49 protein-coding genes, 1 other RNA gene and 2 pseudogenes (1 of these 52 running past the window's edge) are annotated in these 57,671 nt (G+C 37.7%); 33 read left to right on the forward strand and 19 right to left on the reverse strand.

Annotation, left to right across the window (positions count from 1 at the left end):
• Nucleotides 1-852 (reverse strand): annotated as a pseudogene (locus tag H6F39_RS12175) (hypothetical protein); the annotation flags it as partial.
• Between the two features lie 572 nt (nucleotides 853-1,424).
• Between H6F39_RS12175 and topA the strand changes: the two are divergent.
• The 7 genes from topA to H6F39_RS12210 all read left to right on the forward strand — a co-directional run bounded on the left by topA (nucleotide 1,425) and on the right by H6F39_RS12210 (nucleotide 10,780).
• Entirely contained in the window at nucleotides 1,425-4,040 is a 2,616-nt protein-coding gene (topA, locus tag H6F39_RS12180) for a type I DNA topoisomerase (protein ID WP_190396786.1), read from the forward strand.
• A gap of 421 nt (nucleotides 4,041-4,461) precedes the next feature.
• On the forward strand, nucleotides 4,462-4,911 hold the full coding sequence (gene aroQ, locus H6F39_RS12185) for a type II 3-dehydroquinate dehydratase (RefSeq protein WP_137908284.1): 450 nt from the start codon (nucleotides 4,462-4,464) through the stop codon (nucleotides 4,909-4,911).
• A 209-nt stretch (nucleotides 4,912-5,120) separates the two neighbouring features.
• Nucleotides 5,121-6,053, forward strand: coding sequence for an ADP-ribosylglycohydrolase family protein (locus H6F39_RS12190; RefSeq protein ID WP_190372200.1), 933 nt, complete (start codon nucleotides 5,121-5,123; stop codon nucleotides 6,051-6,053).
• 300 nt (nucleotides 6,054-6,353) lie between these two features.
• The gene (locus H6F39_RS12195) at nucleotides 6,354-8,909 is read left to right on the forward strand and encodes an HD family phosphohydrolase (RefSeq protein ID WP_190396787.1); all 2,556 of its coding nucleotides are present in this window, start codon (nucleotides 6,354-6,356) and stop codon (nucleotides 8,907-8,909) included.
• 69 nt (nucleotides 8,910-8,978) lie between these two features.
• On the forward strand, nucleotides 8,979-9,584 hold the full coding sequence (locus H6F39_RS12200) for a VWA domain-containing protein (protein WP_028083158.1): 606 nt from the start codon (nucleotides 8,979-8,981) through the stop codon (nucleotides 9,582-9,584).
• Between the two features lie 42 nt (nucleotides 9,585-9,626).
• The gene (locus tag H6F39_RS12205) at nucleotides 9,627-10,232 is read left to right on the forward strand and encodes a VWA domain-containing protein (RefSeq protein WP_137908280.1); all 606 of its coding nucleotides are present in this window, start codon (nucleotides 9,627-9,629) and stop codon (nucleotides 10,230-10,232) included.
• A gap of 26 nt (nucleotides 10,233-10,258) precedes the next feature.
• Nucleotides 10,259-10,780 (forward strand): salt stress protein, Slr1339 family, encoded by a 522-nt coding sequence (locus tag H6F39_RS12210; protein ID WP_306420221.1) that lies wholly within the window; start codon nucleotides 10,259-10,261, stop codon nucleotides 10,778-10,780.
• A gap of 28 nt (nucleotides 10,781-10,808) precedes the next feature.
• Here the strand turns inward: H6F39_RS12210 and H6F39_RS12215 are convergent, their stop codons facing one another.
• Entirely contained in the window at nucleotides 10,809-12,035 is a 1,227-nt protein-coding gene (locus H6F39_RS12215) for a glycoside hydrolase family 10 protein (protein ID WP_137908279.1), read from the reverse strand.
• 682 nt (nucleotides 12,036-12,717) lie between these two features.
• Between H6F39_RS12215 and H6F39_RS12220 the strand changes: the two genes are divergently transcribed.
• The 6 genes and pseudogenes from H6F39_RS12220 to mutS all read left to right on the forward strand — a co-directional run bounded on the left by H6F39_RS12220 (nucleotide 12,718) and on the right by mutS (nucleotide 25,089).
• Entirely contained in the window at nucleotides 12,718-15,285 is a 2,568-nt protein-coding gene (locus H6F39_RS12220) for a dynamin family protein (RefSeq protein ID WP_190396793.1), read from the forward strand.
• Between the two features lie 141 nt (nucleotides 15,286-15,426).
• The gene (locus H6F39_RS12225) at nucleotides 15,427-18,837 is read left to right on the forward strand and encodes a virulence factor SrfB (protein WP_190396788.1); all 3,411 of its coding nucleotides are present in this window, start codon (nucleotides 15,427-15,429) and stop codon (nucleotides 18,835-18,837) included.
• Nucleotides 18,838-18,962: 125 nt separating this feature from the next.
• On the forward strand, nucleotides 18,963-20,081 hold the full coding sequence (locus tag H6F39_RS12230; protein WP_137908277.1) for a hypothetical protein: 1,119 nt from the start codon (nucleotides 18,963-18,965) through the stop codon (nucleotides 20,079-20,081).
• A 304-nt stretch (nucleotides 20,082-20,385) separates the two neighbouring features.
• Nucleotides 20,386-21,603 carry an AAA family ATPase gene (locus H6F39_RS12235; protein ID WP_190372204.1) on the forward strand — a complete coding sequence of 406 codons (1,218 nt, stop codon included), beginning with the start codon at nucleotides 20,386-20,388 and terminating at the stop codon, nucleotides 21,601-21,603.
• Nucleotides 21,603-22,337, forward strand: a complete 735-nt coding sequence (locus H6F39_RS12240; RefSeq protein WP_190372205.1) for a DUF4276 family protein — start codon at nucleotides 21,603-21,605, stop codon at nucleotides 22,335-22,337. Before H6F39_RS12235 ends, H6F39_RS12240 begins: the two co-directional genes overlap by 1 nt.
• 163 nt (nucleotides 22,338-22,500) lie before the next feature.
• A pseudogene (gene mutS / locus H6F39_RS12245) lies at nucleotides 22,501-25,089 on the forward strand (DNA mismatch repair protein MutS).
• A gap of 228 nt (nucleotides 25,090-25,317) precedes the next feature.
• On the opposite strand, the gene H6F39_RS12250 reads toward mutS, so the two are convergent.
• Entirely contained in the window at nucleotides 25,318-25,641 is a 324-nt protein-coding gene (locus H6F39_RS12250) for a hypothetical protein (RefSeq protein ID WP_028091097.1), read from the reverse strand.
• A gap of 509 nt (nucleotides 25,642-26,150) precedes the next feature.
• On the opposite strand from H6F39_RS12250, the gene H6F39_RS12255 reads away from it, so the two are divergent.
• From H6F39_RS12255 to H6F39_RS12270, 4 genes are all read left to right on the forward strand, one after another.
• Complete coding sequence (locus H6F39_RS12255) at nucleotides 26,151-26,639, forward strand: pentapeptide repeat-containing protein (protein ID WP_137908275.1); 489 nt, start codon at nucleotides 26,151-26,153, stop codon at nucleotides 26,637-26,639.
• On the forward strand, nucleotides 26,630-27,775 hold the full coding sequence (locus H6F39_RS12260) for a 5-(carboxyamino)imidazole ribonucleotide synthase (protein ID WP_190372208.1): 1,146 nt from the start codon (nucleotides 26,630-26,632) through the stop codon (nucleotides 27,773-27,775). Before H6F39_RS12255 ends, H6F39_RS12260 begins: the two co-directional genes overlap by 10 nt.
• Nucleotides 27,776-27,909: 134 nt before the next feature.
• Nucleotides 27,910-28,094: non-coding RNA, 6S RNA (gene ssrS / locus H6F39_RS12265), on the forward strand.
• A gap of 181 nt (nucleotides 28,095-28,275) precedes the next feature.
• Complete coding sequence (locus tag H6F39_RS12270) at nucleotides 28,276-28,842, forward strand: NUDIX hydrolase (RefSeq protein WP_137908273.1); 567 nt, start codon at nucleotides 28,276-28,278, stop codon at nucleotides 28,840-28,842.
• A 177-nt stretch (nucleotides 28,843-29,019) separates the two neighbouring features.
• On the opposite strand, the gene H6F39_RS12275 is transcribed toward H6F39_RS12270, so the two are convergent.
• Nucleotides 29,020-29,802, reverse strand: coding sequence for a phosphate ABC transporter ATP-binding protein (locus H6F39_RS12275; protein ID WP_137908272.1), 783 nt, complete (start codon nucleotides 29,800-29,802; stop codon nucleotides 29,020-29,022).
• Nucleotides 29,803-29,952: 150 nt separating this feature from the next.
• Here H6F39_RS12275 and H6F39_RS12280 point away from each other — a divergent pair, with 150 nt between their 5' ends.
• Nucleotides 29,953-31,194: a lipopolysaccharide assembly protein LapB gene (locus H6F39_RS12280; protein ID WP_190372209.1), complete on the forward strand. Its 1,242-nt coding sequence runs from the start codon at nucleotides 29,953-29,955 to the stop codon at nucleotides 31,192-31,194.
• A gap of 395 nt (nucleotides 31,195-31,589) precedes the next feature.
• On the opposite strand, the gene H6F39_RS12285 is transcribed toward H6F39_RS12280, so the two are convergent.
• From H6F39_RS12285 to H6F39_RS12310, 6 genes are all read right to left on the reverse strand, one after another.
• Nucleotides 31,590-31,877, reverse strand: a complete 288-nt coding sequence (locus tag H6F39_RS12285; protein WP_137908270.1) for a hypothetical protein — start codon at nucleotides 31,875-31,877, stop codon at nucleotides 31,590-31,592.
• A 40-nt stretch (nucleotides 31,878-31,917) separates the two neighbouring features.
• Nucleotides 31,918-32,331 (reverse strand): chorismate mutase, encoded by a 414-nt coding sequence (gene aroH / locus H6F39_RS12290; protein WP_137908269.1) that lies wholly within the window; start codon nucleotides 32,329-32,331, stop codon nucleotides 31,918-31,920.
• A gap of 62 nt (nucleotides 32,332-32,393) precedes the next feature.
• Nucleotides 32,394-33,215 carry a signal peptide peptidase SppA gene (gene sppA / locus H6F39_RS12295; RefSeq protein ID WP_137908268.1) on the reverse strand — a complete coding sequence of 274 codons (822 nt, stop codon included), beginning with the start codon at nucleotides 33,213-33,215 and terminating at the stop codon, nucleotides 32,394-32,396.
• Nucleotides 33,216-33,384: 169 nt separating this feature from the next.
• Nucleotides 33,385-33,891: a zinc ribbon domain-containing protein gene (locus H6F39_RS12300; protein ID WP_242028643.1), complete on the reverse strand. Its 507-nt coding sequence runs from the start codon at nucleotides 33,889-33,891 to the stop codon at nucleotides 33,385-33,387.
• A 23-nt stretch (nucleotides 33,892-33,914) separates the two neighbouring features.
• The gene (locus H6F39_RS12305; protein ID WP_236097134.1) at nucleotides 33,915-34,076 is read right to left on the reverse strand and encodes a MerR family DNA-binding transcriptional regulator; all 162 of its coding nucleotides are present in this window, start codon (nucleotides 34,074-34,076) and stop codon (nucleotides 33,915-33,917) included.
• 338 nt (nucleotides 34,077-34,414) lie between these two features.
• Nucleotides 34,415-34,699, reverse strand: coding sequence for a hypothetical protein (locus H6F39_RS12310; protein WP_137908267.1), 285 nt, complete (start codon nucleotides 34,697-34,699; stop codon nucleotides 34,415-34,417).
• Nucleotides 34,700-34,775: 76 nt separating this feature from the next.
• Here H6F39_RS12310 and H6F39_RS12315 point away from each other — a divergent pair, with 76 nt between their 5' ends.
• From H6F39_RS12315 to plsY, 6 genes are all read left to right on the forward strand, one after another.
• Nucleotides 34,776-34,931: a hypothetical protein gene (locus H6F39_RS12315; RefSeq protein ID WP_162501194.1), complete on the forward strand. Its 156-nt coding sequence runs from the start codon at nucleotides 34,776-34,778 to the stop codon at nucleotides 34,929-34,931.
• 266 nt (nucleotides 34,932-35,197) lie between these two features.
• Nucleotides 35,198-35,326, forward strand: coding sequence for a hypothetical protein (locus H6F39_RS20990; RefSeq protein WP_255501572.1), 129 nt, complete (start codon nucleotides 35,198-35,200; stop codon nucleotides 35,324-35,326).
• Between the two features lie 108 nt (nucleotides 35,327-35,434).
• Nucleotides 35,435-36,199, forward strand: coding sequence for an MlaE family lipid ABC transporter permease subunit (locus tag H6F39_RS12320; protein WP_137908266.1), 765 nt, complete (start codon nucleotides 35,435-35,437; stop codon nucleotides 36,197-36,199).
• Nucleotides 36,200-36,240: 41 nt separating this feature from the next.
• Nucleotides 36,241-36,630, forward strand: coding sequence for a DUF3119 family protein (locus tag H6F39_RS12325; RefSeq protein WP_137908265.1), 390 nt, complete (start codon nucleotides 36,241-36,243; stop codon nucleotides 36,628-36,630).
• Nucleotides 36,631-36,775: 145 nt separating this feature from the next.
• Nucleotides 36,776-37,963, forward strand: coding sequence for a DUF3086 domain-containing protein (locus H6F39_RS12330; protein WP_137908264.1), 1,188 nt, complete (start codon nucleotides 36,776-36,778; stop codon nucleotides 37,961-37,963).
• 49 nt (nucleotides 37,964-38,012) lie between these two features.
• Complete coding sequence (gene plsY / locus H6F39_RS12335) at nucleotides 38,013-38,699, forward strand: glycerol-3-phosphate 1-O-acyltransferase PlsY (RefSeq protein WP_190372210.1); 687 nt, start codon at nucleotides 38,013-38,015, stop codon at nucleotides 38,697-38,699.
• On the opposite strand, the gene H6F39_RS12340 is transcribed toward plsY, so the two are convergent.
• Both H6F39_RS12340 and H6F39_RS21055 read right to left on the reverse strand, forming a co-directional pair.
• Nucleotides 38,692-39,516, reverse strand: a complete 825-nt coding sequence (locus tag H6F39_RS12340) for a hypothetical protein (protein ID WP_190372211.1) — start codon at nucleotides 39,514-39,516, stop codon at nucleotides 38,692-38,694. The genes plsY and H6F39_RS12340 overlap by 8 nt on opposite strands.
• 992 nt (nucleotides 39,517-40,508) lie before the next feature.
• On the reverse strand, nucleotides 40,509-41,726 hold the full coding sequence (locus H6F39_RS21055; RefSeq protein ID WP_277878595.1) for a septal ring lytic transglycosylase RlpA family protein: 1,218 nt from the start codon (nucleotides 41,724-41,726) through the stop codon (nucleotides 40,509-40,511).
• 362 nt (nucleotides 41,727-42,088) lie between these two features.
• Here H6F39_RS21055 and H6F39_RS12350 point away from each other — a divergent pair, with 362 nt between their 5' ends.
• Together H6F39_RS12350 and H6F39_RS12355 are read left to right on the forward strand one after the other, a co-directional pair.
• Entirely contained in the window at nucleotides 42,089-43,069 is a 981-nt protein-coding gene (locus H6F39_RS12350; RefSeq protein ID WP_190396789.1) for a helix-turn-helix domain-containing protein, read from the forward strand.
• Between the two features lie 84 nt (nucleotides 43,070-43,153).
• A complete protein-coding gene (locus H6F39_RS12355; RefSeq protein WP_190396790.1) occupies nucleotides 43,154-44,134 on the forward strand; it encodes a helix-turn-helix domain-containing protein in 981 nt (326 codons plus the stop codon).
• Between the two features lie 82 nt (nucleotides 44,135-44,216).
• Here H6F39_RS12355 and H6F39_RS12360 read toward each other — a convergent pair whose 3' ends face one another.
• The 3 genes from H6F39_RS12360 to H6F39_RS12370 form a co-directional block, all read right to left on the reverse strand.
• Complete coding sequence (locus tag H6F39_RS12360) at nucleotides 44,217-44,969, reverse strand: metallophosphoesterase family protein (protein WP_137908258.1); 753 nt, start codon at nucleotides 44,967-44,969, stop codon at nucleotides 44,217-44,219.
• A 93-nt stretch (nucleotides 44,970-45,062) separates the two neighbouring features.
• Nucleotides 45,063-45,860, reverse strand: coding sequence for a Tab2/Atab2 family RNA-binding protein (locus H6F39_RS12365; RefSeq protein WP_137908257.1), 798 nt, complete (start codon nucleotides 45,858-45,860; stop codon nucleotides 45,063-45,065).
• Nucleotides 45,861-45,913: 53 nt separating this feature from the next.
• Complete coding sequence (locus H6F39_RS12370) at nucleotides 45,914-47,185, reverse strand: CCA tRNA nucleotidyltransferase (protein WP_190396791.1); 1,272 nt, start codon at nucleotides 47,183-47,185, stop codon at nucleotides 45,914-45,916.
• A 93-nt stretch (nucleotides 47,186-47,278) separates the two neighbouring features.
• Here H6F39_RS12370 and H6F39_RS12375 point away from each other — a divergent pair, with 93 nt between their 5' ends.
• A complete protein-coding gene (locus H6F39_RS12375) occupies nucleotides 47,279-47,527 on the forward strand; it encodes a Ycf34 family protein (RefSeq protein ID WP_028083119.1) in 249 nt (82 codons plus the stop codon).
• Between the two features lie 143 nt (nucleotides 47,528-47,670).
• Here the strand turns inward: H6F39_RS12375 and H6F39_RS12380 are convergent, their stop codons facing one another.
• On the reverse strand, nucleotides 47,671-48,675 hold the full coding sequence (locus H6F39_RS12380; RefSeq protein WP_137908255.1) for a phosphoribulokinase: 1,005 nt from the start codon (nucleotides 48,673-48,675) through the stop codon (nucleotides 47,671-47,673).
• A gap of 826 nt (nucleotides 48,676-49,501) precedes the next feature.
• Here H6F39_RS12380 and petH point away from each other — a divergent pair.
• Entirely contained in the window at nucleotides 49,502-50,935 is a 1,434-nt protein-coding gene (gene petH, locus H6F39_RS12385) for a ferredoxin--NADP reductase (RefSeq protein WP_137908254.1), read from the forward strand.
• A gap of 144 nt (nucleotides 50,936-51,079) precedes the next feature.
• Nucleotides 51,080-52,369, forward strand: coding sequence for a homoserine dehydrogenase (locus H6F39_RS12390; protein ID WP_137908288.1), 1,290 nt, complete (start codon nucleotides 51,080-51,082; stop codon nucleotides 52,367-52,369).
• A gap of 84 nt (nucleotides 52,370-52,453) precedes the next feature.
• Here H6F39_RS12390 and H6F39_RS12395 read toward each other — a convergent pair whose 3' ends face one another.
• Nucleotides 52,454-53,311, reverse strand: coding sequence for a M48 family metallopeptidase (locus tag H6F39_RS12395; protein WP_137908253.1), 858 nt, complete (start codon nucleotides 53,309-53,311; stop codon nucleotides 52,454-52,456).
• Nucleotides 53,312-53,680: 369 nt separating this feature from the next.
• Between H6F39_RS12395 and H6F39_RS12400 the strand changes: the two genes are divergently transcribed.
• Together H6F39_RS12400 and H6F39_RS12405 are read left to right on the forward strand one after the other, a co-directional pair.
• Nucleotides 53,681-54,214: a DUF4330 domain-containing protein gene (locus H6F39_RS12400; protein ID WP_028089687.1), complete on the forward strand. Its 534-nt coding sequence runs from the start codon at nucleotides 53,681-53,683 to the stop codon at nucleotides 54,212-54,214.
• A 176-nt stretch (nucleotides 54,215-54,390) separates the two neighbouring features.
• Nucleotides 54,391-55,146 carry an armadillo-type fold-containing protein gene (locus H6F39_RS12405; RefSeq protein ID WP_190372215.1) on the forward strand — a complete coding sequence of 252 codons (756 nt, stop codon included), beginning with the start codon at nucleotides 54,391-54,393 and terminating at the stop codon, nucleotides 55,144-55,146.
• 250 nt (nucleotides 55,147-55,396) lie between these two features.
• On the opposite strand, the gene H6F39_RS12410 is transcribed toward H6F39_RS12405, so the two are convergent.
• Nucleotides 55,397-56,053 (reverse strand): glycoside hydrolase family protein, encoded by a 657-nt coding sequence (locus tag H6F39_RS12410; protein WP_137908251.1) that lies wholly within the window; start codon nucleotides 56,051-56,053, stop codon nucleotides 55,397-55,399.
• Nucleotides 56,054-56,318: 265 nt separating this feature from the next.
• Between H6F39_RS12410 and H6F39_RS12415 the strand changes: the two genes are divergently transcribed.
• Nucleotides 56,319-56,819, forward strand: coding sequence for a DUF1997 domain-containing protein (locus H6F39_RS12415; protein WP_370539388.1), 501 nt, complete (start codon nucleotides 56,319-56,321; stop codon nucleotides 56,817-56,819).
• Nucleotides 56,820-56,996: 177 nt separating this feature from the next.
• On the opposite strand, the gene H6F39_RS12420 is transcribed toward H6F39_RS12415, so the two are convergent.
• Nucleotides 56,997-57,467 (reverse strand): DUF4079 domain-containing protein, encoded by a 471-nt coding sequence (locus H6F39_RS12420; RefSeq protein WP_137908249.1) that lies wholly within the window; start codon nucleotides 57,465-57,467, stop codon nucleotides 56,997-56,999.
• 203 nt (nucleotides 57,468-57,670) lie between these two features.
• Here H6F39_RS12420 and H6F39_RS12425 point away from each other — a divergent pair, with 203 nt between their 5' ends.
• Nucleotide 57,671: a 1-nt sliver of an ankyrin repeat domain-containing protein gene (locus H6F39_RS12425; protein ID WP_190396792.1), read on the forward strand. Its footprint extends 1,292 nt past the window's final position; only 1 of the gene's 1,293 nt is visible here; the start codon is cut by the window's right edge — 1 of its three bases falls inside, at nucleotide 57,671; its stop codon lies beyond the right edge, outside the window.

Genomic DNA, 57,671 nt, shown 5'->3' on the forward strand with positions numbered 1-57,671 from the left:
GTTCCCAGTACCTGCATTAATTGTATCATTACCATCCCCGGTAACGATGTTGTCGTTAGCACTTGTTCCGGTAATTTGGAACCGTTCTATATTACTGAAATTTACTTGGTCACGGTTCCAATTGGTGTTGTAGTAAGCACGGTAATAACCATTAAAACCACCATTGCCATTGTTATTAGCCTCGCTATAAATCCCCGGTTGAGGATAATCTGTTCCTGTATAGGTATTACTGGAGTAATCTAGGATTAATAGGTCATCCCCTGCTGCTCCATCTACTGTATCATTTCCTCGTAAGGGACTAATAGTGTCATCCCCAGAAGTTCCTGTAATGGTGTCATTCCCAGCAGTTCCGTCAAAATTCTGCTGCTCTACCTGAATAAGTTGCCCATTTACCGTAATCGTGGCGTGATCATCCTCAGCCTTCAAAGCTTGTAAAGTTGTAGTATCCAGACTGTTACCCTGTACTAAAGCGGCAAAAATCGCCCCTTCATCACCAGCACTATCACTGAGATTGATTTGAGCATCAATAAAATGCCCAATTTCCTCTAACAAAACTGCACTAATAGCTTCTGCTGTAGAAGTTGCGAGAAAATTAGCTGATAAATAAATCTGATTATTGCTACTGGCATAAGCCCCATTGGCATTGCCAAGAATGCTACTATCTAAAATCTCAATTTGCGGAAGTTGACTAAAATCACCAGATAGCCACTGTAAACGCAGAATTTCCGCACCGCTGCGGTTGTATTGTGTACCAAAAGCCGTATCAAATAAATTCCAGAAGTTGTCTAAATCGGCAAAGGTGCTGAGTTGGTTATATGTCAGCGTCAGGGCAGAGTTGAGCAAGGTATTCATGGATTTGATGATTTATTCCTATAGAAATAATGTGACACAAATACTTACAACTGTCAATCTCTACATTCATACTACAAATTATAATCAAGTTGTAAGCTACTATGCAGGTCAAGTTTATCATCCTAAAATAGTTAAAATCTTGATAACTAATACTTTAAATTGAAACCCAGCCTAGTTTAACACTTAGTTTATGTAAGTTAATTATAATACATTATCCCTAAAAAAATGGCAAATTAACAAAATTAAGGTAATTTTAAATTGTTTATATTCCCCAATTTTCAACAACTGTGAATCCTGTACTATTAAATTCCTGGGGTATTTTACAAACTATAGTCGCCAACTATGCGCTAGATAAGTTAAAGATGGAAATAACTGACAATTGACTCTCAAAGGTTGCTTTTCTCATGCTCAAAACAATCACCAGACTTGAATTTGAGAAAATTCCCCCGCTGTTGGGCAGTTTGTGTAAGTATACAATCACTACTTGGGCGTGATATTTCGTCTTGACATTTCGCAAAAATTAACCCAACTTGACTATTTAGCTGCATAGCTATTATTTATTTTAAATTTCCATGTCAACTCTCGTTATTGTCGAATCTCCCACAAAAGCTCGCACTATTCGCAACTACCTACCAAATGATTATCGGGTAGAAGCTTCCATGGGTCATGTTCGTGACCTTCCCCAGTCGGCCAGCGAAATTCCCGCAGCCGTCAAAGGGGAAAAATGGGCGCAGCTTGGGGTAAATGTAGAAGCTGATTTTGAACCGATTTATGTAGTCCCCAAAGATAAAAAGAAAATTGTTACTCAGTTAAAAGAAGCTCTCAAGGGCGTAACTGAACTGATTCTAGCCACTGATGAAGACCGAGAAGGAGAAAGCATTAGTTGGCATTTATACCAATTGCTCAATCCGAAAGTGCCGACAAAGCGCATGGTGTTTCATGAAATCACTCAGGAAGCAATTCAAAAAGCTTTGAAAGACTGCCGTACCATTGATGAGCAGTTAGTCCGCGCTCAAGAAACCCGGCGCATTTTAGACCGATTAGTAGGATATACTCTATCTCCGCTACTATGGAAAAAAATTGCTTGGGGATTATCCGCTGGTAGAGTGCAATCTGTAGCAGTACGCTTATTAGTAACTAAGGAACGTCAACGCCGAGCTTTTCATGAAGGGACATATTGGGATTTAAAGGCTAGTCTAGAGCAGGAAAAAAGCGCTTTTAGCGCGGTTCTGGTGACTCTTGGCGGTACGAAAGTTGCCACAGGCAGCGATTTTGACCCCACAACTGGTAGGATTACCGCAGGTCGCAATGTGGTCTTACTCAATGAAGAGGAAGCGGAAGCCCTAAAAGCCCGCTTAGAAGCGAAAACTTGGACAGTGACCGATATAGAAGAACGTCCAGTCACCCGCAAACCCGCGCCACCGTTTACCACTTCTACATTACAACAAGAATCTAACCGCAAATTGCGGTTGTCAGCACGGGATACAATGCGGGTAGCTCAGAATTTGTATGAGCAAGGGTATATTACCTATATGCGGACGGATTCCGTGCATTTATCTGATCAAGCGATATCTGCCGCCCGCGCTTGTGTAGAACAAAAATACGGTAAACAATATCTGAGTCCCCAACCTAGACAATACACAACTAAATCTAAGGGCGCACAAGAAGCCCATGAAGCGATTCGTCCCGCCGGTAGCAGTTTCCGCACCCCCCAAGAAACCGGTTTGACTGGACGGGAATTTTCTGTATATGATTTGATTTGGAAGCGCACTGTTGCTTCACAGATGGCTGATTCTCGCCAAACTCAAATTACTGTACAAATACAAGTTGAAGATGCTGGTTTTCGTTCTTCGGGTAAGCGCATAGACTTTCCGGGCTACCTTCGCGCCTACGTTGAAGGGTCGGATGATCCTGATGCTGCTTTAGAAGATCAAGAGGTAATTTTACCTGCTTTGAAAGTTGGAGATCATCCCCAATGTCATGAACTGGAAACCGTCAGCCATGAAACCCAACCTCCAGCCCGGTATACAGAAGCAACTCTAGTGAAAACTTTAGAAAGTGAAGGTATTGGTCGTCCTAGTACCTACGCCAGCATTATTGGTACGATAATTGATAAAGATTATGCCCAATTGGTGAATAATGCCCTAATTCCCACTTTTACGGCTTTTGCTGTTACTGATTTGCTGGAAAAACATTTTCCAGATATTGTTGATCCTAGTTTTACTTCTAAAATGGAGCAGACTCTAGATGAAATTTCCACGGGTGAGGCTCAGTGGCTACCCTACTTAAAGGAATTTTATCTTGGTGAGCAGGGTTTAGAAACTTTGGTTAAGGAACAAGAAAGCGAAATTGACGCTAGTAAAGCTAGAACTGTAGAATTAGAAAATTTAGATGCTAAAGTCCGTATTGGTAAATATGGTCCTTATATTGAAGTTACCAATGGGGAGGAAGTATTTACCGCTTCTATCCCTAAAAACCTGACTCCGGCTGATCTTAACCCTAAACAGGTGGAAATCCTGCTGAAACAAAAAACCGCAGGACCTGACCAATTTGGTCGTCACCCGGAAACTGGCGAACCAATTTATATTAAACTGGGTACTTATGGTCCTTACATTCAATTAGGCGATAAAAGCGACGAAAACCCTAAACCCAAACAAGCTTCTTTACTCAAAGGTGTGACCCCCGAAACTCTCACCCTAGAAATGGCTGTCGGTTTATTGTCTCTACCCCGTGCTTTGGGAACTCACCCAGAAACCGGTGGTAAAGTCCAAGCTAGTTTGGGACGGTTTGGACCCTATGTAGTTCATGACCAGGGGAAGGAAGGGAAAGATTACCGTTCCCTAAAATCTACCGATGATGTCTTGACAATTTCCCTAAATCGTGCCTTAGAATTACTCGCAGAACCAAAAAAAGGACGTTCTACGACTAAGAGTAAGTCTAAAGAAGCTTTACGGGAGTTGGGGACACATCCAGAAGATGATGCACCAGTTAGTATCTATGATGGTCCCTATGGTCCTTATATTAAACATGGGAAAACTAATGCCAGTATTCCTGAAGGTGAATCAGTAGAAAATATAACGTTGTCTACGGCTGTTGAATTACTTTCAGCTAAAGCATCTACAAAATCTCCACGCAAAACCACTAAATCAACAACTACTAGAGGGAAAAAAAAAGACGCAGCAAGTTAGATTTAGCAGCAGTTAGGCGGAATAAATTCTTGATCATGACTAATGATCAATAACTATTCCCTATCACCAATTACCCCATGACTAATTAAGGATGTGATAATCTAATAAGTAAGGCAAAACACAAAATTGAAATCTCGTGGTAGTAAATACCATACTTATGGGAATTTGTCAACCATAAGCAAGGCTAAAGTGCGATCATACGCCGGTTTCTGCCACCCTGTTAAATAAAATTGAGGTAGTATCTCAGGAGCGGTCAGTTTAATGGATTATATAGAAAAGGTACTGGAAAAGCTGAAAGAATTAGCTCGGAAGTTAATTGATAGCCTGCTAGGTCCGGAGGCTGAACCGGAACCGGAACTAGTTCCGATTCCTGTCCATGAACGTTCTATGCGCCGTCGCTAAAGTCCTGTAGGTGTGAGAGTTGAATTTACCAGCTTTAAGTATTCTTGTACTGCACGGGCCAAACCTAAATTTGCTAGGACTTAGAGAACCCGGAATTTATGGTTCTTTGACTCTGGCAGAAATTAATCGTTTGTTAAATTCCAAAGCTATGGAGTTACAAACACAAATACTACCCGTGCAGTCAAATCATGAAGGGGTTTTAGTAGATGCTATTCACGGGGCATTAGGATATCATCAGGGGATTGTCATTAATGCCGGAGCTTACACTCATACTAGTGTAGCTCTACGAGATGCGATCGCTGCTGTTAATTTACCTACTGTGGAAGTACATCTGAGTAATATTTATGGTCGGGAAGATTTCCGTCATCATTCTTATATCGCACCAGTGGTAATTGGTCAAATTAGTGGCTTTGGCGCTCAAAGCTATTTGTTAGGCTTGCAAGCACTGGTGTCTTATTTAAGGAAGTAAGAGGTCATGGGGAATGGGGAATAGGTAACAGGTAATAGGTAATAGGTAACAGGTAACAGGTAACAGGTAATAGGTAATAGGTAACAGGTAACAGGTAACAGGTAATAGGTAATAGGTAACAGGTAATAGGTAATAGGTAATAGGTAATAGGTAATAGGTAATAAGAAACAAGGGACAACGGACAACGGACTAATTGCCTGATCAAAATTATGCGTTATTCTTTGGTAAATCGGGTTAAGGGTAGTTTTTTGGGAGCTTTTTTAGGTGAGAGTTTAGCTAACCCGAACCGTTGTAATTTGGGTAAAATCGCCGTTTTGGGTACGGAAAGTTTAATCAGTTTGGGGAGGTTAGATGTAGATGATTGGTTAAAGCGTCAAGAACAAGCAGGGATTGAATTAGAAACAAATATTCACTCCTGGGGACAAATAATCTTCGCTACATTACCAGTGGTGATGTTTTTTCATGAAAATCTTATGAAAATGCGAGAAAATATCCTAGAAGTGCAAAGAATATTCATATTGAACCAACAACATAGCCCACTGATCACAGATGCTAGTTTAATCATAGGATATGCGATCGCTAAATCCCTGAACGAAAAAATTGACCCTCTCAACCTGATTTCGGAAATAGTTAATTTTTTAGATCAAACATCAAGTTCTTTACCACAACAATTAATAAAAGTCAATGATTTATTAAAAAAAGGAGTGGGACTAGAAACAGCAAGAAAGGAACTGAACAGTCCAGAAACATTAATTAACAATATTGGTTTAGCTTTTTACTGTTTTCTGAGTACCCTAGAAGATTTTTCCTTGACCGTATTCCGCGCTACGAAAAATCATGATTTTGCTCATGACTATATTACGGGTGCAATGGCAGGAGCATTATCAGGGGCATATAACAGTATAGTTGGTATACCAGTAAATTGGCAAATTTCCCCTCCATTCACTAACTCCTCACCATGGGGACTTGATAATTTTTCCCAAATGTTAGAATTAGCCGATAGAATGATGGCGGTGTGGTCTGGAGCATATAACTTTGGTGGTGATTTTGGCGAATTTACAAAGAAAGGATATACTATCTTTGCTGCTCCTAAGATTATACGTAGGCGTGGAAATGATATAGGATTACTATTTGATTTTTGAACAAAATTATGATTTAACCCCATTCAGGCCTTGGTTGAGAGACAATCTCAACTTATGTATTTGTTAGTATTAGTTAGCAAAAAAGTATCGGTTAAATGTAAACTGCTATCCCTCCCTAAGTTAAGCTGTTACGCAGCTAAACTGTATAATCAGAATATGGCTAGATATTGTGGTGGGGGCATACAACGGCCAAGCTCAGTACAAGTCCTGTCCGCTATAATTATACAAATTAAATGCAGTACAGCTGATGATCTAGCTTGGGAAAGGAGGATATATCTGGGGTATTTTGCGGAAGGAAAGATGAAAACGCAGCGATTTTTGCAGTCTTTGAGACAGCAATTAAGGCAATGGCAGGGACAGTATAAAGCGCTATTTCGTAAGGGAAAGTACCACCAGAAACTGCATAAGCATTTTTTCAAGAATATACTTCTGTATTTATCAGCAAATAATCATCAAGGAAAACAGGGAAAACACAGACAGACACAAAGATTAACTGCTAAATTAGTTACTAGAGAGAGTGGCATTGATACAGTTATTTTCAGGTGGGTACATCAAAAACGCTCCTCAACAATTTTGGTATTAGCAATATTCTTACTCACAAGTGTGATAGGAAGTGATTTTTATAACCAACCAAGAATGAAAGTTGGTAGTATTGCCTTACAAACATTTATTGCTCCCTATACGGATAATATTGAAGATAAAGAAGAAACTGAACTGCAACGGAAAGCAGCTATAGATAATTCTGCGCCAGTTTTAATGATTGATAATCAGATCAATCAGCAAATTCATGCACGGTTGGAAAAGATATTAGGCATAAGTAATGAAATTCGGTCAATAGTTGGTATTTTCCCTTTTTTAAATAGTTCAATTTTATCGCCTTATGTTCAAAGTTATCTGAGGTCTTTTCCTGAATTAGAATGGCAAAAGTTAATAGGAATTTTGGATAGTAACAGACAACAAAACACAAAAAAACAAAACTCCAAGCCGCAATTATCATTGTCCAATGGCGTGAGTGACGAGGCTGCTTTCTTGCAAGCATTATCAGAACTAGAAGCTTATCAATTTATGACAACAGAAAGTAATTTTTCTGCCCTGATTACCCAAATATCGCAAGTTAGAAAAAGATATAATCAAGGAATTGAGAAAGCATCACAAATAGAAACTGGTGAGGAAGTAAAACAAGTTTATACAGCACCTGTGCTTTTAGCCTTATCTGATAATGATTGGGCAAAAACACAGGCGGGAATTCGTAAAAGTGCAGAACGAATTATTGCCCAAGGTATAGCTGCTGGCTTGCCCAAAAGTATTTTACATAATGCAGTTAGTTTACAGGTACAATTATCTGTGCCTAGTGAGGCTGAATCCTTGGCAAAAAAAGTATTATTGGCGGTACTGCAACCAAATCTTAAACAAGATATAGAGCAAACTAAAAAACAAGCTCAAATCCTAGCCAGAGAAATACCATCTGTAATGTTTCCTGTAAAAAAAGGCGAGATAATTGTTAGGAAAGGAGAGAAAATTACACAATTAAAATTTGAGATATTAGCACATTATCGTTTGATTGGTCATCAAGTGAATTGGCTGGGTTTAACAGTTTTAGTAGCGGTTGTCACCGTAGCTATTTGGGTTTTTGTCTGGTTAGAAAGAAAAAGTCATAACTATTTGCGACAACGCGATCGCTTATTAGTTTTATTACTTACTCTCACTGTCCCCGGAGTATTGGCTCTCGGTTTACCCTATACCACCTGGAGCGCCATTGGTTTATTACTAGGCAGTTTCTACGGACCAACTATAGGTGTAATGGTAGCAGGGTTACTGGCGTTAATACTACCAATTACAGTAGATACAAATATTCTAGTGCTGCTGGCGGGGGCTGTGGGCGGAATGTTAAGTGCTTATGTAGCTCATAGATTGCGATCGCGCGAAGAACTAGCATTATTAGGTGTTGTCACGGCATTAACCCAAGGTGGTATATATTTATTATTAAAAATCTTTACAGGTGGGGTATTTGGTTCAGGTTGGTATATCATCCAAGAAGCAGGTTTATTTGCTTTATCTGGTTGGGCTTGGAGTATTGTGGCTTTGGGTTTAAGTCCTTATTTGGAAACGCTCTTTGATGTCATTACCCCTATCCGTTTGGCAGAATTGGCTAACCCCAACCGTCCATTATTAAAGCGTCTGGCTACGGAAGCCCCAGGGACTTTCCAGCATACTTTATTAGTGGCCACCCTGGCGGAAGCTGCCGCTAAACAATTGGGCTGTAATGTCGAATTGGTGAGAGCCGGGACATTGTACCATGATATTGGGAAAATGCACGACCCCTTGGGATTTATTGAAAATCAAATTGGTAGTCCCAATAAACATGAAACAGAAATAAAAGATCCTTGGAAAAGTGCGGAAATTATTAAAAAGCACGTCACAGAAGGGTTAGTAATGGCCAAAAAACACAGTTTACCCACCGCCATTCAGGCTTTTATTCCCGAACATCAAGGAACAATGGCCATTGCTTATTTTTATCACCAAGCCCAACAAATAGCCCAGGAAAATCCCCAGATTGTAGTCAATAAAGCCGATTTTTGTTACGATGGACCCATACCCCAATCACGGGAAACAGGCATCGTCATGTTAGCAGATTCTTGTGAAGCTGCATTACGTAGTCTGAAAAATGCCACTCCAGATAAAGCACTCAATATGCTAAATAATATTTTACGGGCAAAATGGCAAGATGAACAATTAATCGCTTCGGGATTAACTAGGGAAGAAATGCCAAAAATTGCCCAAATATTTGTGGATGTTTGGCAACAATTTCATCATAAACGCATTGCTTATCCTAAGTCAAAAGCTGCTGATTCGTAATTAAGATGAAACTGTCCGGGCTTGAAGTATCTGTTAAACTAAAGATCAGAAAATAACAAAAGGAAGATTATGATGAGCGATCGTGATTATACCTTGATTATTGACAAAAGTGGTAGTATGTCCACACCAGACCAAGTGGGCGGTAGAACTAGATGGGAAATAGCCCAAGAATCTACCATTGCTTTAGCTAGAAAGTGTGAACAGTTTGATCCTGATGGGATTACAGTTTACGTTTTTTCCGGCAAATTTAAACGTTATGATGATGTGACAACAGCTAAAGTCTCCCAGATATTTCAGGAAAATGATCCAGCCGGTACAACTAACTTAGCTGGTGTATTGCAAGATGCCCTGAATAATTACTTTCAACGCAAAGCAGCAGGTAACACTAAACCCAATGGAGAAACAATTTTAGTGATTACTGACGGTGAACCAGATGATCGCAAAGCTGTATTTGAGGTTATTATACAAGCTACCCGACAAATGGAAAAAGATGAAGAATTAGGAATTTCCATGATTCAAGTCGGCTCAGATGCTCAAGCCACCAAATTTCTCAAAGCCTTAGATGATCAATTACAAGGTGTGGGAGCTAAATTTGATATTTGTGATACAATAACCTTGGATGATTTAGAAGACATGAGTTTAACTGATGTTTTAATGAATGCCATCACAGATTAATTAACGAAAATTACTAATATCTAATATCTGGAGAGTTTAGTCATGCTAGAAAACCGTGATTATACCTTGATTATTGATAAAAGCGGTAGCATGGCTACCCCAGATCAAAAAGGTGGAAGAAGTAGATGGGTCGCAGCACAAGAATCAACTTTAGCATTAGCAAGTAAATGTGAACAACTAGATCCCGATGGTATTACTATTTACTTATTTTCTGGAAAATTTAAACGTTATGAAAATGTGACATCTGCCAAGGTTTCACAAATTTTCAAAGAAAATGATCCTTCAGGAACAACAGATTTAGCTGGGGTTCTCAAACACGCTACCGATGATTATTTGCAACGCAAAGCAGCAGGTCAAACTAAACTCAATGGAGAAACAATTTTAGTAGTTACTGACGGTGAACCAGATGATCGTAAAGCTGTAATGAAGGTAATTATTGAAGCTTCTCGTTGTTTGGATAAAGATGAAGAATTGGCTATTTCCTTTATTCAAGTCGGTAATGATCCTCAAGCTACTCGCTTTTTGAAAATTTTGGATGATGAACTGCAAAGTGCAGGTGCTAAATTTGATATTTGCGACACTGTCACCATGGATGATATGGAAGATATGAGTTTATCAGAAGTTTTACTAAATGCTATCACTGATTAACAATAGATTCTCCAGGAATGACAAATATGGATTCCATTGATAAGCTATTAGCTGAAGTCAAAACTGAACATACAGAACCCAAAAACACGCCGCCACAGGCTAATTTAAACCCTGTGAAAGTGGTTTTACCTACTACGAAATCAGATGTATTAATAGATAAACTATTATCAGACGTACAAGCTGATTTTTTGGCAGCTAAAACCGAATATACACAATCTAACTCTAGAAATAGCTTACCGCAAATTCAATTAAATTCACCTCCTCCTAAGTCAGATGGATTTATAGATAACTTATTATCAGACGTACAAGCTGATTTTCTGGAAAAAGACGCAGCCGAAGCACTGCGAAAACAAGAAGAATTAATACAGGAGAAAATTCGTCAAGAAAAACTTAAAGCCAAACAAAGAGAAGCTTTAGAAAAACCCGCCCAAGAATGGTTAGCTAAATTAGATCCTTTATCATCAGAAGGATTATGGTTTGAGAGATTTGCTCAAGGTTATCCTACTAAATTAGCAGCAGCAATTGATTATTTACAAACTAATTCCTGAGTAAGTAAGCCCAATAAAACCGACTTAATCACTCTAGTTCTGATAGCTGGTCTGGTGTAGCCATACGCAATGCAGGATATGGAAATAAATTTTTAAATCCAGCCAAGCGTTCTCCTAATGATTCTGGTGCAATATTCCAAAGACTTTCATAATAGAAAAAAGCTACTCCCAGATCACGTTGTTGGACAGCGCGGACTTGAGATTGAATCTGTTGAATTGAGACTGGCTTAGTTCTTAAACCTGCCATAATTCCGATTCCAGTAGGAATTATTTGTTTAACTTCTTCTATTTCTGGACGGGAAAGCTTGGAGGTAAAACTATCTAAATTCTCCCGATAAACTTGCATGACCAACTCATCTACTATGTTTAATCTTGCCCAATTCAACCAATCTTGCAGTTGAAATTTGTAGGCATAATCATAGTAATTGGGAGAGATAGAAAAAATCATTTTTGGTTTTATCTGCTTAACTGTATTGTTCAGTCTCACCATAAATTCTGTAATCTTATTTGCTCGCCAATTTACCCATTCTGGATCTTTATAATCTTTGGGTGGACTTTTCTGAGTTTCTTTAGTATACAAGTCAACTGTATATTTATCATAGCCAAATTCATGGGGTAAACTGGTATGATCATCAAATTGAATACCATCAATATCATATTTATTAGTAAGTTCTACCAGCAAATCAATAATAAACTGTTGTACTTCTGGGTGAAATGGATTTAACCATGAAACTTCACCAGCAGCACTCACAGATGTTGTACCACCATCTTGTTTTTGTGTTAACCATCCTGGTTTATTTAATGCCAATTCAGAAGTATCAGGAGTCATAAATCCAAATTCAAACCAAGGAATTACCAGTAATTTTTGACGATGAGATTTATCAATTAAATCCGCGAGAATATCATGTCCATCTAGTCCTTTAAATACAAAAGGTTGAATTTCTAAATCCTTGGCTACTTTACTAGGATACATCACATATCCAGCATTCCAAACCACGGGATAGACAGTATTAAAATTGAGTTCTCTGAGTTGGCTTACAGCTTCTTGAACTTTAGCCCGATCTTTGAGAATATTTAAATCATTATTTGTGATCCACACACCACGAATTTCTTGACGTGGTACTTGGGCGTTAACAGGTGTCAAAGTGTTTACCCAAAAAACTGTGATTAAGGAAATTAAAAACCAAGACCGAAATAACGGTTTAAGTAATTTCTGTTGGAAATAGAGGAAAAAATTGTGGTAATTGACTTTCATTTTAATTTGAGAATATGGTAAGAAAATTAACTATATTAAAATTCCTTGATTCACAAGTAGATGTAATTCATGAATTACCCTGACATTTGTTATTTATAGGCAATTATATAGCATTTTGCAGATAAATGACCTAAGAATCTTGTTTTTGTTCTGAATCTTGATTCGCTCATTGGCCAATCACTCCAGAAAAAACATCACAAACATACCACAAATAGTCTAAAAATATATAGGGCTTGCTGAAAAAGTTGTCTGTGAGGGCAGGGAACTCTTAACTCTTAACTGGGAACAGTTTTAACTGTCTGGATATCCTCAATTTTCCAAATCCGACAAAGAAAAATGCAATTCATTTTGAGACACCATTAGCCAAAACCTGGCACTTTTTTGTGGTAAAAATCCGCGAAACCCTTTGTTAATAAATGGTTTTAGGTTTATATGGCTAACGCCACGCTACGCTATCAGCAAGCCTTATATTAGGGCATTAGGGCGGGCAAGATGCCCACCCCACAAGATTTTTATCATTAATAATTAGTAAAAATAATTAAAATAATTAGTAAAAATTATCACATTTAGATATTACTGTATGCCAATTATCCGCCTGCTTTTCGTTACACTAGTAGTGGTAATTTTTAGGTTTTGTGTTATAACCCTGTTGTGCAAATGAACTCGAATGAAAGACCACTCTATGGAACCAGATAAGCTGGCGCGAATAAAAGAGTACGGTGAATTTATCCTCCGCAAAATTGACTCCGTACCCCAACATCCTTCCCAAGATGAAGATTGGGTTCCCATTAGCCTTGATGATTGTCTGCTGCGGCTGCGAGAAGCCGCTGTGAAAACGGTAGAACTGGCAACCTCACCGGTGAAAATCGGTGTCATGGGGGAATTTAGTAGTGGTAAAAGTTTGCTGCTAGGGAGTCTCATTGGTTATGCAGACGCTTTACCCGTGAGTGAAAATCCCACCACTGGTAATGTCACCGCTATTCATATTCAAGCCCAGGATGGTTTTGCAACTACTCAAGTAGATAATTACACTGTAGAATATTTATCCCATGAAGGGGTAAATGAGTGTTTACACTTCATGCTGAAAGAAGCAAACCGTCGCGCTATATCCGCTGGTGTTACACCTTTGCAGGTAGATAAAATTAAGACTGGTAAAGATATCAGTATTTGGTGTGAGGAAGTTTGGAAAAGTTCCAGTAATTTAGAGTTGCGTTATTTGCTGCGGGAGTTAGTGCTATTTTTGCGGGCTTATCAGGCTTATGGTGAGGCTTTATGCGGTCGCTTTTACCAAATTGATGGTATTACAGCCTGTGAAGGTTTACAACTGGCAGAAATGCCTCTGGCGATTCAATCTCTTAAATTTGAGGATTTACCACCAGCGCATATTCGCTTATCTAGTGCGCCGCAAAAATTAACTATTCAATTACTACGGAATAGTTTTCTCTTAATTCGTCGTGTTGATATTCAAGTGAAAATATCACGGGAAATTTGGGATCTCACAGGTGCGGAAGAATTTGTGCTGTTAGATTTTCCCGGTTTGGGTGCGGCTAATTCTGGAACTAGGGATACATTTTTATCATTGCGAGAATTGGCGCAGGTACAGACAATTTTAGTCTTACTTAATGGTAAATCACCAGGGAGCGATCGCGCCAATAAAATCTTTACCATGATGCAGCAACAACGCCCTGGACAAGACCTCAAGGATTTAATTATAGTAGGAGTGGGACGTTTTGATCAATTACCTTTAGAAGGTGAGGGAGGAGAAAGGGAACTGGATTTATTAATTGCTAATCAATCTGATGATCAACCATTACAAATAAGTACAGTTTTCCAAAAATTGAAAGTTCTAAAAACTATTATTGATGGCGCGGAAGCATTTACTTCTCAAAAAGACCGAATTGTTTTATTATCGCCATTATTAGGGTTAGCTGAATTAGCCAAACGTTCTAGTCAAGTTAAAGCTGGTTCTGCGGAATTTCTAGCGAATTTAGATTATCCAGATTATTTGGAAAAATCGAGGAAATTACAAGAAAAATGGGGTAATTTAAGCGCGGGTTTACTTGCCGGAGATAGTCGTAATCAGTTAGGAAGACAATTAGGTTATTTCGCTCAAGATGGTGGTATTAGTAAATTAAGAGAATTGATTCAAAGTCATGTTGCTAATCACGGATTAAAGCAATTATATGAAGATACCCGTCGGGCTGCTGATACGATTCGTCAACAACAAGAATATCTTCAAGAAATTCTTGCCGAAATTCACGAACAAGGTATACCTACAAACGATACTCCGGCTTTAATAGAATTAAGATCAGCCATAGAAAGTTTAGATAAAACCTACAGAAACTTTCAAAAAGATTTAGGGAAAGAACAACTCAAAGATAGAAGGGGAATTGTAGTTAGTGATGTGATTAAAGATGAACTAACTTTAAGAATTTTGAATTGGAATCAGTGGACATTATTATTTAATAAAATCCAAAATGGTACAATTACCCTAGCGGAATTTAAAGGTGCAGCCGGAAAATTATTTGATCGAGGAAATCGGGTGAATACCTCCCTCCCAACTAAGAGTGATGACTTTTATCCAGCCTTTGAGAAAACAATTAAAGAACTGGAAAACTTTGCGGGCGATCGCATTCGTCAAGCTGTGATAGACTTATTAAACTCATTAGCGCATAAAATCACCTTAGAACGGGAAAAACTACAAACCATTCTTCAGCCAGAAATGGAACAAGAAATTGAAGAAAAATTTGGATCTGAAGAAGCTGATTTATTTTATAAACTGTTATTAGGATGTGATCCTCGTCAATGGAAAGAAGCCATTATTGCTGAAATCAATAACCATGATCAAACTATCAACCCAGCCAGTATTTTTCCCCTAGCCAGACAAGATGAAAAACACAGTGTAGGACAAATATTTGATTGGTCTCCTGAGAAAAATCAAACCTCATCCAGAAGTGCTAATCATCAACTTTTTGTCTTGCGACTAAGAGATGAAATTACCGCTAGTGCTAATCTCCACTTAGTACAGTATGTCAGTGAAAGTAATCAGCACGTAAATATAGAAATCAATGGAATTTTAGACCAAATAATTCCCAGTTTGCAAAACCTTTCCAAACAAGAAGCACTACTAAGATATATTGCAGCTAGAGATTCACAAGGGGAACTAGCTATTCCCACCTGGTTAGACATTTTAGCAGATATTGCTACAATTAATGAAGCTGAATTATTTATTTATAGCAATCTCCCATAAGATCGTCGACTGCTTTTTCAAATTGTGTAAATAAATGATAAATTGATGTTAGGATTCGGGGATCTGACCTCATTAATTCTGCCTTATTTAATTTATCAGCATTCAGTGATCAACCATCAACTTAAATAAGGACCATTAAAAATGCCTGTGGAAATTCAGATTCCACCTAGTTTTAAATTAGGTGTTAGAGAAAACTCACAGTTGCATCTACCTTCGATTCAAATTGTTGCTGTTAATAGCAACATTCCGTACATTTCTCGAATTAACTGTATAGTGAGGGGGACACCAAATCAATTAGCAGCAAAAATTCAAAGAACCTATAGACAATTTCACTCAGCTACACCCAAACAAATCATTAATATCTGTCAATTAGGACAAGATATATGTCAATTAGATTCACCTTTAATAACATTAGTTGACTGTAGCTTAAAGGTAATTGTTGAATATTTCGACTCTGACAGTGCAGGAAAACCAAACTTGTCTATATCTAAACATATATCCGCCGAATGTGATCTTTGGTTTATACCCAACTTACAAAAATCACCAAATTCATTTACAGGAAATCATCAAGCCATGAACAATTCGCAGTTTGACAGCTATCTGAATAATTTAAGTCAACAACTGAGTGAAAAACTCAACGAAAAACAAAAGAAAAGATTTCCTGGTTGGTTAGCTTTAGATTTTGGTACTTCTAACTCCACAGTTACACTTTTTGATCCCATTGAAGTCCCCATTGCGGAAATTTTACCCAAAGAACAAGAACTGAGATTAAGACAACGCATGACTGAATGGTTAAATTCTCCTCCAGATTTAGCCTTAGTAGATGTTAGTGCTAGTGAGTGGGAAAAGTTCCTAGTTGATATTAGCAAAAACTTACAAATACAACCAGAACAATTAAGTGAGATTTTTGAAAGTGATCACAAAGAATTATTTTTAGAAGCCATTCGACAAATTGAATTATGTTTAGGAACAAGCGATAGATTTCGTCGGGCTGTTAGTAAAAAACTTTATGCTATATATCATGAAGTTTTTCGTGTTCCTACATTAGAATCACAAAATTTAATTCCCGTAATTTTAGATATTGACCGACGCAATACAGAAATTCCCAGTGAAATGGAAGTATCGCAATTAATCCCATTAAAACTACAGATGGGTAGAGACGCAAGAGATAACAGAAAAAAAGCAATAGCCCAGGGAACAACTGTTTCAGTCAAAGAAATTATTAGCAGATTTCATCATTCACCCAAACGCTATTTTGGACAAGATCGATCTTTCCCAATTATCCTAGAAAACGAAGAAGAGAATATTCAAGTTAATCGCCTAATTCAAGCAGCTTGGGCGCAATTAATTGAGTTAACAGAAGATTATCGTCAACGGGCTAGACGCAGGTTTTCTGAAGGCGATTTTTTAACAGCAGTTGTCACTTATCCCACCGTAGCCCCGCCAATAGTTCGCAAAGAAATTAAGCAACTGGTACAAGAATTAGGTATTGATGATGTACAAACAGCTTATGATGAAGCGGTTTCTGTCGCTATCTTTTTTCTGTGGCGAGAATTTGGCGGTAATCTGAATATTGGCATTGAATCTTTCAAAACTCGTTGTCGTCAAAATGGGAATAAATGGTCACAAAATGTTCTGGTTTTAGATATTGGTGGTGGTACAACAGACTTAGCTTTAATTGAACTTACCCTAGAAGATAAAACTCCATTTTTTGCAGATAATGAAGATAGAGGTTTAGGAGGACGTTACTATAAATTAACTCCTAAATTATTAGGTTCTTCAGGACATTTACAACTAGGTGGTGAATTAATTACATTGCGAATTTTCCGCCTATTAAAAGTCGCAATTTCTGATTTTCTTCTCACCGCAGTCACTACAGGTGACATTGAAAGTGATAAATTAGAAGACTTAATTAACTCCGAATTAAACGAACGTTTTTTAGAAGACGGAAAATTTCAAACCGGTAGTTTATTAAAATGTATAGATAAAGAAAATCCCGAAGGTGACGTTGCTTTTAAAGATGCCCTAGATACAGCCGAAAAAGTATTACCAACTCGCTGGCAACAAGCACCCCAACGTCTGCAAACCTTTTACACATTGTGGGATCATGCTGAAGCTGCTAAACTCAAATTAGGACAAAAACAACCCAAGGATGGTTCTTTATTAACCTTCACTTTAAATGAACAACAAATAGGCGAACTTCTAGCCCAAAGTTCAGTTAAATTTCAAGTGAGAAGCCCTGAATCTATTTCCTTAACTTTAGATAATCAGCAATTTGAACGGACTATCATGTCATCTATTAAAGAAGCAATTGGTATTGCTAAAGGTTTAATAGAAAGTCGTCTCAATTCAGAACCTAATCAAAAAGTAGATTGGTTAATTCTATCTGGAAAAACTTGTAATCTTGATTTAGTTCAACAACAAATCTATGAAGAATTTAGTCAATCACCATATTTTGTTTGGAACCCAGAACGGATTACTTTTGTTTTAGAATTTACAAAACTTGCCACCTCCGCAGGTGCTTGTTATGCCGAAAAATTGCGTCGGTTTCGATTTGATCCTGAAGAATCTAAAAATCTGTTACGTAAAGGTGCAAATCAATTAGAAATTGATGTTAAAAACCTGTTTTATTATCTTCCTTGTAACTTCAAACGCAAAACCCAAAGTAACGAACCATTAGCCATTTTTAGCGCTGGACAAGAACTATATCAACTTGCACCTTTAGACACCGTTGCTAAAGTGCGGACACCTTGGCAGGGTATACAATTAACTAATATTATCCATCGTCAAGATTATGAAAACGGAACTTTTCGCCTGTGGGGAAGTTTCGATGGTAAAATATTAATGGATAAATTAGCCATGGAAGAACAGGAATTTCTCAAAAAAATCAAAGTCCAATTTGAAATTGATCAAGCTTTACAATTTAGTGTTTTACTATGTCGAGGTAATCCCCATTACTTAATAGATGTACCTGGTATTAACATTAATTCAGTTATATCTCCGCCGGAAAATACTTTATTTAATGATGGTAATTTAAAATGGAATATAGCCATAGAAAACCCTCAGCATAACTTAAATGATGGTGATATTGCTGTTAATGTTTTAGAAGCAGCCACAGTTGATCAACCTCATGCTTATCATTTAGTATTTGCAGTTGATAATAATGATAGTAAGACCATGGAAACATTTCATTATTTACAAGATGGTGTCAAAGAACCAGGAACAGGATTAATCAGTAAACCTTTACCACCATTTCCCCAAAGTGGTCAACATACCTTTTATATTTATCAAATTGATAGTCATACAAATACCAAAAAATGGCTGCGAATTGGTACACTGCATAAACCCGATATGATCACAGATTATCCTTGTCAATATCATGTAACTCTTGATCATGCAGGAATATTAAGAATACACGCTGGTGCTGTTCCTTATTGGACATCTAATCATCAACAATGTCTCGAACAAGAAGGATGTGTTTATCGGACAGAATTGGAATTACAACCCAACGAAGTTGATAAAGAACGTGATCCATTTTGCGGTATTCATTAGCTTTAATTCCGTAGGTTGGGTTGACGCAAGGAAACCCAACATTATTAATCATTTAGTTGTTTTTTTGCTGGGTTACGCTGTGGCTTAAAAAAACCTACATTTTCTATTTTCATCCTCGTCAAATTATGCAGAATTTACATAAACTACTCAATACAGAAAACTCAGAATTAGCCAAAATATTGCGGTTTAATTTATATGGATTAGTCGCAATTTTAACCCAAGCAAATCAAGAATATCCCATTGACCCGGGAATAGGATTAAGTGAAGAACTTCTACAAGAACTTGATGAATTATTACAACATACCCGACTTATTGAAGAAGTTGAGGATCTAGGGGAATTAAAAGAATCTCCATTAATAAACGACTTAAAATTATTCAAATTAAAAGCAGCTTTTAATAACGATCCAGAATTAAATTTTTATTTAGGGACTTCTCCAATTCAGAGTCAAAATGATGGGGAAATATGGAACGAAATTCAGAGAAAATTGCTGCGAGTTCCCGAAGATCTAGCGATATTTTGGAGAGAAATTGCTTTGAAAACAGCGCAAGAATTAGGTGCAATTGTAGATCATGAAAATCTTGAAGAATTACCATTTTTCCGCGATGAAATTATTTATCCGGGGTTGAATGGTACAGTTAAAGCCAAAGGACTATGTTTATCTCAAAAGGCTTTACTAAATTCAGAAATTACCCAAAATCATCTTTCTGAAAACTTATATTCAATTGCAGGATTTTTACTTTTATATGTTAAATTTATAGAAATAGATACAGACTTACATCATGCTTTAAAAAGTGTTTTTAGCTTCGATGTAGTTTCTTTAAATTCCAAATTAGAACAACGTCATCAATATATTGACGCTTTAAAAGATCGCTTTTACCGTATCCAAAAATATAGTGAAAATATTGATATAATTGTAGAATTATGTGCCTGGATTGACATAGATGAAGCTATTAATTCTCTAGTATTTATCCCTCCTGCTGAAAGTTATTCCTGGTGGGGAAAATTACAAAAAGAATCCCGTCGTATCCTGAGAAAAGCCGCTGATAAAGCGATAAAAGCAGGTAATGAAGTGAGAATCAAACAATTATCAGGACTGTATGCTGATGTTTGTGAGTTTTCTAAAGATGACTTGCAATTAGATTGTGGTGGTACTCCGGGAGAGGTATTAACTTGTTTGCGAGTCTATGCCAAAATCAATCAACAAGAGTATCCAGGAAGGGTGATATTTCGGACTTTACGCTAGGATGACTAAACAATTAAACAAAATTTACTTCCATTTATTAATGTATAATCCAGATATTGACCTCCTCTTTGTGCCTCTGCTTGAGCCATATTCACTCTAAAATACAAAAAAAATAAAAAATAAATAAACTTTAAGCGATCGCTCCCAAGTTCCCACATCACGCTATCATCAAAAACAGTGGAAATCAACTCTCAGCATCTACCATGACGAATTTTTCAATGGGTATCAAACCCTCGCAGCGATCGCCAAAAATGATAAAGTAAATAGTATTCTCGGATAAATATTTTAATATAAGGAGAAATCAATGGAAGGTAAAAGATTTATTCATAAAATCAAATTACAAAACTTTCTTTCCTATGGAAGTGAGGGAGAAGAAATAGAACTACAACCATTAAATGTGTTAATTGGTCCCAATGGTTCTGGTAAGTCTAATTTAATAGAAGCTATTGGATTGTTACAAGCAACACCAGGCAATTTAACTGCTCCTATTCGGGAAGGAGGAGGTGTTAATGAGTGGCTTTGGAAAGGTGAAAAAGGTATTCCCACAGCGGAAATTGAAGCAATCATCAATTACCCACAAGGAATAATGCCTCTACGTTATAAGCTGGGGTTTACTATGGTTAATCAAAGACTAGATATAGTAGATGAAGTTGTAGAAAATGAACATCGAAACAATGAAGAAGCAAAAGATGTATATTTTTTCTACCGCTATCAAAATGGGCGACCTATTTTAAATGTGAGAACTATTCCTGATGGACAAGCAGGTACAGAAACAGGTAGAACTCAACGTCATTTGCGCCAAGAGGAAATTAGTCCGAATCAATCCGTTTTATCACAGAAAAAAGATTTGGATTCTTATCCAGAATTAACTTATTTAGGCAATGAATTTTCTAAAATTCGTACTTATAGAGAATGGAATTTAGGAAGATATACACCACCAAGAATGGCGCAACCTGCTGATTTACCTATTGATTTTCTAGATGAAGATGCTAGAAACTTAGGTCATGTTTTAAATAATTTAGATTATGCAGGAAAAAAACCAGAATTACTCCAGCATTTACAGAAATTTTATCATGCAGTAGAGGATATTACAGTTAGAGTAGAAAGTTCAACATTACAGGTATTTCTGCGGGAGAAAAAATTGGTTTCGGCAGTTCCAGCAACCAGGCTTTCAGACGGTACACTGCGTTATTTATGCTTATTAACTATACTATGTCATCCCAGTCCACCACCTTTAATTTGTATTGAAGAACCAGAATTAGGGTTACATCCAGATATCATGTACATCATTGCTGAGTTACTAATTCAAGCTTCTCAACGCACCCAATTAATTGTGACTACCCATTCCGATGCTTTAATTACTGGTTTAAGTCAATATCCTGAATCTGTGGTAGTTTGTGAACGTAATAATCAAGGCTCTTATCTCAAGCGTCTTCAACCTGATAGATTAAAAAAATGGTTAGAAAAATATACTCTTGGCGACCTTTGGCGTATGGGTGAAACTGGAGGAAATCCCTGGTAATGGAAATTTACATTTATATTGAGGGTGCGGGAAATGAAGATGATACTGAACTAATACCTAGACAACGCCCTGGGTTTCGTAGTGGTATCATCAGTGGAAAAGAAACAACTAGAAGTTTAAGTCCTGGTTTTTATAGTTTTTTCCAAGAACTCTATGATATTGCTGAGATAAATGATATTAAAATTAGGTTGATTATGTGCGGTTCTCGCGTTAAGGCTTATCAAAGTTTCAAATGGGGATTAGAAGATCATCCAGAAGCTTTTAATGTTTTATTAATAGATTCTGAATCTCCTGTCTCTCCTGATGATACTCCTTGGGAACATTTGAGAAATAGAAAAGAAGATCAACCTTGGATTTTAGATTCATTGAGTTTTAATGATGAACAATGTCACCTGATGGTACAAACTATGGAAGCATGGTTTGTTGCTGATATTGATGCTTTAAAAAATTTCTATGGGGAAGGATTTAGAGAAGAAAAAATTATGCATGAGATGGCAAAATGTGAAAATCTAGAACAAGTTTCCAAAGATACGTTATTTCAATGGCTAAAAGCAGCAACTCGTAACTCCAAGCAGGGTACATATACTAAACAAACTAAACGCAATCCTATTCATGCTTTAGAAATTTTAAAACGTCTTGATGCAAATAAAGTTCGTCAAGCTTCCCCCTATTGCAATCGCATTTTCACAACCATACAAGCAATAATGGATGTATCAACCAATAACCATAACTAAAAATAAACACATCAAACCTCACCCTTTCTGCGCCTCTGCGCCTCTGCGTGAGCCATATTCACTCTAAAATACAAAAAAAATAAATAAACTTTAAGCGATCGCTCCCAAGTTCCCACATCACGCTATCATCAAAAACAGTGGAAATCAACTCTCAGCATCTACCATGACGAATCCGACACCAGAACCAAATTCACCAAACACACCACTTACTGATACAAATCTGGTAGAAGACCGCAGTAAGCTGAGTAAAATGTATCAGCATTACGTAGACATGAAGGATAAATACCCTCATGCTTTGCTGTTATATAGAGTCGGTGATTTTTTTGAAACCTTTTTTCAAGACGCTGTAACCGTCTCCAGAGAATTAGAACTAGTTTTAACCAGTAAGCACGGTGGTGATGTTGGTCGCGTTGCCATGACAGGTGTACCACATCACGCTTGGGAACGCTACACAACCCAACTGGTAGAAAAAGGTTACGCTGTGGTGATTTGTGACCAGGTAGAAGACTCCGCTGATGCTATTGGTTTGGTAAAGCGAGAAGTAACGCGCATTCTCACACCTGGGACATTGTTGGAAGAGGGAATGCTAAAGGCAAGTCGTAATAACTACATAGCTGCTGTAGTAATTGCTGTCAATCATTGGGGTTTAGCCTATGCAGATATATCAACTGGGGAATTTCTCACATCTCAAGGCAGTAATTTAGAACACCTAACCCAAGAATTAATGCGGTTACAACCCGCTGAGGTGCTATTTCCCACTAATGCCCCGGATTTAGGTAGTTTACTGCGTCCAGGAGAAACTTCCCCATCCCTTCCTCAGTGTTTACCACCATCATTTTGTTACAGTTTACGTTCTCAAGTTCCCTTTTCCCAAGCAGAAGCTAGGAGTAAATTATTACAGAAATTCAAAATGCGATCGCTCGAAGGTTTGGGTTGTGAACATCTTCCCCTCGCTGTTCGCGCCGCTGGTGGTCTTATAGACTACATTGAAGATACACAAAAAGCCAATCCTGTATCTCTGCAATTATTACGCACCTATACACTCACGGATTATTTGATTGTAGACCATCAAACACGCCGTAACTTGGAAATTACTCAAACTGTCCGCGATGGCACATTTCATGGTTCTCTATTATGGGCTTTAGACAGAACTAGCACCGCTATGGGTAGCAGGGCTTTAAGGAGATGGTTGTTACAACCGCTACTGGAAATTAAAGGGATTAAATCACGCCAAGATACCATTCAGGAATTAATAGAAAATACCCCTTTACGTCAAGATATCCGGCAATTATTAAAGCAAATTTACGATTTAGAACGTTTAACAGTTAGAGCCGCTTCTGGTAGAGCAAATGCACGGGATTTAGTCGCTTTAGCTGATTCTTTCTCACGATTACCTGAATTATCTCGCTTAGTTGCCAATGCAAAATCCCCTTTCTTGAAGGCCTTGCAAAAAGTTCCTCCGGTGCTAGAAGAACTAGCATAAAAAATACAGGCCCATATCGTAGAATCACCACCTATACATCTCAAAGAAGGTGGTTTAATTCGCGCAGGTATTAATACGCTTTTGGACGAAAGAAAGGCTACTGTAGAAAGTGATCAACAATGGATTGCCAATTTAGAAGTTGACGAAAGAGCCAGAACAGGAATACCCACATTAAAGGTAGGATTTAATAAAACTTTTGGCTATTATATCAGTATTTCCCGCAGTAAATCTGACCAAGTTCCCGATAATTACATCCGCAAACAAACGCTGACAAATGAGGAACGTTACATTACTCCCGATTTGAAAGAACGAGAAGCACGCATTCTCACAGCGCGAGATGATTTGAATCAACTGGAATATCAGATTTTTAACGCCTTACGAGATGAAGTGGGTAATCAAGCCGAAATTATTCGCAACGTTTCCCGCGCAGTGGCCGCCGCTGATGTATTATCTGGTTTGGCACAATTGGCTGCACATCAGGGTTATTGTCGCCCGGAAATGCTGACAGGTAGAGAGATTGAGGTGATTGATGGTCGTCACCCGGTGGTGGAACAGTCTTTACCTTCTGGGTTTTTTGTCCCTAATTCTACTCGGTTAGGGGATAAGGAAACGAACTACAGAGCCACGGAGGACACGGAGGGTTTGTCTTTATATCCTGATTTGGTGATTTTGACAGGTCCCAATGCAAGTGGGAAAAGTTGTTATTTGCGTCAAGTTGGGTTAATTCAATTAATGGCGCAGGTGGGGAGTTTTGTCCCGGCTCGTTCTGCTAGATTGGGAATATGCGATCGCATTTTTACCCGTGTTGGTGCGGTGGATGATTTGGCTACCGGTCAATCTACTTTTATGGTGGAAATGAATGAAACTGCTAATATCCTCAATCATGCAACTTTGAAATCTTTGGTTTTGTTAGATGAAATTGGTCGCGGCACAGCAACTTTTGACGGGTTATCAATCGCTTGGGCTGTGGCTGAATATTTGGCTGTTGATATTAAATCCCGGACGATTTTTGCTACTCATTATCATGAGTTGAATGAATTGGCTACTATTATTTCTAATGTCGCCAATTATCAAGTTACGGTTAAGGAGTTACCAGACCAAATTATCTTTTTACATCAAGTTCAACCCGGTGGCGCTGATAAGTCTTATGGTATTGAAGCCGGAAGATTAGCCGGTTTACCCCCGGTAGTGATTCAACGCGCAAAACAGGTAATGACACAAATCGAAAAACACAGTAAAATAGCGATGGGGTTGCAAAATTTAGAGTAGTTATTTGTTATCAGGTAAAAACTCTCAACAATAGCAGTTTTATAGTTTTGTAGGTTGGGTTGAGGAACGTTCACGAAGTGTGGCGAAGCCATAACCCAACACTTACAGCATATTACCCTAATGGTGAGGTAAAATTTTTGCGGGCAAGAAGCCCGCACCACAGGATTTTTATCATGAATATCTGTACCTCATCAGATCGGAAACTGCTGTAATTCTTGGGTCAAGGCTCTAGGCATCTTCTGGTTCAAATTGTGCTACAGTTACAGCATTAAACGCAAAAGATAACACCAGAGGAATCGGACATTTAAACCAAAAAGTATAAATCACTGCTAAAATTGTGGTGGATATAGCAGCACAAGCCCAGTACATTTCTTGATTAGTGAAGCCATTTTCCTCTTTAATTATTCTTAACACATTCATTGGTATTGGTTCTGGCATCACCCCCCCCGGAGGAAACGCCCAATAATTCCCACGTCTCTCCATAAATAAATCTGTCCAGCCATTTTCTAAGCACCACGCTTCAATCCATTGAATAGAGTAACGATCCATCATAAAAATACCAATTTCACCTTGTGAATATGTGTCTTAGATCAATTTCAATAACTCGAAAATTTGCATAAAACTAAATACCAACTCACCGCTGCGGTTAATTATTCTTTAAACCTGATTCTATGCAGCTTCATCTTGATTTGGTATTAGTCAGATAACTGTTAGCAATAACATTAAATTTAAGTCCATCATTCTACATATCTATTAAACATTATGTACATATTGGCAACTTCGCTCCTACAGCTATGACCATGATTAACAGACTAACACTTGTTCGACCTGTGATAATTGAAAAGATAATAAACTTTACTTATCATCGAACTTTATGAACAATTGTAAATACTCAAGTCCTAATCGCCTAATTATCCAATCTTCACCAATTTAGAGAATATAGTAATCGCTCAAAAATTTATGACAAAATATTAAGCCCTGCCCAAAATTCACCCAATTAGCCATTACCAATTACCCAGGAGCAGATTAAACTAGATCATAGTAACTTGGACTGATAAAATATGTTTTGGCAAAAATGCTTAGGATTGATTTTGGTACTTATGATTTGGTGCTTTTCACAGCCCGCATTAGCAGACTGGACTCATCCTCTGTCTTTTAGTAATGCAGAATTGTCAAGACAAGACTTTTCTAGACAAAGTTTACAAGCAGCGGAATTTTCTAACGCTAACTTGGAAATGGCTAACTTTACGAGCGCTGACTTGCGAGGAGCAGTTTTAAGTGCTTCAGTAATGACAAAAGCAAATTTACATGGGGCAGATTTGACAAATGCCATGGTTGATGGGGTAAAATTAATAGGTGCTGATTTAACTGATGCTGTTTTAAAGGAAACTCTTTTACTCCGTACTATATTTACGGATGTTAACATCACAGGTGCGGATTTTACAGACGCAATTCTAGATAAAGCGCAAATTAAAGAGCTATGTCAAAAAGCCAGTGGTGTAAATTCCCAGACTGGTGTAGAAACTCGTGATTCCTTAGGATGTCAATGAAACTTGGTATAATCGGTGGTGGACAACTGGCTTGGATGATGGGAGATGCAGCAAATAAGCTGGGAGTAGAATTAATAGTCCAAACTCCTAGTCAAAATGATCCAGCTGTATCCATTGCCCAAGATAGCATTTTGGCCGCAGTTGATGAAGCCGCCGCCACAGAAATTTTAGCTACAAAGTGTGATATTATTACCTTTGAAAATGAGTTTGTTAACCTCACCGCTTTATCACTTTTAGAAAAAAATGGTGTTTGCTTTCGCCCTAATTTAGCAGCTTTAGCACCTTTATTAGATAAATATGAGCAACGTTGCTATTTACAAGATTTAGGTTTACCAGTTCCCCAGTTTTTTGCCTTGTCAAGGGAAAAAGAGGTAGAATCACAAGTAGAAAACTTGGGTTTTCCCCTGGTTCTCAAAACCCGCAGACATGGATATGATGGTCAAGGAACTTTTATCATTCCCGATTTTGTAACTTTATCAAAAATAATTAATCACAGCAACGCCCAGTTTTTGGTTGAAGAATTTATACCTTTTACAAAAGAACTGGCTATCATTGCAGCACGTTCTGTAAATGGGGAAATTGTCATCTATCCAACGGTAGAGACTCTCCAAAAAGAACAGGTTTGTAGATGGGTAATTGCACCTGCTACAATTACTAAAGAACAAAATTTACAAATTGAAGCGATCGCCCATAAACTATTAAATAGCCTGGAATATGTAGGAGTTTTCGGTATAGAACTATTTCTCACCGCTGAGGGGAAAATCCTAGTCAATGAAATAGCACCACGCACCCACAACTCTGGACATTTTTCCCTTGACGCTTGTGAAACCTCTCAATTTGAACAACACCTCAGAGCCGTGTGTGGTTTACAACTAACCAATACTACATTAAATTGTGCTAGTGCTGTGATGGTTAACTTACTAGGATATGAAACCAGCCATTGCGACTACCAAAAACAACGTCAACAACTAGCAGAGATTCCCCAAGCTACCGTTCACTGGTACGGTAAAACAGAAGCTCGTCCGGGACGTAAACTAGGACATATCACCGTTTTATTAGCGCGAAACAATCGCAGTGCAATCAACGACATTATACACAAAATTGAATCCATCTGGTATCCGATCCAAAAAAGCTAACTAATGCTAACAAAAGTCGGCTTTTTCTTCCTGCTTCACCCTAGTAGTGTCGGCACTATCTAATCCACAGGCTAACTTTGTCAAAATTTTCTAGAATAAACACACAAACTATTTTTCAAGGCTATAATGAGTTAGTTCCACTACGACGATTGGTGACTGCCATCAAGTTTTTTGATCTATGTCTTTAACAACAAGGGAGCTAAATACTTCTCATGGCAGTATACCGGGCTTGTACCCGGAAACTTTAAATGAGAAACCTCGGTTCCCACCTGGTTTAACCAGGTCATAAACTTAGGTAAAACGGCGTTGTGGTGAACTACAAAATTTTAGCCCCCCAGTTGAAAAAACCGGGGAGCTTTTTCATTTTTCATAATTACTCCCTACTCTCTTCCAGAAAGTAAGGATGTAAAAAAATTACCATTTTTTTAGTCTAAAAAGAACTGATCACAAAAAAAAGCCCCGTATAAATTCTTTATATTGACAACTAATAGAACCTGACTATGCCATTAGGTAGAGAATTACCACAGTTGCTGAAGCAGCGCTTGTTTTATAAAGGGCGCAAATTTAACTTTGAAGTTAATCGTTTGCGTTTACCCAACAAATCAGAAGGGGAATGGGAATGTATTCGTCATCCCGGCGGCGCTTTGGCTATACCTATGACCGCAGATGGTAAGCTTGTACTTGTGCGTCAATATCGCTTTGCAGTCCAGGGAAGATTGTTAGAGTTTCCTGCTGGTACTGTAGAACCCAATGAAAGTCCTTTAGAGACTGTGAAACGGGAAATTGAAGAAGAAACCGGCTATCATGCTCGTCAGTGGGATAAACTAGGGGAGTTTTTTCTTGCTCCTGGTTATTCCGATGAAGTCATCTATGCTTTTATCGCTAGAGATTTACAAAAGCTGGAAATACCACCAGCAAAAGATGAAGATGAAGATATCGAAACGGTATTACTCACTCCTCAAGAATTAGAAACAGCCATTTTGACAGGAGAATTTGTAGATGCTAAATCTATTGCCAGTTTTTTCTTGTTGCGTTCATTTTTAGCTTCTGAGATCACAATCCAATAGAATCGGGAATTTTGAAGTCTTAACTTAATTTTACAGCGGATTTTATCTGATAGCCCGCGTGGTGTAGTCATCCAAGGTACACTTTTAGCGGGCAAGATGCCCGCACCACAAGATTTTTATCATTAATATCTGCAAGTTATAATATTGGAAACTGCTGTAAATTTCTCAAAAATTGACTTAATATCTTGAATAACTGCCAACATAATCACGGACTCGATAATCTATATATTGAGTCAAGATTTTTTTGGTGGGTGCAAATTCTCTTAATTGGCCAATATGATTTTCATTATATTCAAACAGGGCTGTAAAATCTGCAAGTCGAGAGACTTGCTGCATATTGTGAGAGATAAATATAATTGTCAGTTCAGAACGCAAACACTCAATTAGTTCTTGAATTTTCATGGTGTTCATGGTATCAAGTCCACAACAAAGTTCATCCATGAGCATAACTTGGGGTTTGACGGCTAAAGCGCGAGCAATACAAAGACGCTGTTGTTGTCCACAACCTAGTTCTAAAGCAGATTTATGCAGCTTATTTTTGACCTCTTCCCAAATATCAGCAGCTTTTAGAGCTAACTCAACAATATCATCTAATTCTGATTTTGGTCGCCATCCTGTTAATTTTACACCATAAGCAATATTATCATAAATGCTAATAGGGAAGAGATTAGGTGTAGAGTAGATTGTACTAATTTGACGACGCAGACGATTAACATTAATTCGTCGTTCATAAATATTTTGTCCAAAAAATTCTATTCTTCCTTCCGTTTTAACTTCTCCCTCTAAGTCACTCATGCGATTAAGAGATTTTAAAAAGGTAGACTTACCACAACCACTAGGTCCAATAATGGCAATGATTTTATTTTGCGGAATATCCATGGATACATTGTCAAGAATTTTTTTCTTGTCGTAGTAAAAACTAAAGTTTTTGACACTAATGGCAGGAATTATTTTACTCATGTGCATGAAAAAAGGAATCAGTAGTCGAGAGTTACCGAGTCAGAATACTTGTAAAACTTTATATTTGATTATAACCTAAGTTGTATTCTTTATTTATCGGCTATATCATCAGTACCACGCTTAAATTAATCCAATAAAGGCAAACTTATCATGTTACAACGTTTTATTTTAATCATTACTACTGTTATTTTCTGGCATTTGTCTATTTTTGGCACCCTAGCAAAGGATAAAAAATTTGAAAATTTGGATAAATTTCCTCCCAGTCCTTTGGAAATAACTACTCCAGACCCACTATTACCAAATTTAGCAAATAAACGGGAATTAACACCAGTAGAATTACAAAAATTAAAGACGGATTTAGATGAGTTAAATCAAGAAGCACAGAAGATATTACAAGGAGAAGATAATAAGAAAGCTTTTGAGATGTGGAACCGTGAATTAAGATTAAGACGGTTTTTAGGTCCATTGGCTGAAGTGGAAGCTTTATCACGGGTAGGAGAAATTTCTGTCAATGAAAATGAACGGGAAGAGGTGCAATATATTAGTCAGCGATTGCAAGTGATTCAAAGCGATATGCTCAAACAAAAAAGCACTGATTTACAATTATGGAAATCCCTAGCTAATGCTTATCAAAAACTTCGTCTTTATAAATTAGCAATATCAGCTTATGAACAAATTCTGATTTTAGGAAAACAGCAACAAGATTCATTTGCAGAAATAGAAACTTTAAAGAATATTGGCGAATTACATTTAAGTTGGTTTGATTATAATCAAGCTGCTAATGTTTACCAAAAGTTGTTAAATTTGGCAATTAATCAAGGTAATAAAACTAATGAATTAGCATATTTACAACAGTTAGCTTATATCTACACTCAAGGAAAACAACACCAACCAGCAATAGATATATTGAATAAATTAGTGGAAATTTCCACTAATGAACAGAATTTGACTCAAATTCCAACTTTGAAATTAGCCATAGCTGCAAATTATGAATTTTTAGCTAAAGAAAACCCGAATTTCAGACAACAGGCTTTTGATAATTATCAAGAAGCTTATACTATTGCATGGAAATTAGAACAGTACGCTAGGGCTGGAGAAGCATTAAATAAATTAATTGCTCTTTACCGTTCCCAAAAACAAATCACCGCAGCTTTAGAAACTAGCAAAATTCTTATTGAAACAGAAACATTAGCTAACAATTTTTATGGTTTAATGTCGGCTTATGATCAAATTGGTAATTTGTATTTAGAACAGCGAGAATACGCAAAAGCATTAACAGCATTTGAGAAAGGATTAGAAATAGCCCAAGAGCTTAAATACCAAGAATCATACTTTACTAAACAAATTGAAAAGTTAAAAACTCAGATAAAAATCTCAAGGATATCAGGATAAATAAAAAAGTCCGCTCACGCGGACTCTGGACATTGGATAAGGTTAAGTTGTCACCAAGAGAGCCTACAAGATGTTAGACTTATTTATATTTTTACTAATTAATTTTAGATAATCAAGTGGTTTGATCTAAGAGTTAGGACATAATTACTGTATTTATGTCTGAAAAAAATGTATTTATTAATGATGATTATTATAGGTAAATAGCTCTCAAGGCTTAATTCATAATCAAAAATTGAAGAAATTGTGGACATAATGCGGACATAATGCGGACATAATTAAGAGAGTTTTGTCTGAGATTTTTTCAAGCATATTTTAGGTCTATTGGGTGCTGTAATAACAGGTTATAAACCAGTTTTTAAATGGTTGGATTCATCAAATTAAGAACAATTGTCACTTCAAATATCCGTACTTAAACTCTGGGCGTAAATCACCTCAATATTACTACCAAACTCCAACTTATCCAAGGACTCTGTAAAAAATACAAACCCCTTGTACGCTGTCACATACTTATATATTTTTGTGAAATAACCTTCATTTGTGACAATTACAAGCGGCTCTTCACCTTTGGCAAGAATATTCAAAAAAGTATCTAGTTTTATACATATACCCGTTCCTCGATAGGTGAAAATACTCCCACCAATGGCAGCAGGTTGAGCAGCCGCGTCACCACTGTAATAGCTCATTTAGTGCTAACTTTGACATAATATTATTGACTTGCTAATTTTAAACTTTTGTCTCCATGACGTGCTGTGTAGTTTGTAACGTTTGGGGTAAACTCCAATCTGGACGTAGTTTAGCCGCTTGACGTAAATAAATATGGTGAATTGGCTGAGAAACTGGTAAATTGGCGTGAATGAGAAAGCGAATACAACGCGGTAAACTTCCCTCCACGTGCATTTGTTGCACATCTAACATGACTACATTATCCCACAAAGGCCGACTGCGAGCGATCGCTGCTGGGAAAATAGCATCTAAATCCTTGGTCACGGAAAAAGTCACACTAATCATATCCTCCGGTTGCAATTTATTTCTTTGTTCTAATTCATCTAATAATTCTGTCACTGAGTCTCTAATTGCTTCGATGCTGTTTTCTGCAACAGTTGTTGCACCACGAATTGCTCGCATTTGCCATTTCACTACCAAAATCCTCCTTATTTGTCAGTTGTCAGTTGTCAATTGACCACTGACTATTAAATTGACTATGGGCGGTATAACCACATGGGTAAACCACTTGTAGACATTTCAAATTCTAACCAATCAATTCCCGCACCAATAACCGATTTAGCTTGACTGTTTCCCGATAATACACGACTCAATAATGGTTTTCGCTCCTCTAGCGTATAGCAAAGAGTTTTTTCCGGATCAAGTCCTATTAATTCCGCTGTCCAACGTCTTGCATCTTCTTCTGTCCCTAAACGGTCTACCACACCCAATTCTAAGGCCTGCTGTCCGGTGAAAATTCGACCGTCAGCAAAGCTTTTAACTTTTTCTACAGACAGTGAACGCGCCTCTGCTACCGTTTCTACAAATTGTTGATAGCTATAATCAATCAATTCTTGCAAAATAGTTTGCTCCGGTTCTGTTAGTTCCCGATCAAAAGCTAATATATCTTTATATGGTCCTGATTTAATCACTTTAAAGGAAACACCAATTTTTTCCAGTAACACCTCCAGGTTATTACCCCGCAAAATCACGCCAATACTCCCTGTAATCGTCCCTGGGTTCGCCATAATATGTTCTGCACCCATACCAATATAAACACCACCAGAGGCGGAAATGTTGCCAAAACTGGCGACAATTTTGGTTTTTTTACTCAATCTCTTCAAAGCACTATAGATTTCTTGAGAGTCCCCTACTGTACCCCCAGGACTATCAATGCGTAGGAGTAAGGCCGGAAATTTACTTTCTTCTACAGTTTTTAATGCTTCTAGTACGTGTCTACGGGTTGTACCAGCGATCGCACCGCTAACTTCAATCCGTGCAATTTGTTTCCGAAAGTTGGGCTTAAATGGCCAAATCATGAGCAATCAAATAAGTTTCTAATTTTCTGAATATCTTTAATATAGAACCAAAAAGCCTTAACCTCACGGGCTTGACTTACTCAAACAATCGAAAACCAGGAGGCAAAACTAACAATAAATATTCTTTTTACAAATATTCTTTTTACCGATACTTTTTTGCTAACTAATGCTAACAAATACATAAGTTGAGATTGTCTCTCAACCAAGGCGTATCAACCAATACACGAAGATAAATTCCTCGCGCACCATTCAAATCTCGGTTCATAGTTCTATTATCCATCCGAGATTTGATGATTTTAGATCCTTCTAGATTACTGATAATTTCGCCAGTCCAACTTACTGTTTTTGAAGTATATGCTTCATTAACATCAATTACTATTTTGTTGAACTCATTAGCTTTATGCTTAATGAATTGCTTGAATTTGTAATGACTTAAAGTCAGCATCTGTCGAACTGATTTAGACCTGATTCTTCTTTTGGCTTTTTTGGACATAATAGATGTCTCAAAAGTAGGAAGTAAAATCACATCGAAATTATCAACTAAAAATCTAGCTGTTTTTTTGTGCAACTCATCTACCAGATATTTGATTTTTCCCCGTAGTTGAGTTGCTGCATTCTTTAATCTTTTCTTCTGTTGGCTCTTTGCTTTGGATATTTTACTAATTAATTTATCCAATTTAAAACAAAGTTTTTGAATTTTCAGGTTAGCATTTTCTCCCAACCATCCAAAACAATATCATACAATCTTTGTCCTGCCGGGTTTTTAATGCTTTTGATTTTCCCTTCATCTGCATATCGCCTCAAGGTGTTTGGATGCAATCCCAGAAATTCGACCGCTTTTGGGAGTGGTATGTATGCCATCAAAGAAGTATAGCATAAGTTGGGGAAAGTTAGCAAATAATTAACTAGTTAACTAGTTAACTAGTTCTGATAAAAGTCGCCAAATAAACCACTCTGGAAAAGCTTAAGGAAATTTTTAGATTTTGTGTGTAGTTTTATTTGGTATCGTAAAGGTACGAAAAGCAAAGTTTAACGAAAATTTGCTAATTGTCAATATTATTGACATTAAAAATACCAGTTCTCAGCACAAGGCTAATAACTTTTAACAAAAATAGAAATATTTAGCCACATTTCACCAGTCATATTACTGATTTTGTGATTGTGTCATTTTTAGACTTAACTCAATGCTGTCTTGAGTTTTAAGAGTCAGTACGGAGAATTTGAGAACGATAATAAACGTAAGTATCAAACAACGCTCCGACAAAACCACAAGTTAAACTAATTATCAATAGACCGTTGAGGGAACTACCACTACCAAAAGTATCCAGAAAATGTATTACTTGTACTGAGATATCGGTAATCATCCCCTGTAGACCAGGAATGTAACTAAAAACTGATAAAACCAAAAGTATACCACCAAATAGGAATATGGGGGCAATAAAACTAAAAATGGTGGTTAAGACCAGGGAACGGAAAAAGTTCATTGTCAGACCAGGTTAGTGTGTAACTGGAGTCAGCGGCGAAAATTGGCTTTGTGTAATGGTAATAGCCGCATGAATTATGTTTCACGCAGAATCGCAAACAGCAAAGCCCCAAAGTTGGAGATTGCAAATTTTTCAATTTCGTACTCCAATTGAGCAATGCCCACAATTTTATCCGCTACTTTCTACAATACTGGCGATCGCTCTTAAATCTTCATTTCGTCAAGAATCTTAAGTTTTCATTAAATTACACGGGTAATAGTTATCCCAAGTGCATTGGCTATTTTTTGATGTTGAAAATCTGTAAAACCCTGAAATCACAAGGAAATACATCTCAGTGTGCAGTTGACTAGAAGTAAAAACGCTGTAAAAACCTGCTTAATTTTATGAGAAAAGCTGTAAACTAAGTTAATAATCTCATGACTTACGTACTACAAGTTACCTGAAACCAAAACCAAAACCAAAACCAAAACCAGTTTCAAACCCTTGTAGAGACGTTCCATGGAACATCTCTACTATGCTGCGATTAATTTAGAAAAAGAAGCGGTCAGGTTGACCGTGTTAGCCTGTGGACTAGATAGTGCCGACACTTCTAGAATGAAGCAGGAAGAAAAAACTGACTATTGTTAGCATTAGTTAGCTTTTTTGTACCGGTGCGTGATTGATGAAATCCGTAACGCACAGAATCCTTGACAAGGATGCGTTACACTATATCAGGATTTACTATTTTAGATATATATGGCTAAATCCAGTTTAGAATCATGGAGTCAGCGATTGCTGGCCGCGATTTTTTTAGGTGGACAAGTCTTGGTTCACCTCCTCCGAGGCAAAATTCACCGTCGCAATACCTTAGAACAATTAGCAATAGTTGGGCCAGACTCTTTCTTTATTGCCTTATTAACAGCTATATTTGTGGGTGCTGTATTTACAATTCAAGTAGCAAGGGAGTTTATTAATTTTGGCGCGGGAAACCTCGTTGGTGGCGTTTTAGCGGTAGCATTGACTAGGGAACTGACTCCGGTATTAACAGCAGTAATTTTAGCAGGACGAGTGGGTTCGGCTTTTGCGGCTGAGATTGGAACTATGAAAGTTACAGAACAAATAGACGCGCTGTTAATGTTAAAAACAGATCCTATTGATTATCTCGTCATTCCCCGTCTTTTGGCTTGCTTCATTATGCTGCCTATTTTAACTTTACTATCCTTGGTGACAGGAATGTCTGGAGGTTTGTTAATAGCTACCCGTATTTACAACCTTTCAGATACGGTATTCCTAGACTCAGCCCGTGACTTTCTCGATATGTGGGATATTGGCAATGCTATGATTAAAGCCTCTTGTTTTGGGGTCTTAATTGCTGTTATCGGCTGTAGTTGGGGTCTAACAACCACCGGAGGCGCTAAAGGTGTGGGACAATCAACTACAACTGCTGTTGTCACTGCTTTATTAGTTATATTTATTAGTAACTTCTTTCTCTCTTGGATTATGTTTCAGGGTTCAGCATAATTTGCAGGGAGCAGGGTTAACGTCAATAAGGAGAACAGATTTTGACCAGTTCATTCACGCCTAACGCCACTTCAACGGTAGAATTACAACCAAGTTACAATATTCCTCTTGTCTTGGTCATTGTTGCTATTCCTATGCTGTTAATACAACCCTGGATAGGGGCTATATTAACGCTATTGGGTTTGTTTTTGATGTTGCAAGCTGTAACACTCAAGTTTAAATTTACTGCTACTGATTTCGATCTGTATAGAGGAGAAAAGTTAATTCGTCGTTTTCCTTACCAAGAATGGCAAAATTGGCGGATATTTTGGCATCCTGTGCCTATTTTGTTATATTTTAAGGAAATTAATAGTATTCACTTTTTACCAATTTTATTTGACCCTAAAACCTTAAAATCTTGCTTGGAACAACGTTGTCCACGAATTGATTAATCTAATCAATTTAATTATATTTTAATTATATTAATTTTTTTTCGCGCCAAGGCGCAAAGGAGCAAAGACACAAAGGTAATACTTTTTTGACGGAATTATATGTTTCCATTTGCCAAGACTGAAAATTTAGATTATTATTTATTTTATGAACTTAGAGGAATCCCAAACTCCAGAGCCAATAGACGAGTGGTTGGAACAAATACCAGTTCAACCTCCTGGAAATGAACCACCAGAAACCCTACTGGCTGATTTAGAATTAGAAGCTCAAGTATCAACACAGGAAATTGTTTTTAATTCAGATACTATTGACTCAACAACATTAACAGCGGAAAACTTAAATTTATTAAATACACAAGCGGCGGCACAAGTAAACCAATTGCAGCAAGTTAAATCGGACTTAAAAGCAGAAATTGGTCAATTGGAAGTTACATATAAAACTCTTCAGACGCAAATAAGTGTAACTCAAACCGCACTTTCCCAGGTTGTCCAAGAATCTTTATCACAGTTGGAACAACGCAAACAAGTTTTACAGATTTCTGTAGAACAATTAGAACGTCGTCAAGAACGAATTCGCAAGGAAATGCGGACTAGTTTTGCTGGTACATCTCAAGATATAGCAATTCGGGTACAGGGTTTTAAGGACTATCTTACAGGTAGTTTACAAGATTTGGCGGCAGCAGCGGAACAAATGCAGCTTTTGCCACCTGTGAAGGAACGGGAAAAGCCGGCACCCAAGGAAGTAAAATCTATGAAGGAACAGTTAGAAGTTCCACAACTGGGACAACAGCAGTTTCAGGATAGTACGAAAAAAATCCGCCGCTTACTTGACCAATATCGCAACCAACCAGACTATTATGGACCACCTTGGCAGTTACGCCGCACTTTTGAACCAATTCACGCGGAAAAACTGTCAAATTGGCTGTTTACCCTGGGGGGACGGGGTGCTTTGCGGACAATGGGTAGCCGCTTACAAAATATTTTAATTGCTTCTTCGGCAATTTCCATATTACATGAACTATATGGCGATCGCTTACGAACTTTGATTTTAGCTAATACACCGGAACGCTTAGGCGAATGGCGAAGGGGTTTACAAGATTGTTTGGGTATTGGTCGTTCTGATTTTGGACCGGATAGAGGTGTGGTATTATTTGAAGCACCGAATGCCTTAGCTCAGAAAGCTGATAGATTAGTTAAAGCCAATGAAATGCCTTTAATTATTATTGATGATTCTGAGGAACAAATTAGTTTAGGTCTGCTACAATTTCCCTTGTGGTTGGCTTTTGCTCCTGACCCGAAAACTATGAAAAATAGGGATCTTGATGATGATTTTTAGTTAGTTGTCATTGGTCAGTTGTTAGTGGTCAGTTGTTAGTTGTTATTTTATGTTTATGTGGTTAACTTTGTGTGGTGTAGTGGTTTTATTAGCTTACTTATTTGGTTCTTTTCCAACTGGATATTTAGCGGGTAAGCTATTAAAAGGTATTGATATTCGAGAAGTTGGTTCTGGTTCAACTGGTGCAACTAATGTTTTACGCACTTTGGGTAAAGGTCCAGGGGCATTTGTCTTATTAATTGATGCTTTGAAGGGAGTATTAGCAATAAATCTAGTTTACGCTTTATTTAATATTGCTTCTGTTCGTAATTTAATACCAATACCACCAACTATAAATATCGAAATTTGGCAACCTTACTTAGTCACTTTGGCTGGGTTAGCTGCCCTTTTAGGACATAGTAAATCAGTCTTTCTCGGCTTTACGGGTGGTAAATCTGTGGCTACTGGTGTGGGAATTTTATTAGCTATAAATTGGCAAGTAGGATTATCAACATTGGGAGTTTTTGCTGTCGTCATTGCTATTTCTAGAATTGTTTCTTTAAGTTCTATTTCTGGGGCTGTGGCTGTTTCTATTTTTATGGTAATTTTTCATCAACCTTTAGCCTACATTATTCTCGGTCTTGCTGGAGGTTTATATATAATTATCCGTCATCGCAGTAATATTGAGCGATTAATTGCGGGTACAGAACCGAAAATTGGACAGAAAGTAGAAACACAAACTCAACAAACTAGTTAGAGTCTGCTGAAAAAGTTGTCATGGTTTTGCAATCCTCAATTACCATAACATTTCCAAAAGAGACATTTTTATAGTGTTTATAGTAACCACTCCAAAATTGCCAGAACGTATTTCCGTATTTAGGGTGATCACCTCCATCACAAGGATAAACATCACAGGGATAAATGAGGTGTCCTTTATCAATAAAACAGGCTTCAGCTATAAACAAGTTGTTCTTGTTTGTGTTTTTTTGTCCCCAACTACGAAATACACTCCAACCATGATGATTAACTAGAGGACTACTGTTATGCCAAATATAGTGTCTGTAGGTTGTTCCTGCGATAATTCCCCAAGCGTTGGGATCTAGATCCATGTCTTTAGCCATTTGTCGAACAATAGCAGGATCCATGTAATTATCTTTACAGGTTTGGTCGAGGGATTGGTAAGCAGTATTTAGTATTTGCTGTATCTCTTCGTCGTTCATATCCCGAATCAAAGCCTCAATGATGTCCCTTTCGATGCCAAAAACATTGGATACTACATCAGCTAGATCATCAATTTTTGGTTCAGGTACGGTGAACAATATTCCTAAATCTAAATTTAGCTTTAGCCCGTCTTTGATTATATCCCACCAGTCATGAAAGTTTCTCACCCATTTACCGGGTCTAAATACTCCTTCAAGGCTACCTGTGGGAGAATAGGGTAAATTATATTCCCAACAACCAGGACGGCCATCATGCCAGGGATCTTTTGTACCACAGTCATGATGCACTCGCACGTGCAGATTATGTTCGTTAAAGTTATGAAAATGGAATTGCCATTCAAATTGGTCAGCCATAATTTTAGTTGTCTTTGTGATAAAAAAATCTATGACTTACGTTACGCACTACCCAAATTAACCATCATCTGTATCAACTATAAGTAGGTGAACGGAAAAAAACCGACATAAGTAACGAAAAGTCAAGTTGCCCAAAACCTCTTCCCTGCTCCCTGTTCTCAGTTAAGAGTTCCCTTGTCATAACGACAATTTTTAACGCCAACCTACTTAAATAGTCCTTATATTATTAGTCCAATTCTGCACAGTATGTGTGTATTTAACAAAGTTAAGTCAAGTTCATCAAGAATAATTCTGGAAATCATGCTATGAACTGGTTGTAGCCATTTGTGAAAAAAAAATTAACTTGGCATAAATGTCATTAACTTCCTTAAATTCGTAATTTTTTGCAAGTGCCATGAAAATCCACCAAGATCTGCTTACTTATGTACATACTAGCTTGGGTGAGAATAGAATAATTGATACTTTTACTAAAGAAGGTATTAATCATCGTCATAGGATATGGATTAGTTTTTTTGTCAATGCGTAACTCCTAAAATCTATTGTTTGCTAAGTATCTAGAAGTATATAGTTATGTACTTTCAATGAATATTCCAAAATTCCCACTTTTTCGTAGGTAAAAAAACGCTATTATTGGTGGGATAATTAGATTTATCTGCTCGATACTCACTCAAACTACATCTCACGTTAAATTACTCGGCTTTAATCCCCTAATCTATGCCTTGCTATCAGTCTTGCTATAAGTCTGGCTATAAATATTTCTTAAAATATTTCCTCATCAGTAGGACTTACGCAAGTGTCACACCAAAAATCTATTGCCGGGTACATCAGATACAGCAAGTTGAGCTTGAGTGAAGTACACTTTGTGCAGGCAAGATGCCCGCACCACAAGAGTTTTATTGTTAATATCTGTACTTCATAAGATCGGGAACTGCTGTATCAACAAATAGATCCCCGACATCTTCAATAAGTTGGGGATCTGAGGATGATTTTTACTAAAATTGAAAAACCAAGATCTCGCTTTTTGTATTAGCCAGATCTTGGGTTTTTGGTGACAATGGTTTTAAAGTCATTTGTGGCGCGTTTTGTTGTAAAACCACAGCTTGATAAGCTACGACTCCAGTATGTTCACTATCGAGACAACGAGCCGCTGTTCGAGATAAATCTAGGCTTCTGGGTGCAATGTAGGGGCCACGGTCATTAACACGCACAATTACGGATTTATTATTTTCTAAGTTTGTGACTTTTAAGTATGTATTAAAAGGTAGGGTACGATGGGCAACTGTGAAATCATCTTGATTATATATTTCACCATTTGCTGTTAAGCGACCATGAAAATAGCCGCCATACCAAGAAGCTAATCCAGAAAGTTTTGTGGTTGAAGACTCTAATCCATACATTGCCATTTGTCCTTGTATTAGCGTCAAGGGTTCGGTATGCAGGGCTATGCGGAGATTGTTAGTCCATTCCAGGGCTAATATGTCACCACTGCGACCAAGTTGAGCGGACAGTTTTCGTTCAATTGCAAATAGTAAGCGAGTACCTACCATGAGGGACGGAGTTTTATCCACTAAACCGGGTTGTATTTCTGTAGGTTCTACTTTTGGTGATTTCACTAATTGCTGTAAGCGGTTTTGTAAAGCATTAGCTGTAATGCGATCAGGGAGTCTAGCAACAAAGTTGTTATTAACCCATACTTCATAATTGGATACACTACGCTTGACAATTAATACTGGTGCATAATCGTAACTGCCATTTTGCTCTACTGGATTGTTAATGACATTAAAGAAGCTTTGGAGCGATCGCACAAGGGTAGGAGGTGAAAAATCGAGTTTGGGAACACTAAACTGGGTGAATTTAACTAGTACAGAGTTAGTAATATTTTTCCAGGGAGTTTGTGCAGCTATATTTTCTGGCACAGGGGAACAAAATTTTGTTTCTTTGGCCTTGAATGTTGTCAAATCTGGGATAGTGGCGGTATCTCGATGTGATGATAATTGTTTATTTATCCAATCAAAAGTGAAGCGAGTTTTGGATATGAAGATTTTTTGCCAAGCATTTTTATGTTGTTGAGCATTTGTCAAAAATTGATCCTGATCCTTGACTAAATTAGCTGTAAATTGTGTTGGGGATGCCAACCCCATGGGTAAAGCTGTCAACATGACGGTACCACCCGTAAAGGATGTTAACCATAGTATTCCGTTTGATATCATAGTTTAGTTATTGTGAAATTAGATGCCAAATTTATGGGTAAATATGCCCAGATTAAACTAGGACTTACGCAAGTGTCACACCAAAAATCTATTGTAGGGTGCATCAGATATCAATAATCCGTTTATTTACCAGATTTTTGCCCTTTGATACACTTTACCAATGTGCTAGTTGTGTAAGTTCTGGTATTGTTTACTCAGCAATAACAACTATATAGTTATTTATTGTTAATGAATATTCCAAAATTCCCACTTTTTTGTATGTAAAAAAAACGCTATTACTGGTGGTATAATTAAATTTATCTGCTTGATACTCACTCAAACTACATTTCACGTTAAATTACTCAGCGTTAATCCCTTAATCTATGTCTGAAGAAAATTCCCATGGCAATTCTGTGGTAGTGACTCACCAGTTTAATGACCTAGATAGGTTTGCACAAGCCATAAAACCTCTGAATATCAAAGAAGGTAATCAATTAAGCCCAGGGGGCTTTCTAGGAACTATTAATTTTACGGAGTTTGGAGATTTGAAGTTTACTCACGTATATCAAAATCAAGTTGCTAAAGCCACTGGCATGAAATCTACTGATGATATCTCCTTTGTGTTGGCATTTCACCCCAAGTTGATACAAATAAGCTCTCATGGTTGTGCTGTTGGAAAATATGATATATTTGGTTTCGATTCCACTAGGGAAGTAGATGTAGTTGTTAGCAAAGACGTTCATCTGGTCATGGCCAGTGTGAATGGACTGGCTTTCCGTACCCTATGTGAACAAATGGGATACGAAATGGGACAAAAGGTTTTCCAACATAATGCTCTGAGTTTACATCCCTCATCATTGCGACCTCTCAAGGCTTACTATCAAGAAATTACTCATATATTGAGTACCCAACCATCATTATTGATGCAATCACAGATGCAATCAATAATAAGGGAAGATTTTTTACCATTACTAATTAATACTTTCGGTAGGAACGCCCAAAAAAAACAACGCATATTAAGACCATTCCGTCGTTATTCCCTGGTCAGGAAAGCGGAAGAAATTTCTAGATCCTATAAAGATAAACCTTTAACACTACAAAAACTATGTGAGGAATTAGAAACTAGCAGTAGTGCCTTATCTTGTGGGTTTCAGGAAGTTTTTGGTATCAGTCCCATGGCTTATATCAAAATTCAACGGCTGAATGGGGTACGCCGGGCTTTAATGAGTGATCATCCGAACACAATAACGGTGATGAATGTGGCTCAGGAGTGGGGATTTTGGAATGCTTCACATTTTGCTAAGGATTATAAGGATATGTTTGGTGAGTTACCATCAAAAACGTTGCGAGGTAATTTGCAATAATCAAATCGTTTCCAACCCGACTTCTCTAAAAAATCGGGGATCTGGGAGTTATAGTATTATGGGAGGTGTAAGAGATGTAAATCTATGTCTGAACAGAATCTTCATGGTAATTCGCTGGTTTTTACTCGCCAGTTTGATGATGGATATAAATTTGCACAAGCCATAAAACCGCTGAGTATCAAAGAAGGTAGTCAATTAAGCCCAGGAGGTTTTCTAGGAACTATTAATTTTGCGGATTTTGGAGATTTGAAGTTTACTCACCTGCATCAAAATCAATCTACTCAAGCTACTGGTACGAAATCTGTTGATGATATCGGCTTTTCGTTGGCATTTCAACCCAAGTTGACACAAGTAAGCGCTCACGGTTGCGTTATTCAAAACCATGATATATTTGGTTTTGACCCTACTAGGGAAGTAGATGTAGTTGTTAGCAAAGATGTTCATCTGGTCATAGCTAGTGTGAATGCGCGGGCTTTTCATACCTTATACGAACAAATGGGATACCAACAGGGGGAAAAAGCTCTCAAACAAAATGCTATGCGTCTACACCCTGCATCATTGCGACCTCTCAAGGCTTTCTATCAAGAAATTACTCATGTATTCAATAATCAACCAGCATTATTAATGCAATCACAGATGCAATCATTAATAAGGGAGGATTTCTTGCCATTGCTAATTAATACCTTCGGTAGGAATGCCCAAAAAAAACCACGCATATTAAAACCCTTTCGTCGTTATTCTCTGGTTAAGAAAGCGGAAGAAATTTCTAAGTCCTATAAAGATAAACCTTTAACACTACAAAAACTATGTAACGAATTAGAAACTAGCAGTACTGCCTTATCTTGTGGGTTTCAGGAAGTTTTTGGTATCAGTCCCATGGCCTATATCAAAATTCAACGGCTGAATGGGGTACGCCACGCTTTAATGAATCCTAACACGAATACAAAAACAGTGATGGAGGTGGCTCAGGAGTGGGGATTTGGGAATGCTGCATATTTTGCTAAAGATTATAAGGAAATGTTTGGTGAGTCACCATTAAACACATTACAGCGATTTTGCCGGTAAATGAAGGACGGTTTTTGTTTCGCGCAATTTCTCTTATAGATACCTAAGGTTAGGCGCCAGGCAGGAAAAGCAGGAAAGTCCTTTACCTATGACGACGGTTACTTATTAATTCCTTTGGCTCAATCATTGTAATTGCGTCTTTCCATGGTAGAGTTCGTACTGCGTGACTAAATACATTAGCCTGATACACTAATTTATTTGTAATATCCAGTCCAGTTAACCAACCACTACGAGGATGATAAGCACCAGTATCAATATCTATCCAACCCTGTCCCTGGGCTAAATTACCGGGAACAACACCAGGTAAGGTAAAAGTTATAGTATGACCGGCTATAATCATTTTATCTGGGAAATATGGTTTATTCATACTGTGAAACTCTCCTCTGATCCAACACAGTTCGTTAAGTGTTTGTTCTGCTACAGTTTTGTTAGGATTAACACCTGCATGAGTTAACCAAAAATCTCCCAAATCCAGATATGTGGGTAAACTTTCAAACCAATCTAAATCCCCTTGGGGAATTTTCCCAGACCGATAACTAGCAACCGTAGCCTGTCCTCCATTATATAACCATCCTTGCATACTGGTTGACTGAGTATTTTTACCTGTCATGATCTCTAATAACATCTGCTCATGATTACCTAGTAAACAAGGGTAGTTATTTTCTTTAACAAAATCTACTACCTCCGCGCTTTGCGGACCACGATCAATTAAATCTCCTAAAAAATATATTTGATCTGCTGATGCGGGTTCTATTTGCTTTAGCAATAACATCAAACCTTGATAGTGTCCATGTACATCACCGATAATAACCCTACGCTGACTAATTTCGCTCATCTGTTTCTAGCCTAAATAAATTAAATAAATTAACTGGTTATTTTGACTACATTCTTGTTGGTCTAGTTTCCCAGAGAAAACAGTTTTAACTGTTTACTCCTCTTGCTGCAATAACCACAAACCAGTGTAAGTCATTCCCGAATCATCTGGTTGCACTAGCAAAAAATGTAAGCCCTGACTTAGCTGTTTACGTTCTTCATACAACTTCCCCCCAGCACTAGCCTCCTCATCTGCAAAAGTCGCTAAAATCCATCTATCTACTAAACTAGCTTCTAAAATCAAACCATCAGGTGTACCATTCATGTAGTTTAATGAGACAGGGTTGCTTTTGTGCAACCACCGTGCTAAACTCATGGAGTGTCTTCCACCATAGATAATTACACCAGGTATAGGAACTGTAGAAGCCAAACCTAGATTTATCGGTTTGATAAATTCTGGTATTTGGAAAATAGGAATTGGCCGTTCTATAAACTCATCTACAATATCACCAGCTAGAATGGTCGCAAAACGCCATTTTTCCCCCCAGAGATTTTCTGGTAATGGTACTGGAGGTGGTTTATCTACAATTATAGGATATTGCTTGAATGCTAACCACTGTTTTAACGCCAAAGTTCTCCGAGTAGCTTCAACCTTGATACCTAAATTATTGCCCGCAGTTTCTATTAAACTTAAAGACTGAGGACGAAATACTTGAATGATATCTGGTACATTTTCCTTAGCTGCTAATTGTAATTGTTGAGTAACCCAAGTAGAATTAGCTTGTGATTGGGGACAACTCGCTATATACTCAAAACTGCGAGTTTGATCACAAACTAATAATTCCCATAGTATCTGCCCTTCAGCATTTTTCAGCGGACTACGATAAAAATCAGCCTGCCAAATCAAACCCATTTTTTACCCCATCGAACTTAAACAAATCAAATTTAAACCTGAACTAAACTAAATTAAACTAAATTTTTGGCTAATTCTATAGCTGCTTCTACTGTAGAAATTTTCCCTTGAGCTTGAGCAACACCAATTTCCATTAATAATTCCCCTACCAATGGTGAAGCGGGAATTTTTAATTCTGTCATAATTTCTTTACCAGTGAGTAAAGGAATAGGATGTGCAACTGCGTCATTCGGGTTAAGATAACGTTTGATTAAAGGTTCATAAGTAAGAAACATACTTTCGGAAAACGTACCTTTGTCTATAATATCATTTGCCAAAGCTAATACTAACACCGCCGGAAATAAAATTCCCATTTCCCGAAAGAGAAAATACTGTTTCCGCAAAGACATATTTTCTGCTTTTATTTCTGGAAATAGTCTTAATGCGGTTGTTACTGCGCGAATTTCTGCGCGACTGTAGGTAAGTTTTTGTAGTTCTATTTCAGCGGTTTCTGGGTGGGAATGAACAAGACAAGCAAGTTTAGCAATACTTAACCAAGAAGTTTTGACTGTATTACGGACATATTTAGTTAATTCTTGGCCTAGTTTCTGCCATTTTTGACTAATTAAAGCAAATGCTGTATCAATCGCATTTAATTTAATAAAACTTTTATCAGTAGCATTTTTGAATAAATTAGTTAAAACACCATCTTTCCAAGCCGTATTTAACCAAAATGTGCTTTGACCACTGGCTAATAAGTAACCAATTTCTACTCTTACTCGTTCTGCTGCTACTTGGTTAATACTTGTGGCTAAACTGCGAATAGTATCTTGAGTAACTGGTTCAATAGTAAAATCCAGTTGAGCAGCTTGACGATAAGCCCGCATTAACCGCAAAGGATCATTTTGCAGATTGACAGGTGATATCATGCGTAAAATACCAGATTCTATGTCTTTATAACCTGTAAGAGGATCAATAATTTCTTGTGTATGGGGATTAAAAGCGATCGCATTAATAGTAAAATCTCGCCTATATAAATCATTAATGAGACTTTCCCCCTCCTGTTGAGCAAAATCAACGGTAGCTTCGGGAAACACGACACGCGCAATTTGTCTTTCAGCGTCAAGTAACACAAAACCAGCTTGATAACGTTGAGCAATCTTTTTTGCCACCTGTACCGCATTTAATGGGATAATGAAATCCAAATCCATATATTCCCGCATTCTACCCAAAATCCCATCACGAACCGCACCACCAACCATATAAACGGGTTGTGGCAAATATTCCCAACTAAAAGGCCAATTTTCAGGAGATAGACGAGAAGCAACTAATTCGGATATTGTCATCAAAATCAACCTTATAACTAATGCTGATTATTTTGGACTGAGCTATATTAACTATATATATTAACTATAAAGGTTTTGAGAGTTGGTTCTAATATGTGTATTTGTGTGAATTGCCACTATGTAGACCGCTGTGTTACCTACAACGCCGTAGAAACCCAGCACCAACAGTTACACTTGACGGAGACACCAGATTTTGATCCTCACGAACCCACCATTAATGTTAATATTCGCACACAGGGAGAGATAATTGAAATGGAATGGGATGTTGTTGGTTGTCTTAGTTTCCAACCCGAAATAGGTAAATGGTCTAAATTGCGTCCTGGTGAATTAGTCCCGACTTAGGTATTTGGGACTTTGGACTTTGGTAAATTAAAGTATGATTTTTTCTCACGCAGAGGCGCCCAGGGTAAGATTTTGATCAAGGAGGAAACAATTTAAAATGTCCCTCCCTATTTATCACGCAAATACTACTATTTTAAACTTCTTTAGACTTCAACAGCTAGTTTTGCTTCTTTAGCTGTTAAGCGTTCATAAGCAGCACGCATTTTCAAGCCTGTCAATACTTGGAATAAACCAGTACCATTGTTAGAACCGGGGTATTCGCGGTGTTGCAGTAATAAATGAGTCATCTCACCTTGATACTTGGTAGAAGTTTTACTTAAATGGGTTTCGATGTAAATTACTTCATCGAGGTTGTCAAATTGACCGTCTACTTCTAGAACTGAGACGTAACGACCATAGTAAACATCAAAACCATAGTACAGTTGCATACCTGGGTAAGAACAGGTTAGTTTGCGTCCGCAAGGAGTCCACTGAATTGTTGAACCTTCGTCAAATAGGTAACTTGGTTCAAAGCCTTCTTTTCCTTCCCGTTGTAACATCCGTACCCGTAAAACTTTACGCTCTGTATCGTTTTTAATCAAGTTGGTGGGTAATACTTGTAGAACCACGTCTGCAAATTCTCTTTGTGGTTCGATAAATTTCTCAAAATCAGGTTTCCGAGAATTGATTTGTGCGAGAACATCTTCATAGCGGTGGCCTCTTTCGGCCATATCCCGTTGAATTTTCCAGGCGATTTTGACTTCATCACTGATATCAAAGTAAACACTGAAGTCCAGGAGTTCTCTAACTCTTTCATCATATAAAGGATGCAGCCCTTCCACTACGATAATATGGTTTGGCTTGACTATTTCTGGTGGGTCGATATTGCCAGTTTCGTGATTATAAATCGGTTTATTAATTGTTTGACCTTCTTTGAGAGCTTTAATTTGCTCATACATCAAGTCAAAATTGTTTGCTCTTGGGTCAAGGGCGGTTATGCCTGTTTGTTTACGCTGTTTCCGATCTAGGCAATGATAGTCATCTAAACAGATAACTGTCATAAATTCTTCACCAAATAAATCAATCAAGCGACGTAAAAACGTAGATTTACCGCACCCAGAGTCTCCTGCTACTCCAATTAGTACCACACGTTCCGGCTTACTTGTCATAAATCCTCTCTAAATACTAAATGTCAATCAATAATTTTTCTCACAACAGATTTTGAATCCAGGGGCTTACACTTATGGTACACCCTTAGGTTCTGGCTATCCAGGATAACGATGACTTTCTTTCAACGGATAACGTGTAAGCTAATGGCAGTTACTCGTCCGAATGAGCCTAGTTTTATCGCTGGTAAGTATTTAATCTTAGTGTTGCACTAGATTTTAACAGAAGGGAGTGTACTTTCACAAGATTTACCCTGAGAAAGAATCTAGTTCCCTTAGCAGTTGTCTGCTTAACATTCTGCCATAGATGATACAATTTTTTCGAGACTTAATCAGAAATCAAAAGATCTCTAGAAAAAATCTCTAGAAATTTATAATCATGAAGTATGTTAACACTGTCATGGTAGGATAGGATAAGTGGTTTTAGGGGAATATCCAGACAAAGTTATAATGTACGCCATAGGGACATTTTAACAAATGCAGGGGCTTGTCCTCATGTTCAGGGTTTTTGCAGTATCAAGATGCTGTAAAATGTTTTTTCATCAACCTAAAACTATATAGTTCGAGAAAAAAAGATTAAAGTGATTCACTATTAACATTCTCGCCCGGACTTATCCTCTAACTTAGAAGGTGAACAGGTGTGTTTTTTGCCATGCCTACTGGTCTTGGGCGAGTGTGAGCCGGCATCACAATTAATTAAAATTAATAATGATGTCGTTTTCCCAGATGGCCAGTTTTGTGATCCGAAAATCCGGTAAACTAAAGCTCGCATCAGGATGGGAATGATTTTTTGATAAACGGTTAAGTAAATATCGGAGTGGTAGAAGGAATGTACAATCAAGGTGCTGTTGAGGGTGCTGCCAATATAGAATCAGGTAGCCGCGTCTTCGTTTACGAAGTGATAGGTCTGCGTCAGAGTCAAGAAACTGATCAAACCAACTACCAAATTCGTGAAAGTGGCAGTGTATTCATCAGAGTACCTTACAACCGCATGAATCAAGAAATGCGACGGATCACTCGCTTAGGTGGTAAAATTGTTAGTATTCAACCTGTTACAGCTTTACAGCAAGTCAATCGCCAAGTTAAATTGGTAACAGATGATGTTGCAGTTAGTACGGCTGATGTAGCGGTTAGTATAACTGATGTTGCAGTTAGTACAGATTCAGAGACAGTCAATGACAAAGCTGAATTGGTAACTGCCGAAACTAAAGTTAGTACAGAAGTGAAAGCTGAGGTGAATGCTAATAACGAGGAACATGGTAAAGCCACACCTGTGATTAATCCTAGTGAGGCGAAAGGCTTTGCTAAATCATCGGCCAAGGAGAAAAAAAGCAACACCATGACTCAAGCAAAAGCAAAAAAAGATGCCCATGCTGACGTTCCTGTGAACATTTATCGTCCTAACGCTCCGTTTATTGGTAAGTGTATCTCTAATGAAACATTAGTTAAAGAGGGCGGAATCGGTATTGTTCAGCACCTCAAATTTGATATATCTACTGGTGACTTAAGATATCTAGAAGGTCAAAGTATCGGGATTATCCCTCCTGGTCTGGATAAAAACGGTAAGCCTGAAAAACTAAGACTTTACTCGATTGCTTCGACTCGTCACGGAGATAATCTAGATGACAAAACAATATCCTTGTGTGTTCGTCAGCTAGAGTACAAGCATCCCGAAACTGGTGAAACAGTTTATGGTGTTTGTTCTACCTATCTGACTAAAATCAAACCAGGTGATGATGTCAAAATCACAGGTCCTGTTGGTAAAGAAATGTTGTTGCCTGAAGATCCAGAAGCTAATATAATTATGTTAGCAACAGGTACAGGTATTGCGCCTATGCGGACTTACTTGTGGCGGATGTTTAAGGACGCAGAAAGAAAAGCTAACCCAGAATATCAATTTAAAGGATTTTCCTGGTTGCTGTTTGGTGTACCAACATCTCCCAATATTCTTTATAAAGAAGAATTGGAAGCAATGCAGGAGAAATATCCTCAAAACTTCCGTCTTACTTATGCTATCAGCCGGGAACAAAATAACCCCCAAGGTGGTAGAATGTACATCCAAGACCGTGTAGCGGAACACGCTGATGAATTGTGGCAATTGATTAAAAATCCCAAAACCCACACTTATATCTGTGGTTTGCGCGGTATGGAAGATGGCATTGATGCCGCTTTAAGCGCTGCGGCGGCCAAAGAAGGTGTAAGCTGGAGTGATTACCAAAAAGACATGAAAAAAGCTCACCGCTGGCACGTGGAAACATACTAATTTAGTCATTGGTCATTGGTCATTGGTTATTAGTCATTGGTCATTGGACAATTAAAAGAAGATAATTAGTAGGTAGGGCTTATGCTCTGCCTACAATTGTTTTATTCTATATTTCTATATAAGTTCATTGTGGGTGCAAAATCTGTGGTTGTTAAATTAGGAATACTCGGATTAGGTACAGTAGGAACGGGTACAGTACAACTGTTACAAGACAAGGTAGGCCGTCACCCACTGTTACAGGAAATTGAAATATATCGGGTGGGGGTGCGATCGCTAACTAAACCTCGTGTTGTAGAATTATCTCCAGGTGTAATCACGACGGATTTAGAGGCCATTGTTAATGATCCAGCGGTGGATATAGTTGTAGAGTTAATGGGAGGATTAGAACCAGCCAGAACATTAATTCTCGCAGCTATTAACAATGGTAAGCACGTTGTCACCGCTAATAAAGCTGTAATTTCTCGATTTGGTGCGGAAATATTTACGGCTGCGAATCAAGCTGGTGTCTATGTCATGCTAGAAGCGGCTGTTGGTGGTGGTATTCCAGTGGTTCAACCTTTAAAACAGTCTTTAAGCGTTAACCGGATTAATGCTATTATGGGTATTGTCAATGGCACAACCAATTACATCCTCACCAGGATGCAAACAGAAGGTAGTGATTTTGATGATGTCTTGGCAGATGCTCAAAGATTGGGTTATGCTGAAGCTGACCCCACTGCTGATGTTGATGGTTTGGATGCGGGAGATAAAATTGCCATTTTAGCATCTTTAGGGTTTGACGGGCGAATTAATCGAGAAGATGTCCATTGTGAAGGAATTCGCCAAGTCACAAAAACAGATATTACTTATGCTGCTAAGTTAGGATTTGTGATTAAGTTATTAGGGATAGCCCAACACTTAGATACAGATAATTCCCAACTTTCAGTTAGGGTTCATCCTACTTTAGTACCGCAAAACCATCCTTTAGCTAGTATTAATGGTGTTTATAACGCCATTCTTGTGGAAGGAGAACCCATTGGCCAGGTGATGTTATTCGGTCCTGGTGCTGGTGCTGGTGCTACCGCGAGTGCTGTATCATCAGATATATTAAGTCTGGTGGCTACTCTCAAAACTAATACCAATAAACCAAATCCTCTCCTAGCTTGTAGACATCAACATTACTCTCAAATTACGCCAATTTCTGAGTTAGTGACGCGGTTTTATACCCGCTTTTTGAGTAAAGACCAAGCGGGAGTTATTGGGAAATTAGGGACTTGTTTTGGCAATTATGGGGTAAGTTTGGAGTCAGTTGTCCAAACTGGTTTTCAGGGAGAACTAGCGGAAATTGTGGTTGTCACCCATGATGTCCGGGAAGGGGACTTTAGACAAGCTTTAGCAGAAATTCAAGCTATGGAGTCTATAGACAGTATTCCTAGTGTATTACGAGTGCTGTGAAAAAGAAAACACACACCCAGATAACCCCGACTTCTTAAAGAAGTTGGGGGTTTTTAAGCAAAGCCAGAAGTATTATAATTGCTCTTACGGGTGCAAAAATGATCTAATTTTAGATTGATAGGCCAAATTATCCAAACCGTTATTTTGATTACTTGGTTGATTATTAATCTGACGCTGAAGAGAAATAACACGATCGCTTGCACCTGGATGGGTACTTAAAAATGCAGGTACTGAACTACTACCCTGGAGCTTTTTCATAAAAGAAACCATAGCTGATTGAGCATAACCGGTGCGGGTAATGTTTGCTAGTCCTCTTTTATCGGCATCAAATTCGTCTTTGCGACTTCGGGGAAGATTTAGTGCCAGTTGTACACCAATACCTACGGCTTTATTTTTATCTAAACCCGCTAGGGTAGCAACACCACTGGTAATCGCTTGTTGTCGGATTTGTTTAATTAAATGTTTACCCTCAATGTGACCCATTTCATGTGCTAATACACTAGCAACCTCGGCTTCATTATCTGCGACTTTTAATAAACCTGTATTCACATAAATAAAACCACCAGTAGTCGCAAAAGCATTAACAGCAGAGTCTTCGACTACTTGAAAAGTATAAGGGATATTTGGGCGATCGCTATTAGCCGCTAACCGTCTACCTACTTCGTTAATATAGTCATTTAATTCTGAGTTATCAGAGATTTTGACTTCTTGCTGTAATTGCTGATTCATCTGTTGACCAAGATTAACTTCCTGACGATCGGATATATTAGATAAGTTAAATATCTGTACCCCTTGAAATAAAAGCGGTAATAAATCTATAGCTTTACTTGGTAAGGGTGTACTCAAACAGACAGATAGAAAAACAATTACAGAAATTAACGGATATAAACAGCGTCGTTGCCATAAACGGTAGTTTGTCCGAAACCCTTGGTAGTTAATCATAATCTAGTCAAATGAGATTTGTACGAGAACTTAAAATCAGAGGACGGATTTTCAGATTAGTAAGTTGCATTTTCCACTTTAAGCAGGGGTTGGGGGTAAAATCCTTATTTGGGATGGATTTGTGGAAAAATTTTGGATCTGATACAGATGTAAGATGCTGTAATATCAGGTGGAAATAACTTACTACAATCATGTTAAACTATCATGTTAGACTATTTCATGACCATAACCCTTACCTGCTGTCAATTTCGATTCAGTGATCAAGATTGTGGATCATTTGCAAAAAACTTCTTAGTACAATCAATTACTTAGCTGAAAACTTAACTGAAATTTACCCAAAACTTATCCAAAACTTATCCAAAACTGGTTATGGCTATTTTAGATTCCAAAGGTCGCTTGTTTGGTAAAATCAATCTCTTAGACTTAGGCGCTGCACTAGTAATTTTGCTGGTAGTAGTAGGTATTTTTATTTTTCCTGGTACTTCCGGTTCTGTGGCTCAAGTGGGTGCGAAAACAGTACCAATTGAGGTAGATTTAGTGGTACGTGGCCTTAATGTTCGTGACCCTGAACAATTATTTAAACAAGGATTCACAAATGGTGGTAAAACTAATGTGATTATCCGCAATCAACCCTATGGTCAAATTGGGATTAAATCTATTAAAGAGTTAGATAGAATGCTTACCATTCCTCAACCAGATGGTTCTGTGAAGGAATTACCAGATCCTAGAAAGAATAATTTTAGCACGGATTTTATCTTAACTTTACAAGATAAGGCTACAGTCACTAAGGATGGACCTGTTTTAGGTAATAACAAGGTGAAAATCGGTATGACTTTTGAATTAGAAGGTTTTAACTATAATTTCAATGCGTCTGTAATTGATATTCGGTTACAAGATAAATAAAAAAGATTATAGTTAGAGGTGAAATTTCCCCGATTTCATCCTCAATAATTAGTATTAATTAGTAATAATTAGTAAAAAATTAGTAAAAAACGGCTTTGCAAAATGGCGGATTTAGCAAGGTATAAAAGCGAGAATTTGACAATTTCGACAATTTTGTAATCAAGTGGGTAAATACTGTGATACAGGCTTCGTCTTCTTGGAGACAATTCATTAATCAAATTTCGGAAATCAAGACAGGAAGCAGAGAAGGGCGCATTTTTAAACATTTCTCTGAACCGGGTTTTTTCCTGGGTTTATTAACAATAATTGTGGCTATGTTGTTATGGAATTGGCAATTATTGTTAGCGCTGATTGTTGGTATTGGTATGATGGTATTTACTTACTTAATACCGAAATTTAATTGGCAATTACACTGGTTAGAAATACGAAGGTTAATTAGTAGTCCTAACATTCGTTTAGCTTATTCTATCGCTAGTGGTGGTGTTGCGACTGTGATCACTTACATGGCTTCAGCAATTTGGGTTGATTCCCCTAGTCCTTGGTTGGCTGCTGGTGCTATTATTCAGGGTATAGGTACATTATTGACTTTAATTTTGTTGGTGTGGCAAATATTCAGTTTTCAGGGAAGTCAACAGCAAGATTATCTTGATAAGTTATTAAGCGATTTAACAGAAACAGATCCTTTAAAACGGTTAATTGCTGTAGGTAAGCTGAATAAGTTTATTGCCCGTCAGCGACTTGACACAGCATTGCAAGAAGATGTTATAAAATGCTTGCAAATTTTCCTCAGTCAAGAACAAGAGGTAATAATTCGGGAAGCAGCTTTAGACTGTTTACAGAATTTAAATAGGTTACAATTGCTAAAACCAATTAATGCCAAAGTTTTTACACCCATATCAGTAAAAGCGAAAAGCAAAGTTCTTATAGATTAATTTAATGTTTTGAGTAAAAAGGCACAAAAACCTTGACCAAAAATCTGGGATACAAGCCCCGTCCACTTCGGCAAGCTCAGTGCATCGCTTTTAGGACGGCTTTATGTTAAAATTTGGTTATAGTCGCCATAGGGCATTGGGAGACTTTAAACGGACATGGAGGGACGATAAGACCACTTGTGGCGTGTTCCAGTGAAGTGTCAAGAATCATCGCACCTTCAGGTCGGTGAGTATGTCAATTTTCCTTTACTCAATTTCGCTGTAATTCTTCTTTTAAGACTTGCTGATATATCTTAGGTAGAGAACGACTAACAGAATTAGTTTCTATACCATATCCTAAACTTGTCCAAGTCGGGGAAAGTTTTCGGAAAACGTCATTTATTTTTTGCTGACGTAATAGTGCCGGAATATTCACACCCCAAACTCGTGAGTCATTTAACCAACGGTAAACTACTGTATCTTGATACTCTGCTTCAAAACTATAGTTAGTCCAAAATATCTTATGTTGAGGTTTTGGGTGATAGCGGGGGGCAATTTGATGCCAAGTTGTGTTAATAATTTGATAGCGGCCAGCAGCAGTGGAACAGTTACCTGTATTTGGTCCAGTAACGATAGTCACACATTTTTCTGGGTGACGACTCAGATCATGGACTTGTTCACCACCATATAGAATAGAGTAGGGACGGTTACTATTGGCTTCACTGGCAGAAATAGTTCGCATTAATGCCCGGATATAAGGATCTCCACCCCGCATAACTAGAGGAGGCTGTTTTCTAGTAAATACAGGTTCGGGGGATGATTGGATATCCCCATAAATATACCATTGAAACAGGTACACAAATCCCAAAAGTGAGGCTATGGGAGCAATGAGTTTTTCTACACCTTTTAGTTCAAAGCTTTTCAGAATTTAACTCCTTTGAATTAATGATATTTGAGAAACTTTCAGTAGGCTAAGATAGCATTAGCCATATTGAAAATCATTAATATAGAAAAATAAACAAACTTCAAAATATACAAAAAACAAATTTATGGTGACAAACAACAGGAAATATCAATCTTTGGAAGTACAAGAGGCTATTTCAAGTATGAATGGAAACTTATCAGCTAATGATAATGTATTAATACAAGAGAACATAAGTCAAACTAGATTCTATGGGAGTTATCAAAATTGCATGGAAGTATATGCAAGCATGGAGCAGGTAGAGGCGTATTTTAACAATCATGCTTCATGGTTTAGCCGTTGTGCGGAACCTATGAAGGTAAACCCTTTGAGTGAAAATAGTTATGCTTTAGTTGTGGGTAAATTCGGTGCTTTTGGTTATGATGTAGAACCTAAGATTGGTTTGGAGTTATCAACCCTTCAAGATCGAAAATACCACATTCGGACTATTCCTTTACCTGATTATCAAGCTCCTGGTTATGAGGTAGATTATAAATCATTAACACGGTTAATAGATGGTGTGGATGGAATTACACGGGTGGAATGGGAATTAGATTTGGTAGTTGAGTTACACTTTCCCAAATTTATTCAGCGATTACCTCATGCTTTAATTCAGTCTACAGGCGATCGCATCCTAAATCAAATTGTTCATCAAATTTCCCGTCGTCTCACACACCAGGTAAAAAAAGACTTTTATAAATCTTTAAATATTCCGTTTCCACCAAGGAAATAAAGGAAATGCAAGTAATATACCATTTCCCATCTCAGTCAGATACAGGAATCGGGAAGTTGACCGCAGTGGAATAGGAAATGGTGCATGGTGCAATGAAAATCAGTCAATTACCCATTACCCATTACCCATTACCCATTACCCATTACCCATTACCCATTACCCATGACTAATGATAATCTAAGCATTAGTTAAAATTCTCTGGATGATTTCGATACCAGAGAAAGCTTGCCAGGCAAAAAGTCCTAAAATAGCGAAATTTAACAATATATGCGTCATCCTGGCCCAATTTGCTCCTTTTTGCATAAAAGGAGACAGAGATGCAGAAAAAGCAATTAAACCTGTCATACTTAATCCAGCTAGGAGATGAGGTCCGACAAATAATTTACCATTATTAATGTAAGTAACAGCCATACCACCAATAGAACCTGCTACCATCAAAGCTAAGATGATAGAACCTATTTGGTGGTGTTTGATAGTATATCGTCCTTTAACTAGCTCTTTCTTTTCTTCACCTTGAGCATTTCTGGTACGCTGTACTTGCAACCCTAAATATGCAGCATAGAGGGAAAGCGCTAATAGTACCCACATGGTAGCTGGGTGAGCAAAATTCAGCCAAAATTTTATTGTTGGAGTCAATTCAAGAGCCATATTTTTTACTTCCCTTTATTAAATCTTCATAAAACTTAGCATATTTAGCAGATATTTATTTTCTTGACTCAGCAATTTTCCCGCCTTACTGAATTAGGATATGAAAGTGAAACATTCTAGCTAATAAGCTCTTACTCTCTGCGATTGTACGTCTAGACTGTGAAACATAATTCATATACATCTGATCAAATAGGATATAACCAA

It is taken from the genome of Dolichospermum sp. FACHB-1250, assembly GCF_014696335.1.
Classification (GTDB): Bacteria; Cyanobacteriota; Cyanobacteriia; order Cyanobacteriales; family Nostocaceae; genus Dolichospermum; species Dolichospermum planctonicum.

Coding starts and splice junctions, on each gene's coding strand:
- topA (WP_190396786.1), top strand. CDS start 1,425: ATGTCAACTCTCGTTATTGTCGAATCTCCCACAAAAGCTCGCACTATT.
- H6F39_RS12190 (WP_190372200.1), top strand. CDS start 5,121: ATGCGTTATTCTTTGGTAAATCGGGTTAAGGGTAGTTTTTTGGGAGCT.
- H6F39_RS12195 (WP_190396787.1), top strand. CDS start 6,354: ATGAAAACGCAGCGATTTTTGCAGTCTTTGAGACAGCAATTAAGGCAA.
- H6F39_RS12200 (WP_028083158.1), top strand. CDS start 8,979: ATGATGAGCGATCGTGATTATACCTTGATTATTGACAAAAGTGGTAGT.
- H6F39_RS12205 (WP_137908280.1), top strand. CDS start 9,627: ATGCTAGAAAACCGTGATTATACCTTGATTATTGATAAAAGCGGTAGC.
- H6F39_RS12210 (WP_306420221.1), top strand. CDS start 10,259: ATGGATTCCATTGATAAGCTATTAGCTGAAGTCAAAACTGAACATACA.
- H6F39_RS12215 (WP_137908279.1), bottom strand. CDS start 12,035: ATGAAAGTCAATTACCACAATTTTTTCCTCTATTTCCAACAGAAATTA.
- H6F39_RS12220 (WP_190396793.1), top strand. CDS start 12,718: ATGGAACCAGATAAGCTGGCGCGAATAAAAGAGTACGGTGAATTTATC.
- H6F39_RS12225 (WP_190396788.1), top strand. CDS start 15,427: ATGCCTGTGGAAATTCAGATTCCACCTAGTTTTAAATTAGGTGTTAGA.
- H6F39_RS12230 (WP_137908277.1), top strand. CDS start 18,963: ATGCAGAATTTACATAAACTACTCAATACAGAAAACTCAGAATTAGCC.
- H6F39_RS12235 (WP_190372204.1), top strand. CDS start 20,386: ATGGAAGGTAAAAGATTTATTCATAAAATCAAATTACAAAACTTTCTT.
- H6F39_RS12240 (WP_190372205.1), top strand. CDS start 21,603: ATGGAAATTTACATTTATATTGAGGGTGCGGGAAATGAAGATGATACT.
- H6F39_RS12250 (WP_028091097.1), bottom strand. CDS start 25,641: ATGATGGATCGTTACTCTATTCAATGGATTGAAGCGTGGTGCTTAGAA.
- H6F39_RS12255 (WP_137908275.1), top strand. CDS start 26,151: ATGTTTTGGCAAAAATGCTTAGGATTGATTTTGGTACTTATGATTTGG.
- H6F39_RS12260 (WP_190372208.1), top strand. CDS start 26,630: ATGTCAATGAAACTTGGTATAATCGGTGGTGGACAACTGGCTTGGATG.
- H6F39_RS12270 (WP_137908273.1), top strand. CDS start 28,276: ATGCCATTAGGTAGAGAATTACCACAGTTGCTGAAGCAGCGCTTGTTT.
- H6F39_RS12275 (WP_137908272.1), bottom strand. CDS start 29,802: ATGAGTAAAATAATTCCTGCCATTAGTGTCAAAAACTTTAGTTTTTAC.
- H6F39_RS12280 (WP_190372209.1), top strand. CDS start 29,953: ATGTTACAACGTTTTATTTTAATCATTACTACTGTTATTTTCTGGCAT.
- H6F39_RS12285 (WP_137908270.1), bottom strand. CDS start 31,877: ATGAGCTATTACAGTGGTGACGCGGCTGCTCAACCTGCTGCCATTGGT.
- sppA (WP_137908268.1), bottom strand. CDS start 33,215: ATGATTTGGCCATTTAAGCCCAACTTTCGGAAACAAATTGCACGGATT.
- H6F39_RS12305 (WP_236097134.1), bottom strand. CDS start 34,076: ATGGCATACATACCACTCCCAAAAGCGGTCGAATTTCTGGGATTGCAT.
- H6F39_RS12310 (WP_137908267.1), bottom strand. CDS start 34,699: ATGAACTTTTTCCGTTCCCTGGTCTTAACCACCATTTTTAGTTTTATT.
- H6F39_RS12315 (WP_162501194.1), top strand. CDS start 34,776: ATGTTTCACGCAGAATCGCAAACAGCAAAGCCCCAAAGTTGGAGATTG.
- H6F39_RS20990 (WP_255501572.1), top strand. CDS start 35,198: ATGGAACATCTCTACTATGCTGCGATTAATTTAGAAAAAGAAGCGGTC.
- H6F39_RS12320 (WP_137908266.1), top strand. CDS start 35,435: ATGGCTAAATCCAGTTTAGAATCATGGAGTCAGCGATTGCTGGCCGCG.
- H6F39_RS12330 (WP_137908264.1), top strand. CDS start 36,776: ATGAACTTAGAGGAATCCCAAACTCCAGAGCCAATAGACGAGTGGTTG.
- plsY (WP_190372210.1), top strand. CDS start 38,013: ATGTTTATGTGGTTAACTTTGTGTGGTGTAGTGGTTTTATTAGCTTAC.
- H6F39_RS12340 (WP_190372211.1), bottom strand. CDS start 39,516: ATGGCTGACCAATTTGAATGGCAATTCCATTTTCATAACTTTAACGAA.
- H6F39_RS21055 (WP_277878595.1), bottom strand. CDS start 41,726: ATGATATCAAACGGAATACTATGGTTAACATCCTTTACGGGTGGTACC.
- H6F39_RS12350 (WP_190396789.1), top strand. CDS start 42,089: ATGTCTGAAGAAAATTCCCATGGCAATTCTGTGGTAGTGACTCACCAG.
- H6F39_RS12355 (WP_190396790.1), top strand. CDS start 43,154: ATGTCTGAACAGAATCTTCATGGTAATTCGCTGGTTTTTACTCGCCAG.
- H6F39_RS12360 (WP_137908258.1), bottom strand. CDS start 44,969: ATGAGCGAAATTAGTCAGCGTAGGGTTATTATCGGTGATGTACATGGA.
- H6F39_RS12365 (WP_137908257.1), bottom strand. CDS start 45,860: ATGGGTTTGATTTGGCAGGCTGATTTTTATCGTAGTCCGCTGAAAAAT.
- H6F39_RS12370 (WP_190396791.1), bottom strand. CDS start 47,185: ATGACAATATCCGAATTAGTTGCTTCTCGTCTATCTCCTGAAAATTGG.
- H6F39_RS12375 (WP_028083119.1), top strand. CDS start 47,279: ATGTGTATTTGTGTGAATTGCCACTATGTAGACCGCTGTGTTACCTAC.
- H6F39_RS12380 (WP_137908255.1), bottom strand. CDS start 48,675: ATGACAAGTAAGCCGGAACGTGTGGTACTAATTGGAGTAGCAGGAGAC.
- petH (WP_137908254.1), top strand. CDS start 49,502: ATGTACAATCAAGGTGCTGTTGAGGGTGCTGCCAATATAGAATCAGGT.
- H6F39_RS12395 (WP_137908253.1), bottom strand. CDS start 53,311: ATGATTAACTACCAAGGGTTTCGGACAAACTACCGTTTATGGCAACGA.
- H6F39_RS12400 (WP_028089687.1), top strand. CDS start 53,681: ATGGCTATTTTAGATTCCAAAGGTCGCTTGTTTGGTAAAATCAATCTC.
- H6F39_RS12415 (WP_370539388.1), top strand. CDS start 56,319: ATGGAAGTATATGCAAGCATGGAGCAGGTAGAGGCGTATTTTAACAAT.
- H6F39_RS12420 (WP_137908249.1), bottom strand. CDS start 57,467: ATGGCTCTTGAATTGACTCCAACAATAAAATTTTGGCTGAATTTTGCT.